Annotated in this window: 44 protein-coding genes (1 of these 44 running past the window's edge); 15 read left to right on the top strand and 29 right to left on the bottom strand. The window is 35.8% G+C overall.

From position 1 onward, the window contains the following. Positions 1 to 1,162, top strand: partial view of an NAD(P)/FAD-dependent oxidoreductase gene (locus Q5N69_RS12670; RefSeq protein WP_304369322.1) — the 3' portion only. Its footprint begins 401 nt before the window's first position; the window shows 1,162 of its 1,563 coding nt (coding positions 402-1,563); the start codon falls outside the window, past its left edge; it ends in the stop codon at positions 1,160 to 1,162. A gap of 162 nt (positions 1,163 to 1,324) precedes the next feature. On the opposite strand, the gene Q5N69_RS12665 is transcribed toward Q5N69_RS12670, so the two are convergent. The 3 genes from Q5N69_RS12665 to Q5N69_RS12655 are packed head-to-tail and all read right to left on the bottom strand — an operon-like array spanning position 1,325 to position 3,184. After that, on the bottom strand, positions 1,325 to 1,846 hold the full coding sequence (locus Q5N69_RS12665) for a hypothetical protein (RefSeq protein WP_304369321.1): 522 nt from the start codon (positions 1,844 to 1,846) through the stop codon (positions 1,325 to 1,327). Between the two features lie 43 nt (positions 1,847 to 1,889). Continuing rightward, positions 1,890 to 2,699 carry an anti-sigma factor gene (locus tag Q5N69_RS12660; RefSeq protein ID WP_304369320.1) on the bottom strand — a complete coding sequence of 270 codons (810 nt, stop codon included), beginning with the start codon at positions 2,697 to 2,699 and terminating at the stop codon, positions 1,890 to 1,892. Next, on the bottom strand, positions 2,696 to 3,184 hold the full coding sequence (locus tag Q5N69_RS12655) for an RNA polymerase sigma factor (RefSeq protein ID WP_304369319.1): 489 nt from the start codon (positions 3,182 to 3,184) through the stop codon (positions 2,696 to 2,698). The genes Q5N69_RS12660 and Q5N69_RS12655 overlap by 4 nt, the downstream gene beginning before the upstream one ends. 120 nt (positions 3,185 to 3,304) lie before the next feature. On the opposite strand from Q5N69_RS12655, the gene Q5N69_RS12650 reads away from it, so the two are divergent. Then, on the top strand, positions 3,305 to 4,756 hold the full coding sequence (locus tag Q5N69_RS12650) for a S8 family serine peptidase (protein ID WP_304369317.1): 1,452 nt from the start codon (positions 3,305 to 3,307) through the stop codon (positions 4,754 to 4,756). 328 nt (positions 4,757 to 5,084) lie between these two features. Then, positions 5,085 to 5,480 (top strand): ACT domain-containing protein, encoded by a 396-nt coding sequence (locus Q5N69_RS12645; RefSeq protein WP_304369316.1) that lies wholly within the window; start codon positions 5,085 to 5,087, stop codon positions 5,478 to 5,480. A gap of 90 nt (positions 5,481 to 5,570) precedes the next feature. Here Q5N69_RS12645 and Q5N69_RS12640 read toward each other — a convergent pair whose 3' ends face one another. Further along, positions 5,571 to 6,500 carry a surface lipoprotein assembly modifier gene (locus Q5N69_RS12640; protein WP_304369315.1) on the bottom strand — a complete coding sequence of 310 codons (930 nt, stop codon included), beginning with the start codon at positions 6,498 to 6,500 and terminating at the stop codon, positions 5,571 to 5,573. 86 nt (positions 6,501 to 6,586) lie between these two features. Beyond that, on the bottom strand, positions 6,587 to 7,564 hold the full coding sequence (locus Q5N69_RS12635) for a hypothetical protein (protein ID WP_304369314.1): 978 nt from the start codon (positions 7,562 to 7,564) through the stop codon (positions 6,587 to 6,589). Positions 7,565 to 7,927: 363 nt separating this feature from the next. On the opposite strand from Q5N69_RS12635, the gene Q5N69_RS12630 reads away from it, so the two are divergent. The 4 genes from Q5N69_RS12630 to Q5N69_RS12615 all read left to right on the top strand — a co-directional run bounded on the left by Q5N69_RS12630 (position 7,928) and on the right by Q5N69_RS12615 (position 15,822). Beyond that, entirely contained in the window at positions 7,928 to 9,199 is a 1,272-nt protein-coding gene (locus tag Q5N69_RS12630) for a hypothetical protein (RefSeq protein ID WP_304369313.1), read from the top strand. Between the two features lie 216 nt (positions 9,200 to 9,415). Then, positions 9,416 to 11,104: a nitrilase-related carbon-nitrogen hydrolase gene (locus Q5N69_RS12625; protein WP_304369312.1), complete on the top strand. Its 1,689-nt coding sequence runs from the start codon at positions 9,416 to 9,418 to the stop codon at positions 11,102 to 11,104. A gap of 507 nt (positions 11,105 to 11,611) precedes the next feature. Further along, positions 11,612 to 14,407, top strand: a complete 2,796-nt coding sequence (locus tag Q5N69_RS12620; RefSeq protein WP_304369311.1) for a TonB-dependent receptor — start codon at positions 11,612 to 11,614, stop codon at positions 14,405 to 14,407. Between the two features lie 80 nt (positions 14,408 to 14,487). Next, positions 14,488 to 15,822, top strand: coding sequence for a metallophosphoesterase (locus Q5N69_RS12615; protein ID WP_304369309.1), 1,335 nt, complete (start codon positions 14,488 to 14,490; stop codon positions 15,820 to 15,822). 182 nt (positions 15,823 to 16,004) lie between these two features. Here Q5N69_RS12615 and Q5N69_RS12610 read toward each other — a convergent pair whose 3' ends face one another. The 3 genes from Q5N69_RS12610 to Q5N69_RS12600 all read right to left on the bottom strand — a co-directional run bounded on the left by Q5N69_RS12610 (position 16,005) and on the right by Q5N69_RS12600 (position 19,138). After that, positions 16,005 to 16,640, bottom strand: a complete 636-nt coding sequence (locus Q5N69_RS12610) for a hypothetical protein (RefSeq protein WP_304369308.1) — start codon at positions 16,638 to 16,640, stop codon at positions 16,005 to 16,007. A 455-nt stretch (positions 16,641 to 17,095) separates the two neighbouring features. Beyond that, entirely contained in the window at positions 17,096 to 18,649 is a 1,554-nt protein-coding gene (locus Q5N69_RS12605; protein ID WP_304369307.1) for a carotenoid oxygenase family protein, read from the bottom strand. Positions 18,650 to 18,670: 21 nt separating this feature from the next. Continuing rightward, positions 18,671 to 19,138, bottom strand: coding sequence for a DUF2141 domain-containing protein (locus Q5N69_RS12600; RefSeq protein ID WP_304369306.1), 468 nt, complete (start codon positions 19,136 to 19,138; stop codon positions 18,671 to 18,673). Positions 19,139 to 19,317: 179 nt separating this feature from the next. Between Q5N69_RS12600 and Q5N69_RS12595 the strand changes: the two genes are divergently transcribed. After that, positions 19,318 to 20,166, top strand: a complete 849-nt coding sequence (locus Q5N69_RS12595) for a LytTR family DNA-binding domain-containing protein (RefSeq protein WP_304369305.1) — start codon at positions 19,318 to 19,320, stop codon at positions 20,164 to 20,166. Positions 20,167 to 20,407: 241 nt separating this feature from the next. Here the strand turns inward: Q5N69_RS12595 and Q5N69_RS12590 are convergent, their stop codons facing one another. Beyond that, the gene (locus Q5N69_RS12590; RefSeq protein ID WP_304369303.1) at positions 20,408 to 21,160 is read right to left on the bottom strand and encodes a cupin domain-containing protein; all 753 of its coding nucleotides are present in this window, start codon (positions 21,158 to 21,160) and stop codon (positions 20,408 to 20,410) included. A 394-nt stretch (positions 21,161 to 21,554) separates the two neighbouring features. On the opposite strand from Q5N69_RS12590, the gene Q5N69_RS12585 reads away from it, so the two are divergent. Next, the gene (locus Q5N69_RS12585) at positions 21,555 to 22,742 is read left to right on the top strand and encodes an SMP-30/gluconolactonase/LRE family protein (RefSeq protein ID WP_304369301.1); all 1,188 of its coding nucleotides are present in this window, start codon (positions 21,555 to 21,557) and stop codon (positions 22,740 to 22,742) included. A gap of 82 nt (positions 22,743 to 22,824) precedes the next feature. Here the strand turns inward: Q5N69_RS12585 and Q5N69_RS12580 are convergent, their stop codons facing one another. Beyond that, positions 22,825 to 25,131 carry a peptidase U32 family protein gene (locus tag Q5N69_RS12580; protein ID WP_304369300.1) on the bottom strand — a complete coding sequence of 769 codons (2,307 nt, stop codon included), beginning with the start codon at positions 25,129 to 25,131 and terminating at the stop codon, positions 22,825 to 22,827. Between the two features lie 203 nt (positions 25,132 to 25,334). Between Q5N69_RS12580 and Q5N69_RS12575 the strand changes: the two genes are divergently transcribed. Then, on the top strand, positions 25,335 to 26,027 hold the full coding sequence (locus Q5N69_RS12575) for a glutathione S-transferase (RefSeq protein WP_304369299.1): 693 nt from the start codon (positions 25,335 to 25,337) through the stop codon (positions 26,025 to 26,027). 116 nt (positions 26,028 to 26,143) lie between these two features. On the opposite strand, the gene Q5N69_RS12570 is transcribed toward Q5N69_RS12575, so the two are convergent. The 3 genes from Q5N69_RS12570 to Q5N69_RS12560 form a co-directional block, all read right to left on the bottom strand. Continuing rightward, a complete protein-coding gene (locus Q5N69_RS12570) occupies positions 26,144 to 26,824 on the bottom strand; it encodes a DUF1826 domain-containing protein (RefSeq protein ID WP_304369298.1) in 681 nt (226 codons plus the stop codon). Next, positions 26,821 to 28,026, bottom strand: a complete 1,206-nt coding sequence (gene zigA / locus Q5N69_RS12565; protein WP_304369297.1) for a zinc metallochaperone GTPase ZigA — start codon at positions 28,024 to 28,026, stop codon at positions 26,821 to 26,823. Before zigA ends, Q5N69_RS12570 begins: the two co-directional genes overlap by 4 nt. A 317-nt stretch (positions 28,027 to 28,343) precedes the next feature. After that, the gene (locus Q5N69_RS12560) at positions 28,344 to 28,763 is read right to left on the bottom strand and encodes a hypothetical protein (RefSeq protein ID WP_304369296.1); all 420 of its coding nucleotides are present in this window, start codon (positions 28,761 to 28,763) and stop codon (positions 28,344 to 28,346) included. A gap of 412 nt (positions 28,764 to 29,175) precedes the next feature. On the opposite strand from Q5N69_RS12560, the gene Q5N69_RS12555 reads away from it, so the two are divergent. Continuing rightward, positions 29,176 to 30,174, top strand: coding sequence for a hypothetical protein (locus tag Q5N69_RS12555; RefSeq protein WP_304369295.1), 999 nt, complete (start codon positions 29,176 to 29,178; stop codon positions 30,172 to 30,174). A gap of 376 nt (positions 30,175 to 30,550) precedes the next feature. Here Q5N69_RS12555 and Q5N69_RS12550 read toward each other — a convergent pair whose 3' ends face one another. From Q5N69_RS12550 to Q5N69_RS12525, 6 genes are all read right to left on the bottom strand, one after another. Then, the gene (locus Q5N69_RS12550; protein ID WP_304369293.1) at positions 30,551 to 31,036 is read right to left on the bottom strand and encodes a hotdog fold domain-containing protein; all 486 of its coding nucleotides are present in this window, start codon (positions 31,034 to 31,036) and stop codon (positions 30,551 to 30,553) included. A gap of 296 nt (positions 31,037 to 31,332) precedes the next feature. Then, on the bottom strand, positions 31,333 to 32,496 hold the full coding sequence (locus tag Q5N69_RS12545; protein ID WP_304369292.1) for a serine hydrolase: 1,164 nt from the start codon (positions 32,494 to 32,496) through the stop codon (positions 31,333 to 31,335). Positions 32,497 to 32,885: 389 nt separating this feature from the next. After that, entirely contained in the window at positions 32,886 to 33,173 is a 288-nt protein-coding gene (locus Q5N69_RS12540) for a SemiSWEET family sugar transporter (RefSeq protein WP_304369291.1), read from the bottom strand. A gap of 201 nt (positions 33,174 to 33,374) precedes the next feature. Then, positions 33,375 to 34,379 (bottom strand): LacI family DNA-binding transcriptional regulator, encoded by a 1,005-nt coding sequence (locus tag Q5N69_RS12535; protein WP_304369290.1) that lies wholly within the window; start codon positions 34,377 to 34,379, stop codon positions 33,375 to 33,377. Between the two features lie 76 nt (positions 34,380 to 34,455). Beyond that, a complete protein-coding gene (locus Q5N69_RS12530) occupies positions 34,456 to 35,982 on the bottom strand; it encodes an MFS transporter (protein WP_304369289.1) in 1,527 nt (508 codons plus the stop codon). 148 nt (positions 35,983 to 36,130) lie between these two features. Beyond that, positions 36,131 to 37,459 (bottom strand): GH1 family beta-glucosidase, encoded by a 1,329-nt coding sequence (locus tag Q5N69_RS12525; RefSeq protein ID WP_304369288.1) that lies wholly within the window; start codon positions 37,457 to 37,459, stop codon positions 36,131 to 36,133. Between the two features lie 501 nt (positions 37,460 to 37,960). Here Q5N69_RS12525 and Q5N69_RS12520 point away from each other — a divergent pair. Beyond that, entirely contained in the window at positions 37,961 to 40,543 is a 2,583-nt protein-coding gene (locus Q5N69_RS12520) for an exo 1,3/1,4-beta-D-glucan glucohydrolase (RefSeq protein ID WP_304369286.1), read from the top strand. 124 nt (positions 40,544 to 40,667) lie between these two features. Here Q5N69_RS12520 and Q5N69_RS12515 read toward each other — a convergent pair whose 3' ends face one another. Beyond that, entirely contained in the window at positions 40,668 to 41,888 is a 1,221-nt protein-coding gene (locus Q5N69_RS12515; protein WP_304369285.1) for an EAL and HDOD domain-containing protein, read from the bottom strand. A 334-nt stretch (positions 41,889 to 42,222) separates the two neighbouring features. Between Q5N69_RS12515 and putP the strand changes: the two genes are divergently transcribed. Continuing rightward, positions 42,223 to 43,707, top strand: coding sequence for a sodium/proline symporter PutP (gene putP / locus Q5N69_RS12510; protein ID WP_304369284.1), 1,485 nt, complete (start codon positions 42,223 to 42,225; stop codon positions 43,705 to 43,707). A 147-nt stretch (positions 43,708 to 43,854) separates the two neighbouring features. On the opposite strand, the gene Q5N69_RS12505 is transcribed toward putP, so the two are convergent. The 8 genes from Q5N69_RS12505 to Q5N69_RS12470 all read right to left on the bottom strand — a co-directional run bounded on the left by Q5N69_RS12505 (position 43,855) and on the right by Q5N69_RS12470 (position 52,589). Continuing rightward, entirely contained in the window at positions 43,855 to 44,568 is a 714-nt protein-coding gene (locus tag Q5N69_RS12505) for a DUF3379 family protein (protein WP_304369283.1), read from the bottom strand. Further along, entirely contained in the window at positions 44,561 to 45,076 is a 516-nt protein-coding gene (locus Q5N69_RS12500; protein WP_304369281.1) for a sigma-70 family RNA polymerase sigma factor, read from the bottom strand. Before Q5N69_RS12500 ends, Q5N69_RS12505 begins: the two co-directional genes overlap by 8 nt. A 332-nt stretch (positions 45,077 to 45,408) precedes the next feature. Then, a complete protein-coding gene (locus Q5N69_RS12495) occupies positions 45,409 to 47,118 on the bottom strand; it encodes a BatD family protein (RefSeq protein ID WP_304369280.1) in 1,710 nt (569 codons plus the stop codon). Then, positions 47,112 to 49,037: a VWA domain-containing protein gene (locus Q5N69_RS12490; RefSeq protein WP_304369279.1), complete on the bottom strand. Its 1,926-nt coding sequence runs from the start codon at positions 49,035 to 49,037 to the stop codon at positions 47,112 to 47,114. Before Q5N69_RS12490 ends, Q5N69_RS12495 begins: the two co-directional genes overlap by 7 nt. Position 49,038: 1 nt before the next feature. Beyond that, positions 49,039 to 50,034 carry a VWA domain-containing protein gene (locus tag Q5N69_RS12485; RefSeq protein WP_304369278.1) on the bottom strand — a complete coding sequence of 332 codons (996 nt, stop codon included), beginning with the start codon at positions 50,032 to 50,034 and terminating at the stop codon, positions 49,039 to 49,041. After that, positions 50,031 to 50,528: a DUF4381 domain-containing protein gene (locus Q5N69_RS12480; protein ID WP_304369277.1), complete on the bottom strand. Its 498-nt coding sequence runs from the start codon at positions 50,526 to 50,528 to the stop codon at positions 50,031 to 50,033. The genes Q5N69_RS12485 and Q5N69_RS12480 overlap by 4 nt, the downstream gene beginning before the upstream one ends. Further along, a complete protein-coding gene (locus tag Q5N69_RS12475) occupies positions 50,516 to 51,538 on the bottom strand; it encodes a DUF58 domain-containing protein (RefSeq protein ID WP_304369276.1) in 1,023 nt (340 codons plus the stop codon). The genes Q5N69_RS12480 and Q5N69_RS12475 overlap by 13 nt, the downstream gene beginning before the upstream one ends. Positions 51,539 to 51,632: 94 nt before the next feature. After that, positions 51,633 to 52,589, bottom strand: coding sequence for a MoxR family ATPase (locus Q5N69_RS12470; RefSeq protein WP_304369275.1), 957 nt, complete (start codon positions 52,587 to 52,589; stop codon positions 51,633 to 51,635). A gap of 576 nt (positions 52,590 to 53,165) precedes the next feature. Between Q5N69_RS12470 and fadI the strand changes: the two genes are divergently transcribed. Both fadI and fadJ read left to right on the top strand, forming a co-directional pair. Further along, on the top strand, positions 53,166 to 54,473 hold the full coding sequence (gene fadI / locus Q5N69_RS12465) for an acetyl-CoA C-acyltransferase FadI (RefSeq protein ID WP_304369274.1): 1,308 nt from the start codon (positions 53,166 to 53,168) through the stop codon (positions 54,471 to 54,473). Next, entirely contained in the window at positions 54,473 to 56,656 is a 2,184-nt protein-coding gene (fadJ, locus tag Q5N69_RS12460) for a fatty acid oxidation complex subunit alpha FadJ (protein WP_304369272.1), read from the top strand. Before fadI ends, fadJ begins: the two co-directional genes overlap by 1 nt. An 820-nt stretch (positions 56,657 to 57,476) precedes the next feature. Here the strand turns inward: fadJ and Q5N69_RS12455 are convergent. Then, positions 57,477 to 57,671: hypothetical protein (locus Q5N69_RS12455; protein WP_304369270.1), on the bottom strand; the 195-nt coding region annotated here is incomplete at its 5' end.

Here is a 57,671-nt window from a genome sequence, read left to right as displayed (position 1 = left end):
AGGTTTAGGCATATTTTCGTTAAACGAAGGCATCATTTCAACCCAGCACGTAGTACACACCACCGACGGGAAAGTTATAGGTGAGTGGGGCAGTAGAAAATGGTTATCTACGGGAGATAAGGCTTTAGCAAAACGAACTAACGTGCATATAGCTAGACAGGCATTACGTTTAGCATTACTTGAACAATTGGGGGATCGGTCAGCAGAACAATTCGGCGAGCAAGACTTAAATAGCTCAATAAAATGGGGACATCAGTTAATAGATTTTAATGGCGCTGAAAGCCTAAATGAAAGTGAAAATAATAATGTAAATATAAATGGCAGCAAAAATGAAGCGATAGGGTTGAGTTTTCAAGTAGGTAACGAGATAAAGCATGCTAGTGCAGATCTTATTGTTGGTGCCGACGGAATTCGCAGTTCGGTGCGTGAGTTATTACTAGGAGAAGGAGCTTTTCCTTTATGTTATTTAGGCTGTATTGTTATTTTGGGTATATGCCCGTTAGCCGCTATTGAAAATTTATCCCCTTCAGATTTTGACCTTTCTTTGCTTGATTCAGCCACAGTATTTCAAACAGCTAATGGCAATGAACGTATTTACGTTATGCCTTACTCGTTTGACTCAATAATGTGGCAATTGAGTTTCCCTATGACGGAAGAAGCAGCTAAAGCGCTAAGTGAAAAAGGTTCTCAGGCACTTAAAGATGAAGCGTTAAGTCGATGTCAGTGGCATGATCCTATTCCTCAAATTTTAGCTGCTACTATGGCTACACAGATTTCTGGTTATCCTGTTTATGACCGAAAATCTCTCACTCCAGATCTATTGCAAAAAAACGAACAAGTTACTCTTATTGGCGATGCGGCTCATCCCATGAGTCCTTTCAAAGGACAAGGTGCTAATCAAGCTTTACTTGATGCACTTGCATTAGCTAGAGGTATAACAAAAGAATGTCGACCTTTATCGCAATGGCGAGAGGTTGGTATAAGAGAAAGCATGCTTAACGATTTTGAAGCTGAAATGCTAGAACGAAGTATGGTTAAAGTTAAAGACTCAGCTGAGGCTGCAAAGTTTTTACATTCTGAAACAGTCCTCCATGAAGGTGATGAACCAAGAGGTCGTTGCTTAATAAGAAAAGAACAAAAAAAGCAAGAATTGAAAAGTTAAAAGCTTAATACTAAAAAGGGTAGTAACCTTATGATCTAAATTCATCATAACGTTATTACCCTTTATTTATAAGGTTCATCAGCTTTGCAACTGGCTGCATAATTAACATAGAATAAATTAACTTAGAATTAATTAACTTAGCAGAGTTTAACTTAAACTGATTTACTCTTTATTTTCAGCATTTATTTGATACTTAGCTTCCATATTAGTGATTATCTCACGCGCTTCGTAGCTGTCTTGTGTTTCAGGACGAACACCTTTACCTAGTTTTATTTCTAAAATACTTTCGATGTCTTGACCTTGATCACTTAAGTTAATACCTATACCTAATTGAGTGCTTGGCTGATTTCTACAGCCATATAAACCACAATCACGACTTGTACCTATGCCTGTATGAATTGTACTGCGTGGTTGGTTTTTACCGTCAACTAACACATCACGATTTGTTACTACAAACCAATCGTAGCCTTCACGAACAGTTAATTCGGCTGCACGTAAAAAAGTGTAATCAATGGCTTTAAGCTTGTTGTCGTCACGAGTTTTGAAGTGCACGCGTATTTTATCTTGATTCAAAATACTTTCTTGATAGCCATAGCCGTTATTCTTGGCTGCGCGATATTCTGGGCTTGACGAACAAGCAGCTAAAAAACCGATAAGTGTTGCTAATATAATTATTTTTTTCATAATATTTTCCTCATTTAATCTAGGTTAGAGTAAGCCTTTATAGTTACTTTGCCCAACGATTATTAATTACTTGTTGTTCTTGTTGTTTATCTAAAAAGTCACCTGAAGCCATATTGTCTATTTGCTCTCGTAACATGCTGTTTGACGTAGCGGTTTGGTAGTTTTGTGTCGCTTGTTTCTGTTCGACAACAGTTAAAGCTAATTCCCATTCTTGATTAACACGACAAGCGATATTACGTTCAATATCTATTTTACTCGTTACATCATATTGGCGACAAAAGTTACCTTGCTGATTATTAAAAGTGAGTTGAGTTTTTATGGTTTTACCATTCGCTAATGTTTGTTCATTGCCACTGGTTTTCTGCTCTAATATTTGAGCAACTTCTTGCCAGTTATCGCCTGATAAATTGTTTGTTTGACTAAACACAGTAGCAAACAGTCCTGCTGCAACAGCTATGCTAGCAGCTAAAGCAAAAGGCTTGTTGGTTGAGTTTTTTGCACGCTGCCAAAGGCTAACAACATTACTTTTTTCTTCCGAACTACGTGTATTGTTTAGATCTTGCTGGCTTGCTGTATTTTCGGAAAAATTCTCAGCAGCTTGTATAGCAGTCACCGAAGCTTTTTCTTCTGGTATCGCTGCTAATAATTCGTTAATAGCCGCAGGTAAAGGTTGCTGATTAATTTCATCATATTTAGTCGCTATAACTTCATCAACCATAGCCAAGTCAGCTAAACGGTTCGCTAAGTTGTCATCCTCAAGTAATGCTTCTCTGATCTGCTCCATTTGTTGCTCAGGTAATTCGGCATCTAAAAAGGCAGATAAAACCTCATCGCTTATTGTTAGGTTATTCATGCCATTACTCCTGTACTGTTATTTAAACATTGGCTTAAACTAATTCGTGCTCTAGATAATCGACTCATTACCGTACCTATGGGAATTTCTAGTGTTTCAGATACTTCTTTATACGACATGCCCTGAATAGCGACTAACGACAAAATTGAACGTTGCTCGTGAGGTAATACATCCATCGCATTATTCACTTGCTGTAAACTAATTTTATCATTTTGTTGTTTTTCTTCATTCACTATTTGGTTTTCTGTTAACTCTGGAGACTCTGCTGCCGTTTGTCTAACCTTGCGTGATCTGTATTCATCAATCCATAAGTTACGGCATACTCGAAACATCCATTTATTTAATTCTACATTTTCAGGCACGCCTTTTGTTAATATGCGTTCAATTGTATTTTGCAGTAAATCGTCTGCATCATGTTGATTACCTGTTAACGAATACGCGAATCGTCGTATCATTGGTACTAAAGCTATTATCTGATTTTTCATTTAATCTCTCCTGTTATACTGAGTAGACGAATGACAATGAAGTTTATTCCCAAGTTTTTGGAATTATTTTTATTCTAATACGTTTAATTAGTACAGCCCTCGTTTTTTATAGGAAAAATAATGAAAAGTTTCACCAAAGCCGCATGGGGATTTTTACTCAGTATAACATTTTCTACCTCGCTTATGGCGAATGGCTTATTGGGTAAACAACTGTCAACTATAGAAAATTCAATCTTGAACGACAGTATTATCAATCGCCAAACCGATATCATCAATAACCGAGTTGATAGAGTAAAAAATAAAACACAGTCATTAGTCGATCTTTCACAATTATTAACACATTTACCTGAAGGAGAGGTCAGCTCGCTAATTGCTCCCGTAGGTAATTTAACTGAATCAATTAACATTTTAGATGTGGCAGGTAATACTTTATTTCGAGAAGTTGAAGTGGAAAATGGCTGGCGAGCCATAGAACATCAATGGTTAGTGATGACCTCTCAAGCTGAGTTAAAACAGCTACAGCAACTTGCTAGAAATAATGTTGTTGCACTGGTTAGTACAAAAGAATTTAATACTTTAGGTTTAACATTAGTGCAATTTAAAGTTAAACCATTATTCGACAATAAAGAACAGCTTACGTCGATATTACCTTCATCGTTACATAATAAATTAGCTCGCGATTATGTTTATCAAACGCAAAGTAACTCCCAAGATCCAAATATAAGCCAAGTAAACACTGAAGTACTTTCCAATAAAGAAATAGCTCCAATTCAAAGCCTTAATAGTGAAAGTCAGCTTGATAAGACACTGAACAACGCGGCTTGTTTGGCACCACTTTCTATTGGTATGGTCGACACAGCAATTGATGTTCAGCATCCGGTATTTAAGAATAAAACCATAACTCGTCAAAGTTTCATTGCTGAAAACTTAGCTGCGCCTAAAGCTCACGGAACAGCTGTTTCTGCCCTGTTAGTCAGTAATTCGTCACAAGTGCCAGCGTTATTACCTAAAGCTAAATTATTTGCAGCAGAAGTGTTTTATGGGCAAAACGATTTCAGCCAAGGTGCTAATCTATTTAACTTGGTATCAGGTATTAATTGGTTGTTAAGCCAAGAAGTTAGTGTGATAAATATGAGTTTAGCTGGACCAGATAATCCAATTTTAGCGAATGTTATTAATATCGCTTTAACTAAAAACATTGCGATTGTTGCGGCAGTTGGAAATGAAGGTCCGCATTCTCCACCTTTGTATCCAGCGGCTTATAAAAACGTTATTGGTGTTACTGCGGTAGATGACAAAAATAGATTATATCGGTGGGCTAATCGTGGCGATTATGTTGATTTTTCTGCACGCGGTGTGTCAGTTAAAACCGCACGTTTATCTGGTGATTTTGGTTTTGAGAGTGGAACATCAATGGCAGCACCAGTAATAACAGCTTATGCTGCTTGTGCAAAATATAAGGCTGAACAAACATCAGCAAACTATTTAGATTTACTTAATACTCAAGCCTTAGATCTAGGTGATAAAGGCTACGATACGTTATTTGGCAATGGCCGTATTGGTGGTTCGTGAAATAGGAGATAGGTTTATTATTACTATGTTATTTTTATTTAAGAGGGAATAAGTTGAAAGAAGAACAATACTCGATCGCTTTATATTATCTAGTTTTATGTTTTTGGCTTGTTGGTGTTATCTATCTTTTTTATTCTGTAGTAACTTTTTTATATGACTGTATAAATTCAGCTAAAAATAAAGAGGCTAAAAACATTACACTCAACGATTTCCCTATAGTAAAATCATTACTTTACTTACTATTACTCATTTTAATGCTTATTATAATCCCTCAAGTAATATTTAACTTGAGCATAAACCTATAACAGAAAATCAAAAGGACACATCAATGATTGGTGAAACTAATTTAGACAAACTACTCGAATCAATGTCACCAGCACTTATTCCTGGTGAATATGTATTTTGCACTGTAAAAGGTGAATATAACGACTATCAAGCATTGTCTCCTTTAGCAACGTTTCGTGAAACAGAAGGCTTAACCCTTGTTGTAACTAAAGAAGCTGCCGTTACGCATCAACTACCTTTTGAATCTGTATTTAAAGGTATTACTTTAACTATTCACTCAAGCTTAGATGCTGTGGGGTTAACTGCTGCTGTGTCTACTAAGCTAGCGGAGAAAGGTATCAGCGCGAATGTTATTGCTGCGTACTATCATGATCATATTTTTGTTCAAGCAGAAAAAGCTGAATTAGCGATTGAAGCACTAGGTGAGTTTGCTCGTTAATACTTGTCTTAAATAAATTATTGCCCAAATAGATGCGTGTTTATCTATTTGGGCTTTTCTATTGTTGCCAGTAAGACATTTTGATTAGTGTTAGAAAGTGCCTTTAATTGATAATGAGCTCACGGTTTCGTCATAATTCAACGATTCAATTGTTGAGTCATAATTACCATATTCAACTTTTGTATTTAATGACCAGCTTGGTGTTATTTCAAATATCCATTGTGCGTCTACCACTTGGCTTTTATCTTTACGCTGAGACTCTAGGTTTGAGCTAAATTGTTCTTCGGTGATTGTCGGCTCATAATCTCGTTTATTAAATTGCCATCCAAATTGTATTTGTTGATCATGATCCCAACCAACAAAACTATGTGAATATAAAGCGCGAACACCTAAACCTCTATAATCAAACTGGTTGTCGCTTGCGTTTTCATTGTCGATATTTAAATTCAAAGATACAAAGCTTTTAGCTTGATTAAAAAAGAAGAAATGTTGATTACTCACACCAAAACTTGTCGCATCACGGTCAGTTAAGTTAGCAAATTCTTTTCTTTTGTAGTCAGTTGAAAAACGTAATAAATAACGCTGGTTGTATAATTTAGACCAATACACACTGTTTTGGCTAAATTGCAAAAAATCATCGTTATTAAGTTCAGCATCAACAAAATAATAACTTGTACCTATAGTTGAGCCAGCTAAACGGTAATCTAAATCAAACGCCACTTTTGCTAAATTCAGATCATAAGTATCGTAAGTTTGGTAATCATTTACTTGGTAACTTAAATTAGATTTTAAGGTTAACTTATCTGAAATCTGCCATTTTACTTTAGCTTCACCTTGTAAAGTTAATGCAACATCAGATTGCTCACTTACTTGATCAAGCTCGGCAATCGTTAAAGTATCGTCATGTTTAATACCTGTATTAATTTCCCATGTAACGTCAACTGCATCGGCATGAACAACGCTAGCTATGGCTGATACCATTAATGTACTAATGATTAAAGGTTGGTTAAATTTTTTCATTTTGATGATCCATAAATGTTGAATTAATTAAAATAGAAAGGTGATAAAAGGCGAGAGGGGAACTCGCCTTACTTTAAGTTCAGAGATTAAATACCTAAGCCAGAACTAGCGTTAATCGCGTTGTCTACCGAGTTATCAACGGTTAAGGCTACCGCAGAATTAATTTGCTCAGAAACGTTGCTGGCAACACTTTGCTCAACAGTTTGAGCTATGCTGCTATTCACACTTTGCTCAGCCGAGTTATTGATTGTAGAGCTGATTGCAGAATCGAGTGAAGAGTCGACTGTCGAGGTAATAGTTGAAGAAATAGTAGAGCTAACAGTTTCTGTTACCGTATTACCAACTTCTGCATTGGTAATAGCTTCAGTGCTACTTAACAACTCTCCAGCAAGGTTCGCGTTTATTGTGTTATCAAGCACTTGCTCAACAATAACGCTAGTGTTTTGCTCAACACTCGATGATAAATTATTACCCAGCGCTAATGCTTGTTGTGAACTGTTCGTTACTGCAAGGTTTATTTGCTCAGTACCGCTTGATATCAAATCTTCGCCAGTTGAGATACCCGTTGTTACACCAGAAACAAGTGTTTCTTGAATCATAGTTTGGCTTTCACCTAACTTAGTTTGTAACTGATCACCTGTTTTAGTTAGCGTTTCTGTAAACAGTGCGGTGTCAACTGACATTGAAGATTCACTATTTGTTTCGCTGTCACTTTCAGTATCCGTACTTGCTGTTGTTGAGCCTTCTTCTTCACTTGTTTCTGAAGCGCTAGTGTTTGAAGAGTTAGTGCTTGAAGAGTCTGTGTTTGAAGCGACTGTTGCATCATTTTCTGTTTCTGCCGATTGTTCAGCTTGTACTGAAGTATCTTGCTCAGATGATGCACTTGCTGTTACCTGTGAGTTTGATGATGTATCTATACTCGCTTGTTGTGCTTGTTGCTCTGATTGATATTGGGCTTGAGCGTTAGTATTCGTAGAAAAAGCGATGTTTGCTTCTGTGTTGGCGAATGCTGATGTTGCTAATGCACATGAAATATATAAAGCCGTTTTAGTTAAGTTCATCATAATTATTTCCTTAAAGAGTATTTTTAGTAAGTTCACTAAGGTAACGATTGATGCAGGAGGTTTATTCCAAACTTTTTTAATTTTTTCTAACATGTTTGAAATTACAGCTTAGTTTTATGATTTATAAAGAATGTTTTTTATAAATTTTTTGGCTATTTCAATAAACAGAGCCTAAAGTATTGGATAGTTATAACACCACAATCGTTTAAAAATACTTCAGGCTTAGGTTAAAAACCTGATATTTCTGACTATTGATTGCAATGCTTTGATAAGAGCGTATCATGCGCGGTTTTCCGCGCTATTTCCGTTTTTATTCGTTAATAAATAATGGCAATATTCACAAATTAGAGTTTATAAAATTTAATGAAAAAACTGCTGTCTTTACCTGTAAATATGTCTTTGTCTGAAGCCGAAAATCAGATTTACCAAAACTTTCTTAAATATGTTCCACCGCTAAGTTTAAATTTAATGGCGGTTAAAGTTGAAAATAGACCAAATGACTTTTTAGGATGGTGTGGTGAGTTAATTCGCTTATGTCGTGAAGATCTAAACATGGATCTGATGGAAGATGAGCAGTTTGTCCCATTAAAAAAACTACAAGGTGTGCTTGAAACAGGTTTTACAACCAGCCAATTTAAAATGGCTCGCATAGCTCCGTGGCCGATATTTTTAGGTTTTATTGAAGAGCAAAACACCTTGCATGCTTTAGACGAACGTTTACGTTTACTAAATTATGTTGAAACGCTGCGTGAACAACCGTTAGCTGAATTACCTATTGAAGATCGCTTAGCTTTTGCTGGCAAACATACCAGTGATCATGACTACGGTGTGTATAACTTTGATGTTGAATGGTTTGCTAGTACAAAAGGTGCAAAGGTTTTTCATATATTACTTGAGCAATCACCTGAAAAATTTGATGGCGCATTAGCGCATATTCCATTAACGGGTGATGTAACTTACGACGACTACTTAAAATTTGTTGCCGACTATAAAGCTATATTTGCTGAATACACACCTGAAAAATCACAAAACAATACGCCACCTTTAGCTGCGGCAACACGCTTGTTAGCTATGCGTAGACCTGACCAATTTATTGCGTTAAATAACAATAAAATAGATATTATTTGTCAGGGGTTATCTATCGCCAAATTCAAGAACACTGATTTTTCGTCTTACTGGCACGATGCTATTGGTACGTTACGTACTTTTGCTTGGTGGAACCAGGCTGAACCTGAACTTGTTCAAGTTAGTGATACTGTTGAAGCAAGCGATATAGCTGAAGCGACTGAAGAAGAAAGCGTTGAAGTTGTTGTTCAGAACGAAAACCGTGAACATACTTTATGGAAAAACCGTGCAGTATTAATTGATTTGTTTCTATTTGCGGATGTCGATTTAGCGGAAAATTCTAATTATATTCGTGCACGAGACAAAGCTTTAAACAAAGCACCGACTAAATCTAAAGCTGCACCGAAAAGACGCGGTAAAGAAACCGCTGAAATGTTGGTAGACAAAGCACTTGCTGCTGAAGATCTTCCTGAGTACATTCAAGGCAAACGTGACACCTTGATTAATCAGGTTAAAGCAGGCAAAAGTGTAGAGCAAGCTATTGGCTTGATCCGCGCTATTTTTGGATAGTTTTTTCATCGACTATTACCTTTGTTATGTTGAATCATCACATAACAAAGGTGCCATGCTTTCCAGCCTTATAACCATCCAAAACTGAACAGATATTTTTATCGCGTTAAAATAAAAATCTCCGCTAACTCACTTTTTACTATTATAATCGACAAATAAAACACTCAGTTTTTAAACTCTTACTTTCAAATCACTTGTTGCACGGAAAAATAAATCATGCGAGTAGCCGTTACGCAGTTTGCCACGTCGTTAAATATTGAAGAAAATCTAGCAACTTGTCATCGAATCATCACTCAAGCAGCAAACTGTAAACCTGATGTTATTGTGTTGCCTGCCTTGTGTAATAAGCCACTAGTGAAACAACATCCTGAACAAGCACTCGTTGATGAAAATAACTTTATTCAAGCATTAGCTGAGCAAGCTAAGCAGCATGAGTGTTATTTAGTTGCTCACCTTAACTTAGAGCAAACTCATGCTAATCAGCCTAGTAAAACTGAATACGCGGGTACTTCTTGTTTATTTTCTCCGTTAGGAGAGTTTATTAGCCAAATCGCAAATGTTGTAACTACACCTCAAGCAAAGCTAGGTGTTTTAGCAAATGACGATATTCTAACGTTTGCAACCCCTCGAGATTTAGCTTTAGCTGGTGCCGATTTATTATGTTATTCCCATTGTTCATTTTCGTTAGATCAAAGCAACCTTTATGCACCGGCTAGAGCTTGTGAAAATAAAGTGTTTGTAGCCGTGGCTAATCAAATAGGTCCACTTTTTGATGACGCATTTAAAGCTGAATACGCTATCCCTGATGAAAATTTTATTGGCGTAGGGCAAAGCCAAATAATCTCACCAAACGGCAAAATACTGGCTAAGTTAGATCATAATGAAGAAGGTTTTACTTTTGCAGATATCCTTTTAAATACCGATCATCTAGAAGAGAGCAAAAGTAATAACAAGCTGCGCCCAGATGGTAGTGATATTTTTAAGCAACGTCGTCCAGAACTTTATCAACAGTCTATTTCTACTGGTTTGACTGATAATTCAGTAAGGTTCACTGAAGCTGAAAATAAAGTACCTGAAACTGTTAATGTTGCTTTATTTGCTACTTACAAAACCACTGAACAAGCCATTGAAGACGTATGTTTTTATATCGAAAACAACCTAAGTGATATTATTCAATTACCCGAATTGTTCTTTATTGAAGACAAAATCATTACGCATGATCCTATACAGTTAGCTGAACTTGAGGTGATAAGTCAGCAAATTATAGAACGTGTGAGTGTTGAACTAAGAGCGTATCAATACGTATGTACAAGCTTAATTATTGATGGTGCTCATCAAGGTGTGATTATTAGCGAGCAAGGTGTATATGCCACACAGCAGCAATTACATTTTTGTGAACGATATAAATGGACGCCATTAGGTGAACAATTAAACATAATAGATTTACCGTTAGAGCAGGGTAATATAACACTTTCAATATTAACAGCTGATGACGCCAACATACCTGAAATTGTAAATCTGGCGGCTTCAAATAAGGTGCAAGTATTGTTAGTGCCTTTTGATATTCAAGAACCGAGCGAAGTTGAATTTAGTTTATTGGCTAAAGCGGCTGAACACAGAATTTGTATTGTGGCGTCTAGTCGCGAGAAAGACTTTGCCTGTAAAGAAGTCGCCTCAGTTAATACTCAAAATCAGAGTGAAAACAAGAACCAAAACAAGAAGAAAATTAAGCCACAAAAATCGACAGGTTTTGTCGCAGATTTACTTAGTCGACAAGCATTAATTTCTCAGGTTAGTGCTCATATAAATTCGCGTAAATTTTCTGGTTATATTAATCAACCTTTGGTTAAACATCAGCATGGAAAAATCACTAAATCTCTAATTCATCCTGCATCTGCTTGCTAAAAATAGCAGGTAAAACTTCTTTCTTATTTTATTCATAAATTTATAACACAGGTTAAATTTATGAATAACTTCAATCTTTGATTTTAGTATTCAAACAACTTCTTTATTGTTAGTTCTCTTATAAGTTAATCAACTCGTTGGTTTGCACAATCTTTGTTATTTGAATAGTTAAAAGTTAAAAGGCTCAAGTTTGTTTTTCTCAATGGGGCTGTATTTTTATTATTATATTTCAATTGGTTAGGTTTTGTTTGTTTATCAATTCAATAAGGATGTATTTTGCATAATAGTTATTGTTCTTAAGGTTTTTCTGCTCCTAAAAAACATGCTCTTGTGTGATTCATTTTTAAAAAACATCTAAAAACAATTTATTACATTGTCTTAATCCTGAAATATTAATGTCATTTTTCTCGTTTATTGTAGCGCCATTAAAACAATAAATTGAATGCATATGTCTAAAAAGGCGCTAATGCATTTTTTATAAAAAACATAAAAATAATGAGAGAAAACATGAAAAAGCAGTCCTCACTAGGTAAGTTAACATTACTCAATACCGCTTTAATCAGTGCATTAGCTTTTACGTCGCTCGATTCACTAGCTGAAACCGATGTATCAGGTCGTATTACTGATTCAAGAAATAGCGTTTACTTTGAAGGCGCTCAAATCAAAATTGAAGAATTAAATTTAACTACGGTAAGTAAACGCGATGGTTCGTTCCATTTTGATAACTTACCAGAAGGTAAATACACTTTAGTTATTCGCTATCTTGGTGTACCTGAAGTACGTAAAACCTTAGTAGTGACTGCTAACGCTCAACAAACAAAAAATTATGTTATTGGTGCTGATAAAGACAGCATGGAAAACGTGATTGTTTACGGACAACGCGCAGGCCAAGCTGGCGCGTTAAACCAACAGAAAAACGCTAACCGTTTAGTTTCTGTGGTAAGTGCTGATTCTATTGGCCAATTACCTGATCAAAATGCGGCTGAAGCTTTACAGCGTTTACCGGGTTTATCTATTCAACGTGACCAAGGTGAAGGACGCTTTGTTGCGATTCGAGGTATCGATCCTAACTTAAACAACGTAACCATTAACGGTCTTAACGTTCCGTCACCTGAAGCGGGTGTACGAAGTGTGGCAATGGATGTAATTCCAAGTGAGCTAATCTCAAGTTTAGAAGTAAGTAAAAGTGTAACTTCAGACATGGACGCGAATGCTGTAGGTGGTTCAATCGAAGTGAAAAGCTTAAGTGCTTTTGACAGAGAAGGGCGCTCGTACAGCTTAAATGTTCAAGGCTCTTATAATGAGCAAGTTAGTGAAGCAAGCCCAAAAGTTTCAGGTAGCTTCTCAGATGTATTTGTTCTTGATGGTGGTAGCCAATTAGGTGTTGCTGGCGCATTGTCTTGGTTCAAACGTGAATTTGGTTCAGAAAATTCTGAAACTGATGGTGGCTGGAGCGAAATTGAAGCCGAAGATGCAGCAACAGGTGACGATGTAGAAATATTTGGTGCTGAAGAAATTGAACAGCGTTCATATAAAATTGAACGTGAAAGATTTGGTGCAGCGTTAAACATAGATTTACACGTAACACCAACAGATAAATATTACTTACGCAGCTTCTACAGTAAGTTTTCTGATGATGAATATCGCTTACGTAATCAATACAAATTTGATAAAGGCGCAGTTGATTTAACTACACAAACCGACACCTCTGCACAATATATTGATGCCGAAATGGAACGCGACACTAAAGACAGATACGAAAGCCAAGAAATACTTTCAGTTGTTGCCGGTGGCGAAAACCAAGTGGGTGACTTATTTATTGAATACCAATTAGGTTATTCAAAATCGACAGAAGAAGAGCCTGACCGTCTTGATATTACGTTCGCAGGCGAAGATTTTGCTTTAGGTTACTTAACTTCTGGTGAAGTACCTGTATTAACCCAATCAGCTGATGCACAAGATTTAGCGAACTTTGAATTAGATGAAGTGCTTTATGCAAACAACTTAACTGAAGACGAAGAAACTAGCTTTAAACTTGATATCACCAAAGATTTTGTTTGGAACAATTACAATGGTGCATTCAAGTTTGGTGGTAAATACCGCAGCCGTGAGAAATTTAACGATGTAAATGCGAGTATTTATGATGGTGGATTCGACGATGTAACAGCTGATGCATTTAGTACAGGTGAAGTTGATTACAGTTTAGGTAGCTTTGGCGAAGGTTTGTCGCGCTCTGGATTAGCTGATTATGTTCGTGCTAATGAAGCAAGCTTTGAGTTAAATTCATTAGAGTCTGACATTGAAAGCCAAGGTAACACATACCAGAGTAAAGAAGATGTTTTAGCTCTTTATGCCATGGTAACTTTAGAAGTTGATAAATGGTTAGTTGTGGCAGGTTTACGCTACGAAGATACACGTTTCGAAACATCAGGCAACAAAGTAGATCTTATCGCTGATGAAGTTACAGACACTGAAAGAGTTGATATTTCAACTTGGGAAGTTTCAAAAGACTACGATTACTTACTACCTAGCTTAAACATTAAATACAGTGCAAGCGACAAGTTACAAATGCGTTTTGCTTACACGCAAACTATTGCACGTCCTACTTTTGGTGATTCAGCCGCATTTCAGTTAATAGAAACTGAGACTAGTATTGATAATGGCATTATTGAAGTAGAGCGTAAAGCTGAAGTGGGTAACCCTGATTTAGACCCTTACGAATCACAAAACTTAGACTTCTCAGTTGAATACTACCCAGGTCATATCGGCGTATTATCAGCTGGCTTATTTTATAAAGATATCGACAACTTTATTATTGAAAGCGAAGTACAAGACAATGGTCAGTGGGATGGATTTGAAGAAGTTATTCAATCAGTAAATGGGGGCAGCGCTTCATTGACAGGTGTTGAGCTAGCTTGGAATAAAACCTTTGATTCTGGCTTACTATTAGGTGCTAACGCTACCTTGGTAGATGCTGACGATAACCTACCAAACCAGTCAGACACCATAGGTAATTTAATGATTGGTTTTGAAAACAATAGCTTTAGCACACGATTAAGTGCAAGTTATAAGAGCGAAACCTTCCAATCTGAAGTAAATGACATTGCCGTGTATGAAGGCGACCATACACAAATCGACTTCAGCAGTAAGTATCATTATTCAGACAATGTGCAATTTTACTTTAATGCAAGCAATCTTACCGACGAAGCACTATATTTATATCACGGTAATAAACAGTATAACTATCAGTACGAGCAATACGGTCGTACGTTTGAGTTAGGTGTATCTATCACATCATTCTAGATATAACTCATTTAAATTAAATACTTAAACCAAACGTACTGTAATAATTTTATTGCAGTACGTTTTTTCGGATAAATAATATGAAACATAATTTCACTTTATATACTTCAATTCTTATCGCTTGTGGTGCCATGGCTTGTAGCCAGTTAGCAGCTACAGAAAAACAAACAAACCAAGAAAGCACAGCTGATAATAAGTCGTCATGGGACAAGGCTGGAAATATCTCATTTCTGGCCTTTGGTGATGGTGGTTATCATCCCGACTACCCAAAAATTAAACATATTAAAAAGCCGAGAAATAAAGAGCAATTTATTGAAAAAGAACGTAAAGACTGGCTTGAAGACTATCGTCCAATTGAAGAGTTTGATCACGCACCTATCTACGTTTACCCAAATACAGAAACCGCAACAGAAGACACTGGCGCAGCTGCTGTAGGTTTGGCTATGGCTGAAGTTTGTAAATTGCGCACTTGTGAATTTGCTATTCAGCTTGGTGATAATATTTACCCTGATGGCGCTGACGCTAATGATGGTAAAGACGATCAAAAGCGTATGGACGATCTTATTTTAAAACCACTATTACCACTTTTAGCAGATAACAAAGACATGATGGTGTATTCAGCACTAGGAAATCATGACTGGAAATCATCTCGCAAAGGCGTGGCTTTACAAACCGAATGGATGAAAAACCAACCTAACTTTTACTTAGATGAAAAAGGTTACTATCAATACAAAGTAGGTGAGCAGGGTAACGATGTTGAGTTTTTTGTACTAGACACCAACATGTTGCTTTCAGCTCAACCAATTTACGAAGTACCTTTGAATCCTGACGGTAGTGAAATGGAGCTTGAACAAGCAAAACTACAAAAGAAAGGTGAGCTTGAATACGCAGAACCACACGAAAACCCAGTAAAAGGTGAAAACCTTACACAATTAGCATGGTTAAAACACGGCTTAGAAAACTCAACAGCTAAATGGAAAGTAGTATATGGCCATCATATTCTTTGGTCGATTGGCGGTACTAAATACAGCGAAGGTCATGTATTACGCAAACTCATTATGCCAACATTATGTGAAAATGCTGATGCCTACATTGCTGGCCACGAGCATGATTTAGAATTATTAACGGATGATTGCTCTAAATACGGCCATTCAGATAAACCACCACTACCATTAATTATAAGTGGTGCAGCATCTAAAATGCGTGGCAAGCATTCACCATTTGCTAGATTTCAAGAAAAGCATTACCCAGAGTACGATTTAGTTTGGTCTAAAAGCTTCGTTTGGGGATTTGCTCACATTACTTTAGATAACCAAGCAGACAGCTTAAATATTGATTACTTTACAACGCCAAGAGATCAATCAGGCAAAGCGATTAATGAAGGTAGCTTTAGTTTTAAAAAGCGAACTAACTAAGCTAACGACTTAAACTGAGTTCTGGTTAGTTAAGTGTTTAGGTATTTAGATATAAAAAAGGGTAATAACAGCGATGTTATTACCTTTTTTTTGACGAGTTAATTGGGAGTTTAACTGCACCTTATTTATTTTAGTGTGAGGTGTTGTCCACTAAAACGAGGGAGCTGTCCTGCTTGACTGACTTATAAGGATGTTACTGCGAATAGAATAAAAAACATAAAAAACATAGCTTGAAGTAACAACCATCCATTTTGTCGATAATATGATCTAAGGGTTTTTTTGGAGTTATACTCAGGATCGGATAATACTTTCTGTGTTTCTTTTTGTGCGTACCATTTTATATAAAACGGTGATAAATTAACAAACCTCTCAATTACTTTGTATATATCAAATTCGATATCAGTATCTAATTGATGGTCATCTATCATCTTTTGTATTGACGCTTCGCTTGATTCGAATGTATCTATTATTTCTTTTAGTTTATTTGCTGTGGCTTCAGTTACTTTGAGGTGAACAGAACAAGTTAATGCAAGTGATTTTTGTGCCAACCCACATAATATTGACGACACCAAAATGATTAAGAGTATTTTAATCTCGCTTATTTCGAAGAATTTTGGAGTTAATTTGTCAAGATTAGTAATTAATAAACCTGAAATAGCACCTGCCACACCAATTGCCCAGTTTGAGGTTTTATCGATATCAGAACTTGAAGATACAACAGAATCAACAAAGGCTCGCAGTGAGTCATTTTTGGCATTAAAGACGACAATATCTCGCCAATTCTCAACGGATTTTTTTAAGTTTTCTTGAGTGCCCAAACTTGATATTCCTATAACAGCTAATTATGGAGACTTCTCAGTAATATCAGTCCCATAACATTTATTTAATTAGTATCAATATCCCATATTTTCATAGATTTAGGAATAATAAAGTTTTAATTATCACTACAGCTTAGATATTACTGAGAAGTCTCAATAATATTCAATGTTAAATATAAATAAGTATTAAATATCAATTGGTTAAAGTTTTTTTGAGTGGTTATAGTTTATTAGTCAGACTTCTCAACAATATAAATCTACTATTTATTATAAAATATATTCTGAGCAGCTTACTTATAAACTTGGGATATGAACGGCAGAAATGATGGCTTTTGATCTAACCAAATGAGGTAGGAAAGAACTGGGAAGTAGCTCTTAAACCTACCATCTATCAATCCTAACTTAAAAACTTAATTAGGATCTGTTGATCATTAATCTACGCACTAATTTATGCATTAACTTGCTTTGAAACTGCCATGTAAACCTAGTGGAATATGGTAGGGTAACCATGCTCTACAAATAGGTCCTTCACTTAAACTGTCGGCTTTAAATATATTTAAACATGTTCGTTTACTCGGTATGTGTAACGCAGTACCTACTAAATAGCCTTCACCTTCTTTTGCGGTGTTGGAAACAATAATATGCTCTTCAGCTATAAAGTCTTCACCGTAAACAAACTTATCTTTTTCTCCGCTGTCGGTATCTAAGCAACAAACGGTATCACGCCAAAAGTTACTTTCTGTATGAGAAAGTGTATAAAGCTTTTTATTACGTTGTCCGACTAAATGATCATAAACTCGTGGAAACTCGCTATCGCCCTCAATACTCGATTTTGTGGTGCTACCATTTGTATGTAATGTGAAAAGGGCTGTATGCGGTGAGTTATCTAAATTTCGTAACTTACCCGACATTAGCTCAGACAGTTCATCCATCACATCAACATTGGTATTGATACTCGCATCAAAATGAATCGTACCATCAGTTTCTTCCCACGCATTACCAAAGTGAAAGGCGAAGCCAGCATCCAATTCAAATTGCTTTTTTAAGGTCAATGACTGTTTGTCGATGACTAATACTTGCATTGGTAAATTTTCATCGTATTTAAAGCTTTTAAATAAAGCTGTAGCGCTAGAATCATTTACAGAGTTTGCCGTTAATGAGGGTAATATAATTAAGATATGTTTATGAGTGATCAGAAAGTCATGCAGCATTTTTCCGCGATAGTGTGCGTTTATCATCCCAACATTTTTTACGATGCCTTTTGACGATAATTGGTACAAAGCAATATGGCCTGAAGGGCTTAAACCAAAATTCCAAATATCACCATTGGCTTCAATTTTAGGATGTGCTGAAAATGCTAATCCTTTAAGTTTGTCACCATATTGGCTATTTTCGCCTAAATTTACGCGACGTTTAGTGTCGAGTGTTTTAGCGTTCATAGCGGTTGCTGACCCAGACTCCCACAATGCCCAAATTTCATCATTAACAGGGATAACATTAATGTTAGCGGTGTTAACCGCATCAGCGAGTGAAACATTTCTACTGTTTTCTATTTGGCTTAGTGGACCTGAATACAAAAATTTATTTTTCTGCTGCTCTGCAATAAACTTTGTTGTTTGCACAAACTTACCTTGATGGGTAATGCTTTGTTCTGAAAAGGTGAAGCTATTGATCATGCCATCACCTTCAAATTGGTGTAAATAACGTTGATCGCCTCGCTCAAACTTAGCTGGGCCATTACGGTACAATACACCGCTGATATCGTTAGGCAGTTTTCCTTCGATAATCAGTTGTTGAGGTGGGAAGTTACCGGTAGTGTTTTGTAAACCTAATAATGTTGGGCTAGTTTTTATAGCGCTGCTAAATGCTTGTTTCGCATTGACTAGTAAATCAGCCTTACGCTGAGTACTTGAATTAACCAGCGTAGCGATAGGGTTACCCAGTACCAAGCTACTAGCACCAACTCCGGCTAAACCGGCAATATTTTTTAATAACTGACGACGTTGCATATGATTAATCCCTTAATTCGATTAGTAAACGATAGTAGAAGTGTTTGAAACGGTTTCAGTAGTGAGATAAAACTTTATTTGTTTGTACTTTACTGGGCCATAGTTTGCTTTGGCATTGTTCGAGTAGCCGTAACCTTCAGTTGGCATGCCGAAGAGGTTGGTTTCCATGCTGGCACTGTCATTTTCATCATGGTAATAACGAATAGCGTAATCGTTGTTTAGGTCGTTAGCATCTGCGCCGTCAGTAGCTAAGTCATCAACGTCTAAATCGTTAAACCGTATTGTTATTTGTCCTTGCTTAGCGACAGCAATGCTAGAAAGGTAAGCTTTATTACTTTGATAGTTTCCTTCACCTTTAAACAGTTGAACGTATATCTTCCCCTTGCTTGATTTAATTCCGTCAATGGTAAACTCTAAAGTTTTTGCCGATAGAAGCGGAGTTGTAAATAACATTGCAATAGAACAGATTGTTGTTAATGTTGAATTCATTTTATTTTCCTTTTTTATTTTATTAACATTTAGATAAGCATTTAGATAAGTATTTAAATAAATTGTTATCGTTGTTTCGATGATGAAAAAGGATAAAATGCTAAAAATAAAAAGAACATCAAGAGTTCGTGAAATAACACAAATTCTTCGTATAAATAACCAAAAAGGCCGATGTACCATTGACGAATCGTGAATTACCCATTGAAAATAAAGATAAAATAGTAAAGTGGGATATAAATAAGATTAAAGCTGATGCTATGTTAATTGTAATTATTGCTAGTATTTTAGCTTTGTTAACCCCTTTCGGTATGGATAATATTGGTTTGCTAAAGGGGTGGATCTTTTGGTTGTTACTTTGTTTTAGTGGCTACTTTATTTATTCTCCCATAATATATTTTGGCAATGACTTTTTGCAAAAACGACCCAATACTATTTTTTCTAAGTATTGGTGTCGTATTGTATTTTTAGCAACAATCGGCAGTGCCATCATGAGCTTCGTCGTGCCTTTTATTGTTATGATATTTTTTGATATTCCAGCGCCTTATTTATCTTTGGTACCACAGATGATGCTGAGAACTTTTATTATGGGAGGGCTGATTTCTTTCATTTACACGGTAAAAAACCATTTTCAATTACAAAAGCAACAATTGCAGCAACAACAAAAGCAGTTAATTGAGCAACAAAAAAGTCATATCGAAACAACAGATAAAAAATTCATAGAATTTATGCAGAAGTTGCCATTAGAAAAACGAGGGCAGTTACTTTGTTTAGAAATGGATGATCATTACCTGAAGGTGCATACCGATAAAGGTCATCACCTACTACTAATGCGCTTTAAAGATGCTTTAGCATTTTTAGAAGACTACCCTGGCGTACAAACACATCGGTCTTGGTGGGTCGCAAAAGAGGCGGTAGTAGGGGAAGAGAAAGAAGGGCGAAAACTATTGTTAAAATTAGTTAATCAACAGCTTGTGCCCGTATCACGTAGCTACTTAGTGCAAGTAAAAACGCTTGTTTCGCTACCTTAGATTTGTCTACTTAGCTATAACAACTGTCAGTAATTATTAACAACCCTGTTGAGGTGATTTAGCAATAAGTTGTTGTAAGGAAGCTTTGTTTATTCGTTGCCTTCGTTTGTTTTTAAGAAGGGATAAGTCTCATTGGTTTTTAATTGCCATTGAGAGTTAACAATAAATAAGGCAGTACTTGTTATACCATATTCTATTTTAAATTTACTTATGATAAAGCTACTCAGGTTTTATAAGTCCTTTAAGGCTGTTTTATTTGTGCAAAGTAAAGAGTTATATCGTCTGTTACCAACCACGAGCAGCGAGTGCCTTTTGGTATAAATAGAGCTTCGCCTGAACTTACTTTATGCTCAAGGCCCTCAGCCTCAGTACAAGTAAGGTTACCTTGTTTAATGATAATAAATTCATTATATGGGAAGGTGATGAAACCTGTGTCAAAGCCTTTGCTTTGCCATATACCTGATGTAAAACTTTGACTTGGATTTTGGTAAAGGACTTTTTTATTATGGCCATCAGACGTTGCTTGCCAAGGTACTGAGCTGTGCTCATTTATATAAACAAGACTTACTTGGCTTGAGTTTTCAGGCTCATTTTGTGGCTTATAAATGAGGTGGAGTTTACGTAAGTGATCGCTTTGATGCCATTGGTAATCGTAGCCTTTAGGTATAACAAAGCTTTCGCCCGCCATAACGGTGTCTATCATGCCTGTTTTATTGTTTTTTATTTCTGCAACACCTTCGATGATACTTATAAATTCATCAAAGGCATGAGGCACAGCAGACTCTATTTTGTTGGTAGCACCTGAGACATCAATGTAAAGTCCTATTGATTCATCTTCATAGTAGCGGTGTACATTCTTATGTGTGTGCTTATGAGCATCTTGATGATGTGGCTTTGATAAATATGAGTTGAATATACCTTCTTCAAGTTCATCAGAAATATCACCAAAATCTGCTGGAGTTAGACTTAGTTTGATTATCTTATTGTTTGGCATAACTTGTACTTAATAGTGTTATTAATAAATGCTGTAAATCTAGTGTTATGAATTAATATTCAGCTAGTTTATACAGGTTAAAAAATGCCTAATACTATTACATGAAGCTGTGGTTAAGCCTACTTCATAAAATATATACAAGGTTATTAAAGCTTATTGTAATACTAAACGTTAGCTTGTTGTGTAACTAACTTAATAAGGACGTTTTGATTTATATTTATCGCCTGCAGCATTGTTTGTTGAGGAAATTATAAAGTCATTAATCCTATCAATATTCAAAAACGGGTTGTTGTTATAAATACTTGAGTAATCGGCTTTTTAGTCTTTTATAATTTAAGCTATGATAACGATTAAGTTAATCGCTAATTTTATTAATACACGCTAAGGCTTTTTAATGTCATTTCATCAAGGTAAATCTAAAAAATTCACATTTATTACAGTATTGAGTACGAGTTTGTTTTTGGCATCTTGTACAAATAGTGTTATTGCAAATTCAGCTAGTTCAGCAAAGCCAGAGTCATTAGCGACTGCAAAATTGAATGAATTATATTGTCCTGCAGGTTCTGAAAGTGAACAGTTAGATTTAACCGATGTAAAGTTAACTCGTGTAGACAATATTCCATTAATGTACCAAGGGGCTAACAATATTGAAGGTCCGGTTTGGCACGATGGAGCTTTATATTACACCAATATGGGCACACACCAGCCTGACGAAAAAGGGGGTAAATTAACTAACCAAACTACTATTTGGCGCTGGGTTCCGGGTAGTAAAGCTGAAGTTTGGTTGGAAGATACTGTTGCGGGTACCAATGGCTTAGCGTTGAATAGCAAAGGCGAGTTAATTGCTACACGTCAGTTAGATGGTTCTATTTCCAAAATTGATTGGCAAACGAAACAGGTAACGCCAATTGTAAGTAGTTATCAAAACAAGCGCTTTAACTCACCAAATGATTTAACACTTGCTGCTGATGATACGATTTATTTTACTGATCCAAATTGGAATATTCCGTCGAATGTTGATTTAGCCACTGTGCAGGGAGGCGGAAATGCAGGCTCTACTGAAGAAGGGCAACGAGTTTATCGTGTTACAGCCGACGGTAAAGTAAATGCGACTGCGGTTACAGAACTTGTTCCAGCTTTGGCTGATAAACCCAATGGCATTATGTTGTCTTTTGATCAACAAAAGCTGATTGTTGGTGGTTTACAAGGTTTGTGGGTATTTGACTTAAACAAGGGTGAAGTGTCTCAACCTAAACAATTGTTAAACACTCCTATTGATGGGCTAGGTAAAGATTGTAGCGGCAATATTTATGTTACAACTACGCGAGAACTAGCTGACAGAAAAGATGGGCAAGTGGTGGTGATACTCGACAATAATCAAAAAGAAGTAGGTACATTAAACGTAGACGGTATTCATATTGTTACTAATATTGCTTTTGGTGGCAGTGATGGGAAAACGTTATTTGTTACAGGGCTTACAGCACCAATGGATGGAAATAAACTGCGTTTATGTGGTGAAGAAGTATGTTTACAAGCTGGAATTTACACAACGGAGCTAAATGTAAAAGGCTTTCCTTTTTAAAGTAAACTTCATTTACATAGAGATGAATAAAAAGGGGCTTAAAGTTTAACTTTAAGCACCTTTTTTGTATGTTAAGAACGAATTAAAGCCCGTTGTAATACTGTACGTTAGTTTGTTCTGGCACTAACTTATCAAGTACGGTTTTAATTTGTATTTTCTGCTCTGGGTTATTATTTTCGTCTTTCTTAAGCAGTTGTTCAAATTGCTCAATTAATACCGCTTTATCAGGAGACTCTTTATCACCAGCGCCAATGTTTGTTAGGTCGATCATAAAGCCGTCAAATAGTGGAGCTAAATCGTTAATTATATCGATATTCAAAAACTGGTCGTTGTTATAAATACTTGGGTAACCGGCTTTTTGTTTATCAATAGCAAACGAAACACCTTTAAGGTTGGTGATGCTAGTCGATTTATCGCACGACAACATACAGCCGTTATCTATACGTGGCTTTTCACAACCTACACTTTGTTGGAAGAAACACTGACGACTGGTCATCAACAAAATAGGGTGATAAATACTGTAAAACAATTTGAAGTTTTCAGGACGAGCAATAGTTTTCATTTGCTGATGATTAATCTCGTTAGAAATAAATGCACCTTCACAATCAAACGATTCTTTCATGGCTAATAGCGCATAAGAGTTAGTAGTATTTAAGAAAGGCCCCGCGATCCATCTAATACCTAACTCAAAAGCTCGATTCGCAATACCAGTATTGTTGGTTACGATAAGTTTAGGTTTTACTTGCTCTAAAATGTTAAGTGCCACATCGTAATCTTTACCAATTAATACTGAAGGGAACCATGGTATTAAGGTTGGATTCTCTTTGAAAAATCCTACGTATTTTGTACAACCACGTTTGTAAGCATCAGGTAATTTAAAGTAAATATCGGCATCGGTTACGTTGCTTAAATTAATGTCTGTTTCATCTGAAATAAGAATCGATAGCTTAGCTTTAATGGCAGGATCTTCTTGTTTAGGATGACGAGTTAATTTAGGTAAAATAACTTCAGGATGAACAGGTGAATTGTCATTAAGTATTAACGACAGTTCGTTTTTAAGAGCTGTTAAATCTTTAAACGGAATACTTAAGTTGTCTGCAACCGAGTCACAATTTAACTCTATTAAATTAAAGTGTGCGTTGTTAAAACCTTTAAAGCGCTTTTCAATGGCATCAGCGTCAATACAGTTTTTGTCGCTAGTAACTAAGTTGTTAGTTGATGTAAGTTCAAAGCTTTGCTCTTCTGTAATCGCTTTACCTTCCCCGTAACCTTGAGTTTTAACATTAAGGGTTAGTGGGCTACCAGCGCTACCGCTAAAGATTAACGACAGTGGTTGTTTATCAATACTTAGGTGTTTGATTTTATCGAAAACAGAAGTGTTTATTTCTTCTTTTTCGTTACTTAAGTTCTGCTCAACTTCGTGTATTTGCACTACCGAGATGGCATTACTTTTATCAATAGCATGATATTTAGAGTTATCACGTGGGTTTTCGATAAACATCGACTGATTTAAATCGCCTCGTAAAAAAGCGTTTGAAAAGTCGCGGTTAAATACTTTATAAAGACGTTCGCCATCTTCTAGTAATTCACCTGTTTCTACAAAACCATCAATTTGTTTACGGAAGCTATCTATAACGGTATGTACGTAGCTTGCGCCTTTAATACGACCTTCAACTTTAAATGAATGCACACCTGCATCAATTAATGCTGGTAAGTCGAAGAAGGCTGAGTTGTCTTTTATATTTAACGGGAATTTATTGCCTGATTCAGTCGGTTTGTATTCTTCGCGACATGCTTGGCTACATCTGCCACGGTTACCTGAATTACCTACACTTGCTGATGTTGAGTAACATAAACCTGAGAAAGCGACACATAAAGAACCATGAACAAACACTTCGGTTAGTACTTCTTCTTCACGACTTACTTCAGTAATGGCTGTAATTTCTCTTAAGTTTAATTCTCTTGATAAATTAACACGTGAAGAACCTAACTTTTTAAGGAAAGGAATTTGACCAATATTATGCGTGGTTAACTGTGTAGAAGCGTGAATATCAAGAGTAGGGAAGTGTTTGTTTAACACGTAAAGTAAACCTAAGTCTTGTACGATAACACCATCTAGCGTGGTATTGGCTAGCTTACTCAGCAATTTAGCCAGCGACTTAAATTCACGCTCTAAAATGATGATATTTAGCGTAAGAAATATTTGGCATTCGTACTGATGAGCCAGTCGAATACAACCAACAAGTTCATCAAACGAAATATTAGCAGCACGGTTTCGTGCATTAAAAGTGTCTAAACCACAGTAAACGGCATCTGCACCCGCAATAATCGCGGCTTTTATTGCATCTATGTCGCCACCTGGCGCTAATAATTCAATTTTTTGACTCATTTCTCTACAACTTTAGCCATGTGTAAGGCAGTTAAATTTTTAAAGGTGGGATTTTACGCACTTATTTGGCAGATGAATACCGTTAAAGTGCGCAAAATGTGTAAACATTGAATTTCATTACAAATGTAGTTATTTAAATAAGTATGTCAATATAGCTAGGTATTGATTAATCCCATTTATTTATCTTAAGTGCTTGCCATTATATGACTCAGAAAAAAAACTATCCGATTCTTTATTCGTTAAGAAATTGTCCTTATGCCATGCGAGCTCGTATCGCCATTTATAAAGCTAAACAACCCGTATTACTGCGTGATCTTGTATTAAGTAATAAACCTGAAGAGATGATAGCGGCGTCAGCTAAGGCAACCGTTCCTGTTTTAGTATTACCTAACGAAGAGGTGATAGATGAAAGTTTAGATGTAATGCTATGGGCGTTAAATGAAACAGATCCTGATGATTTGCTACTTAGTAAAAGTGATGATGGTTTAACGGATCTGCTGAATCTTATTCATGTATTTGATCATGAGTTTAAAGTGGCTTTAGAAGCTTACAAATGTGCCAAGCGTTACAAAGAAAATAATGTGGCTGAATGCCGAGAAGAATGTGAAAAATATATTCAAATGTTAGAGCAACGCTTAGCTTTAAGTGAACATTTAGCTGAAGGTTTTTTATTTGGTGAAAAAGAAAGTTTAGCTGATATTGCTTTACTGCCATTTATTCGACAGTTTGCCCGCGTTGAGCGTCAATGGTATTTGCAATCGCCTTATCCTAAGGTGAAGCAGTGGCTAAATAAATACCTGCAAAGCCCTATGTTTACTAAAGTGATGGCAAAACATCCGTTGTGGTTAGAAACAGAAGAAGAAATTTTATTAGGTTTGCCAACTCAAATTAAATAATTTGAGTACTTGGTATGTTAGTAGATAAAAGATTGATTAAGTTATGCCTCGACCTATATAAATAGAGCTAAGGTTATATAAATTAGTACAAGGCATAGTTTTGCTAAATCGGCAGCTTAATCAGAAATAAAATCGAGAGTTAATAATAATCTACATTCACCTGTTGTTACTGCAGGTGAGCGATGAACTAAACCCGCACCTTGAGTGTCATCCCAGTTTTCACCTTTAAGTAATGCAACATCTCCTTCAGAGAGTCGATTGATATCTTCAACACTTTTAAAAAGTCCTGACTCTTCGTCGCTTTTGCCTTCATTACCTGCACCTAATTTACTTCGGTCTATCACATTATGATTTAACCACTCAGTTGCGATACCTTGGTAGGTCGTGACTAAACGACAAGGAATACGGTCAACATGAAAACGAGGGCACATAGCACGATCAAGAACTGTTAATCTTAAGCCGGCGCATTCAAGATCAAATAAACAACAGAACATATCAACTAATAATGTAATGTCATCACTTAAAGCCGTCATCATATTCGATTCACCAAAAGTATCACAAAGAACTTTACTAGTACTTTCAGGTGTTACAGCAAGTATGGCTGTTTTTTTTGAATGATTTTTTAAAAAGTGATTAATAGCTGTGTTTAGTTCGTTCGAAACGTCGCGCTGCCAAACAACAATACTAGTATCTTCTCGATAAATATCGGTAAACACATTGGCATCTTTAGCTGCACTTGATTGACGAGATATAACGTCGGTTATTTCATTTTCATTAATATTTACTACTGCATTCATACATTTTCCTCCCACTCAGGAAAAGGGTCGTTTAATGTTGCCCAATATTTTTTGCCTGCTAGTAACTCATCTTCCGACAGTAAGCACTTATCTAGGGCTGAGATTATTTTATTTTTATCTAAATTCTGTCCGATAAAAACGAGCTCTTGTCGCATATCACCAAAGGGGTCAACCCATTGTTTGTTGATTTCATTAAGAGATTCGTCGTCGGTAGGCCAACTGTTTTTTGGTACAGCTTTCCAAAACATACCAGAGAAACCATAGCGTGCTATTCCACCAGCTTGGCTCCATTGACCACAAAATTGAGGTCGTGTTGCCAACCAGAAATATCCTTTTGAACGGATGAGTTTGCCGAATTGCTCTGTGTTATGAAGGAAGTGATAAAACTTTTCAGGATCAAAAGGTTTACGCGCTACGTAGTTGAAGCTGCTAATTCCGTATTCTTCTGTTTCGGGAACGTGTTCGCCGCGCATTTCTTTTAGCCAGCCAGGTGCTTGCTCGGCGCGTTCAAAATTAAACAAACCTGTGTTGAGTACAGCGTTAACATCTACTTCACCTGAAGATATTGGAATAATTTTAGCGTGAGTGTTAAGTACTTTTAGAATGGCTGTAAGTCTTTCTGTATCAGAAGGCTTAACCAGATCGGTTTTGCTAACCAGAATAACATCTGCAAACTCTACTTGATCAACTAATAAGTCGGCTACGCTGCGCTCATCTTCTTCACCTAGAGACTCTTTAGTGTCTTGTAAATATTGCGCTTCGTCATAGTCTTTTAAAAAGTTTACTGCATCAACAACAGTCACCATGGTGTCTAACGAGGCGATATCTGATAATGAAATACCATCTTCATCGGCAAAGGTGAAGGTTTCTGCTACAGGTAGAGGTTCAGAAATACCTGTAGATTCAATAACGAGATAATCAAAACGACCATCTTTTGCGAGTTTATTAACTTCGATTAGAAGATCTTCACGCAGCGTGCAACATATACAACCGTTACTCATTTCTACGAGTTTTTCATCACTACGGTTTAATGAAACATCATTTTTAATGGTTGTTGCGTCAATGTTTATTTCGCTCATATCATTAACGATAACCGCGACTTTCTTACCTTGACGGTTGTTTAGAATGTGACTTAATACAGTTGTTTTTCCGGCACCTAAAAAGCCTGACAGGACGGTGACAGGTAATTTATTTTGAAGCATGTTACGACATCTCTATTTTGTTATTAGTGTTATGTTATAACATAACACTTTGTCGTGCTAGTCCATCATTTAAAATTTAACTCTGGTAGATCAAACGAGCCTAAGAACAAAAGGAGGTAGAAAGATAAAAGTTTAGAAATGTTACTTGTTTATTTGATTCTTATTTGAAGCAAAAAGCTAAAGGATAAAGCTAGAAGATAGAGTTGTAGCTAAATTTTAGTGGGTATACGAAACAAGAGGGGAACAGCCGTATTCACAAGGTGATAAATAATACGGCTGTTGCAATTTAAATAGAGATTATTGAGTATTATTAAGTGCTATTCAGGATACTTTTTATCGAGTGCTTTTAAAGAACGTAAGAATAAACCTAAGCCACCAACCGCTAAAACCAATATAACAATAAGATCAAATGAACTCATGCTTCTAAAAGAGAAGCGAATTGAAGAGATAACGCCAAAAATAAGCCCGCTAATAGAACCTATTGTTAAGATCCAACCTAATATATTTCTACTGTTATAGAAGATAAGTCCAACGCCAAAAATGAAAGGGATCATGATCATGCCGCTGGTTATGCTAAAACCACTGCCACCTGCTGAGAACCTGTATAAACCCATTCCCATACCAAAACTCGAAGTGACTTTAATCGCGTTTAATAACATATAAAAGCCACCACACATCATTACTAAGCCAATAAAAAAATGACCTAAACCACCTGAAGTACCACCAGCACCTTTCATATAAAAATCCTTATATCTTAATTAGCCACGTTGAATAGTTAGCTAATAATGAGTCTGCTTTACATAACTCAGACTTAGTTACGGTTAAGCACTTATTATGTATCAATATTTATATAATTGTTAGGAAGAATTATTGCTTGAGGAACTTCGGAAAATAACTATAGGTAGACTCATGTAATTACTCTTAGCATAACCAGCCAATCATATGAACTATGTCATAATAATCAATCGTAATAAGGTTGCTTTACCACCAAAGCGGTCGTTCATATTTAAAATATTAACGATCACTTTGTGCGCTAAGCAGACCTTAGCTGTAGCAATTTAGCAATACTTTTCCTCATGAGTTATTATTTACCTGTCAGATGAACCACACACATCTATTTTATTAAAATTAAAGGCATAATAATCAAACATGAAAACATACGTGATAGGTTTCTTAATCTTTTTAATTATCCCATTTTATATAATGTTTGAGTATTTTTCAGTATTTGGTAATGGATTATGTTTTAAGGAAGAGTGTTTTTCGGCTCAATCTTCGGATTGGGGGAATTTTGGTGCTTTATTAGGTGGTACATTCACTCTCGTTGCTGCGGGAGCTACAATTTCAACTTTATTATTTCTTATTTATCAACATAAGCAAATGGTTAAATCTATATCTGAAACTACTGTTAACCAAGAAAAAGTAACACAACTTCTAAGCAGTACGACTGCAAGTCAAAAAGAAATGGCGGCTTCTATGTTGATGATAGCAACAAATCAAAATGAATCTCTTAGACTCAATTTAGAGTTTCTTTCAATTCATAAAAAACAGCAAATACACAAAGAGTATATGTTATTACGTGAAGAGTTTGATATGGAGTTGAATGAAATATTGTCCATTCATGAAGACTATTCATTTCATAAACCTCATGAGTTGTTTTATAAACTTTTTGGTGGGTTATCGAATTCAATAAGCAACAATGAATTACGTTTAAATGATGCTTATTTTAAAAATGTTTTACATTCTTTCCGAGAATTAAATGTTGTAGCTACTCAACTTCAATCTTTTGATACATATGACAATAAGCTAGCTGAAAAATGCGAAAGTTTATTAACATTATCTCATGGATTAGCGAAGAAGTTACATCTGAAATTGAATGGTGGGCTGCCTTATTCGGTGCAAGTCAAAATGGAGACAGCTGACTTTAAAATCTTTAAGGTAAATGAAATCAATGAATACATTAAGTTAATCGACCAAGCAATATACGTGATACAAAGACTTATCAAAGATACAAAGTATATTTCAGAAGGGAACTACAATGACCAACATCTAAGTGTGGTGATCAAGGGATATATTGAGCAGAATGAAACAAGATCCTTATATAATATTGGTAAACATTCGATGGACTTAATGTTTAGTACTAAAGAATAAGCCGTTATTGATACAAAATCTAATCCAAATACACTATCCATATAATTGCTTAATGTCTCTAATGTGGCAATAGTTAACATTAAGAGGAGAAATTCCTACTGCATCCAAAGAGCTTAAAACTCAATAATCAATAGGTGGTTTGGCTAAGAGGCTATGCTCGCCTTAGGTCAAAAGCAGGTAAACAAATAAAATCTATTATGTTGTAAGGTCTGTGTTATTAACTGCTCAAAATTAATACCAATCAGTGATTCAAAATATTTAAATGAGTGGCCTCTCGATGTACTCGTCTATATTTTTACGAGCTTAAAATTAACGAAGTATGCGATGAAGTTTAACGGAAAAAGGCAGAGGCTTTATGCGCTTACCTTTTTTATATTTATTCTGCGGTTTGTCTAGGAGTAATGCGCATAGTAATGTCTGCGTGAAAAACCTTATTGTGATTTGTGTCGTAAACATCTACAGGAAGAACAACATCTTGTGCTTCATTCCAATGGTAATCACCCACTTTACATATTATGCGCAGGTCGGTTTTAGCAATTTTTAAGTATTGCACTGTCATTCCCACAGGTATCCATCGAAAATCACGGGTTAAGGAAATATCTATAAGAACACCCGCAGACAGCTCTGCTGCATTACACATCGCGATAGCATGTACTGTTTTAAGATGATTATAAACAGCACGACGCTTTTTCATGGTGAGTTCAATATGACCCGGTTTTACTATAATGAGTTTCGGTTTTATAGTGCCAAAATAAGGGACTGTAAAACATAAAGCTTTACCTACGAACCATCGACCTAAGGCGAAATTACCAAATATTTTCCAAAGTTTTAACATGAGACTTTTTGAAGGTTTATACGACATTTCTTTTCCTAATATTCACTAATGGTAACTGGTCTAATGAGTTGCTATTGGTGTTAGTTTGAACTGATATTAAAGATAAGTCAAAAACTTAAGTATAGTTGAATTGTTAACTTAGGAAGGTAGGTTATTACCCTGTTTAAAAAGGGGGAGATGATGTATAAGTTTGAGGTGTAGTGTAGTAATGGCGATGGTAAAACTTAACTAGCTTAACGGCTGATAAGCTAATTAAGGTAAATGCCACTTTGATTTAAACTTGGATTGATTAAAGCGGATTAGTTGTATTGGTTCTGGCTTAATTAATTTTTATGAACTGCTTTCCAAAAGTCGTGAGACAATTTATTAATTAAGTTTGATTCGGCATTCATCAACATAGCAAAGCCGACTTTATGTTCAGGCGAATATCCTATATCAGCACGAAAGCCTTTAACCCAGCCTGAATGATAAATAATAGGGCTGTCTTCAAATTGATATATGCGCCATCCGTAACCGTAGTGTGCGTCTTTTAAACTTTCTTTCCAGTATCTACGCTTAATATCTTTTTTAGTTCTAATTCTTGGGGTTGTTAATTCTTCAAGTAAATGCGGTGATAATACATCAGGGTTATTACCCATATTAGCGCTAACCCATTTAGCTAAATCAGTAATGCTAGCGTTTATACCTGCTGCTGGCGCTACTTTGTAATAGTCCGGCTCGACTTTTACCGGGTACCAAACATTTTCTTTTATGTATTTACCTTTGCTGTCTTTTTTGTTTGTACGTCGACTCTTAATTAATACATGAGGTTTAGCGGTGTTTTCGTTGTTGATAAAAGCGTTGTGACCAACAGTTGCATTATCCATTTTTAATGGAAGAAAAATTCGTTCTCTCATCAAGGTTATATAATCTTTTGGCTGGCTGTTTTCGATAGCAAACTGTAAAAAACCATAAGCGATGTTTTGATAGCCGTAACATACGTCAGGTTTACAAATAGGTGTTACACGGTCAAATCGGCTAATGATCTTTTCCATACTCCAGTTTTCATGTAGCAAGTTATCGTATGCATTTGGCATTAAACCCGTTGAATGACTGAGGATGTGTTTTAACTGTATTTTTGCAGCAGCACCTTTTTGAGCCAAGACAAAGTTAGGAACGTATTTAGTGATAGGTTCGGATAAGTTTAATACTTTTTCTTGCGCTAGCATTGTGGTGATAGTTGCGGCAAAAGGTTTAGACACTGAAGCTAATCGGAAAACGGTATCTTTATCAATTTTCTGGGTTTTATTTTTGTCAGTATATCCAATCATTTTTAATGCGATGATCTTGTTATCTTTAATCACAACAAAAGCAGCCCCAGGAATATTGTGTTTTTTGAGTTCATATGTGGCTTTTTTCGAAAAGGTTTTTGTTATTTCTGTAATATTCTGAGCAGAAGAAGTAATGGAGATAATACAAAGTAAAACGATGGCTAATCGATAAAGCATACAGGGACCTTTCAAGTAAACAGCTATTAAATAAATACTTTTTATTAATTTCAGTAACTAGTTAAAGTTTCTGGCGAAAATCGAAACTTATAAATACTTATTTACTCATTATAGTCGCTCATGAGTAGAGCAAGATTTATATTTAAACATAGCCTAAATAACGGCAGTCGATTAATTAATGATTTATGAATTATTTAATAATTAAAGAATGTATTGGCACAAGAGGAATATTGTATATTATTTTATTTACTTTCTATAGAGGGGGTAAGTTTTTATAAAGTAAAAGTAGCGATTGTAAACAGGGAAAAGTATTGAAGTTAAGTTTTATAATATTCTTTAAAGACAATAGCTATGTAATGGCTATTGTCTTTTTAGAACGAGGGGCAGGGTTAGTTAATAACGTTCTTCTCACGCTTAATTTTTACATCGTTATATACTTTCATGGACAAAATCACGGATGACAAAACGAAGGTGATCAAATTAGCAATAATAACTGCCTTATCACCTATGATTATTCCGTACACTAACCAAAAAGCTACGCCAACAGTAAAAATGCTATACATGGCAAGCGATAGAGACGAAGTGTCTCGTGTTTTAATTACCTGAATTGTTTGAGGTAAAAATGAAATGGTGGTTAAAAATGCGGATACAAAGCCTAAAATTTCAATGTTTGTCATGGTGCGCCTCCGAATACCTTCGGATGAGTATGAATTAAATTAGTTGGATCTTACGCTAATTTTTGGCGTTTTTTTATGTTTTTTTATCTTAAATTATCCAAAGCTATTTTGTTAGATAGCAGCTTTGGATTTGTTAGTAATGGACTCAATCTTGAGGATCATTTATAGAGATTCAAGTGACTGATAAATAGTTACTAAATATTAACCTTTATGAATGATTACTGACTTGCGCATAATAACTTTAGGTTCAAAAATATTATGTGTCTTAATGTTTTTTTGTTTATAAACTGTTTTCAATACTAATTTAGCCGCCATTTTACCCATTTCATTGGTTGGGTTGTCTATAGTCGTTAATTTAGGGTAGAGATAATTGGCAAAACTTACATTATCGAAACCGACTATTGATAGATCTTCAGGTAAGTTAAATCCATGTTCTCTAGCATATTTCATAGCACCAGATGCCATTTCATCATTTGCACAAACCAAAGCTGAAAAGTTGAGCTTGTTATCAATAAAGTATTTTAAGCCAGCCATACCGCCTGTTTCACTGTAGTCGCCCACAAAAGAGAGTTGTTCATCAAATTCGATATTTTCTTCAGCAAGTGCTTTTTTATGACCTATTAATCGGTTAGTTGTATCTGGTTTGTTGAGACGGCCTGATATGTACGCAATATCTTTATGGCCTTGGTCTAGAACAATTTTAGTTGCTAGATAACCACCTAAACGGTTGTCGATACTAATGCAATTATCTTTTAACTCTTTAACGTAGCGACTGACTAAGTAAATAGGTACTTTACCTTTACTTAACTCTATTAGATATTCATCGGAAACTGCTTCGGCATGTAAGATTAAGGCATCGCAATTTCTACTTAATAAGAATTCGATACCATCTTTTTCTTTTTCTTCTTCACTGTAACCTGTAGTGATTATGGCGTGTTTACCAGCTGTTCTTAATTCAGATTCTATACCAGCCATCATTTGGCCATAAATAGGTCCGTCGAGTTCTGAAACTAAGATTCCAACACTGTTAGAGCGATTTGAGGCAAGCGATTGAGCTATTGAATTTGGTCGATAGCCTAGTTCTTCCATAGCGGCTAGAACCTTATCGCGGGTTTTATCACTAACGCGTGCGTTTTTGTTAAGTACGCGTGATACCGTTGCTAGCGATACGCCTGCAAGGTCAGAAACTTGGTAAATAGTCGCCATGTTATTCCATAGTCTTCTAATTAATAATGGTTAATTTTATCATTATTTTGATTGAAGTCATTATTGTATATTATATTTAGGGATTAGTTCTTCTATTAATTAAATCAGAACATATCTGTTTGTTATGTTCGCTTGATAATGGATAAAAGCACATTAATGCCGCAGCGATAAAAGCGAAAGCAGCAGGTATCCAACTCATTAATAATTGCATTCCAGGAAGAGACTGCTCAATGGTTGATACATCCATACCGTTGTAACCATAACTGCCTAGTACCACCAACACTAAAGCGCCTGCAAAACCACCACCGGTTTTTTGCACAAAAGTACCTGCGGAATATATTAAACCTGTTGCTCTACGTTTGTTTTTCCATTCAGAATAATCAGCTGAATCGCCTAGCATGGTAAAAAATAAGGTTGGCATAATGGCAGCAAAAAATTCAGCTGAACAACCTAATACAAAAATGGCGGTAATATTACCTTGAGGTACCCAATAAAATGCAGAGGTTAAGATACCGCTAAGTAGTAGAGAAATAATAAATAACTTCTTTTTACCGAGCCATTTAGATAGGTGTTCTGTGGCCAATGCACCAAGAATAGAGACAACCAACAATGCAACAAAGTACTGACCAGCCATAAGTTCGTTACCTACATGGTATTTAAAATAATAGGCAATAACGCCGTATTTAATACCATTAAACATCATGGTTAAAAATCCCATACCTAATAAGATTAACCAAGGTTTGTTGGTTAATAGATCTACCATGTCACGTTGCGTGCCTGTCATATCGTCAGGAGATTTCTTTATCAGATTTTTAATAAAGAAGCCCATTAATGACATGACAAAAACAAAGAATAAGCCGCTGTAGATTTCACGGTAATAGAAAAACAAAGTCATTGAGAGTAAAGGTAAGATGATGAAAGGTAGATTCTTGGTTAAATCCCATAGCTCTTGTTTCAAGTTTGAGTCAGGATTTACCGGGGCTTCAACACGCTCTTTGGTGGTTGCGAATGTGATCACCATCAAGGTAACAAGTAATGTAGCAAAAAGGTACATGGCATACTGATAGCCTTGAGCATCATCTCCATCACCAAAGTAGGCAACCAACTCTGGCAGAAAGCCCATAACTAAAAGGCCACCTAAAAATGCACCTGCAAATCTGAAGCTGGATAAGCTTGTTCTTTCGGTATCGCTGTCGGTCATTACGCCCATTAAAGCCGAATAGGGTACGTTATTGAGTGTGTAAGCTAAGGTTAAGCCGATATAAGTGAAATAGGCGTAAGCAAGTTTTGCATTATCGCCTAATTCTGGTGTGGTAAAACATAACACCATGAATAAACCGAGTAGGGGAGTTGACCATAAAATCCAAGGTCTGAACTTGCCCCAACGGGTGTTGGTTCGGTCAGCAATCATGCCAACCATGATGTCTGTTATGCCATCAGATAATCGAACAACTAAAAATAGTAAAGCAGCTGCTGCAGCAGTTAAACCAAAAGTGTCAGTATAAAAAACAGCTAAATAAGCCAGAGCACCACGCCAAACTAAATTAGCTGCGGCATCTCCCATCGCGTAACCGACTTTTTCTGAAAAGGGTAATCTTGTCATTATTATGCTCTTTAGTTATTTTTATTATTATCGGTTTAGACCGATTTATTTTTATCAATAAAATAGAGAATTAAAAGCTTTAATCGCTGTTAATTCTCTATAACTGTTTACCAATCTTTTATTTGTAATTGTGGGTATAACTTATGAGTTATCTATTTGATATTAAGTTTTTATAAGCTAAGCCGCTGGCTTTAATGGTTCTTTTTTGAGTTTCATAATCCACATGAACAATACCAAATCTTTTTAAGTAACCTTCAGCCCATTCAAAATTATCCATTAAACTCCAAGCAAAATATCCATCAATTTTTATTCCGCTTTTAATAGCATTATCTACCACTGATAAATGTTGTTGGTAATAGTTTACTCGATCAATATCATGCACTTCGCCATCTTCTAGTTGGTCGTTCATTGCTGCGCCATTTTCGGTTATGTAAATAGGCGGTAGCTCATAAATTTCGTGAAGTGATGTTAATAATTGATTCAGTGCTTGTGGGTAAATTTCCCAACCTATATCCGTTCTTGGTGCAGGTGGATCTAGTTGAACGAAATGCTCTTCTTTATCGGCTTTGTAGATAGCGCGAGTATAAAAGTTAATACCAAAGAAGTCGTTAGGTTGTGAAATAATTTCCATATCACCAGGGAAAATCTCAGGGCGATTCTCTTCTGGAAGTTGATTGATAATATCAGGGTAAGCACCATCAAATATTGGCTTTGCATACCATTGGTTGAAATAGTCATCGGCAAATTTAGTCGCTTCAATATCTTCTTCTTTTTCACTTGTTGAATAACAGGGCGTGAAGTTTAAAACAATACCATTTAGTGCGTCAGGGCAGTTTTTATTAAGTATTTGTAATGCTAAACCATGACCGAGTAGTAGATGGTGAGCAGCTTTCTTGCCAAATTCTTTTCCTACTTTACCTGGAGCATGTATACCTATTTCGTAACCTAAGTAAGCACTACAAAAGGGTTCGTTCAAAGTCGCAAACGAATGTACTTTGTGACCAATCGCTTTAGATATTTTGTCTGCATATTCTGCAAATAAAAATGCGGTTTCACGATTTAACCAACCACCATTGTCTTCAATGTGTTGTGGTAAATCCCAATGATATAGGGTAACAAAGGCTTTAATGTTTTTTTGCTCTAAGCGTTCTAAAATATTAAGGTAAAATTGAACTCCTTCTTTATTTAGCTCGCCATTTTTGTGCATAACTCTAGGCCAAGAAATTGATAAACGGTAAGCGTCTACACCTAACGATTCAATTAAATTTATATCGTCTTCCCATAAATTAAAGTGGTCACAAGCTATAGCACCATTTGAATTATCAACTATCTTATTTGGAGTCGCACAAAAAGTGTCCCAAATACAAGGTAATCGGGAGTCGATGCCACCTTCTATTTGAAATGAGGCAGTTGCTACACCATAAGTGAATGAAGAGGTGAGCATTTTAGAATCTGCAGGTAATGATAGTTTTCTCATGTTACGTCCAAGCAATAGTTTAAGAATTAAAATATGTAATACCAAGTTGATTAATTAACTGCTCATTTTTAACGGTTAAAATTAATAATGACGGCGTTATAAAATTTATAAGTAGAATAACTACTTACTAAATTTTATGCCTTGTAATTATCCATTTTTCCTCATGAAAAAGTAGATCACTTCATTAATCAAATTGGTATAATTTTTTACATGGGCCACTAGAGATATTTAAAATACCACTATGAAAGCGCTTACATTTAGGTTAGTGTTTTATCTATAAAAGGTCAATAAATTTTATATTCTATTGGATATATCAGTGCTTGAATGAAGTTATAATAATGATGATAGGTGCCTTTTTGATTGTTTTATATAACATTTTAATAAATTTGATCGGGGTTGTTCTTGATTAAAAAACAATAATAATTTTTTTAAAGATGGTACAAAACTATACTGTTGAGCTAGTTTTAGTAGAAGATGTATCTATGAATACGTAGGTTTTTTATGAAAAAATATAATAAAAGTTTACTAAGTGTCTCCGTAAATAATATAGCAGCGACGCTTACTTTAAGTTTTTCTTTGGGGATTTTGATATTTGGATGTACAGGTGTTGAGCAAAACAATAGTGCAAAAATTATAGAAGAAAAAAATAGAATTTGGCCAAAGCTCAATTCTGAAGTAAAAACAGATCCACAAATCGAAAGTCAGATTCAAGAGTGGCTTGCTAAAATGACTTTAGAGCAAAAAGTTGCTCAAATGATCCAACCAGAAATTAGAGATATTACTGTTGCAGACATGCGCAAATATGGTTTTGGATCTTATTTAAATGGTGGTTCTTCGTTTCCTTATGGCAATAAAGATGCAACTCCAAGTGATTGGGCACAGCTTGCAGAAGATATGTATCAAGCATCGGTTGATGATAGTTTAGACGGTATCAATATTCCAACCATGTGGGGAACAGATGCGGTTCACGGCCATAACAATGTTATTGGCGCTACCTTATTTCCACATAATATAGGTTTAGGTGCTGCTAATAATCCTAAATTGATTGAAGACATTGCTGCTGTTACTGCTAAAGAAGTTTTAGTTACAGGTATTGATTGGGTATTTGCTCCTACTGTTGCCGTTGTTCGTGATGATCGTTGGGGCAGAACTTATGAAGGTTATTCAGAAGATCCTGAAATAGTTAAAACGTATGCGGCTTCTATTGTTAAAGGACTACAAGGCACTGCAGGCGATAACTTTCTAGGTGAAAGCCGTGTTATTAGTACCGTTAAACATTTTTTAGGTGATGGTGGAACCGTTGGGGGTGATGATCAGGGGGATAATATTGATTCGGAAGCTGATCTTTATAAGCTGCATGCCCAAGGTTATATCGGTGGTTTAAATGCAGGCGCTCAATCTGTTATGGCATCTTTTAATAGTTGGAATGGTAATAAAATTCATGGCAGTAAATACCTACTTAATGATGTTTTAAAAGACAAAATGGGGTTTGATGGTTTTATTGTGGGCGATTGGAATGGTCATGGGCAAGTAAAAGGTTGTTCAAACGAAAACTGTGCTCAAGCAGTAAATGCGGGCTTGGATATTTTTATGGTTCCAACGAGTGCTTGGAAACCTCTTTATGAAAATATTATTGCGCAAGTTAAAGCAGGCGAAATTAAACAAGCTCGAATTGATGATGCGGTTAGTCGTATTTTACGTGTGAAATTAAGAGCCGGTTTATTTAATAAGCCTAGTCCTGCAAATAGAGTTTTATCAGGTAAAAATGAGTTAATAGGCGCTAAAGCACATCGAGCCTTAGCAAGAGATTCAGTTCGTCAATCTTTGGTTTTACTAAAAAACAAAAACAATCTTTTACCACTTTCTCCTAAACAGCATATTTTAGTGGCTGGCGATGGTGCGGATAATATTGCTAAGCAATCGGGTGGTTGGTCTGTTACTTGGCAAGGTACTGAAAATACCAATAAAGAATTCCCCGGTGGAACTTCTATTTATCAAGGTATAGCTGAACAAGTTCACGCTGCCGGTGGAACTACAACTCTCAATGTTGAAGGTGAATACTCGGTAAAACCTGATGTGGCTATTGTTGTGTTTGGTGAAGAACCTTATGCAGAAGGGCATGGCGATAGAACCGATCTCGATTATCAATTAGGTGAAAAACGCGACCTTGCTTTATTAAAGTCTTTAAAAGCTAAAGGTATACCAGTAGTTGCTTTATTTATAAGTGGTAGACCGATGTGGGTAAATGCTGAGATAAACGCCTCTGATGCATTTGTAGCTGTTTGGTTACCGGGTACTGAAGGGCAAGGAATAGCTGATGTTATTCTTCAATCTGCAAATAATGAAACTCAGTATGATTTTACAGGAAAGCTATCATTTTCTTGGCCTAAGTTACCTAATCAAACGGCTGTTAACCGTTATGATGCTATTTATGAACCGTTACTACCGTATGGCTTTGGTTTGAAATATGGTGATGATAATGTTTTATCTGATGAGCTGAATGAAAAGTTCGATCGTACAGCAACTGATTCAATTACGCGTGAGATTTATATGGGAACCATGAAAAAACCGTGGTTGTTGTGGTTGGTATCTGGTGATAATGAAATTGAAGTGAAAACAAATGCATATACTATTAAAGGCTTAAAATACCGAACTACAGATTACCATGTTCAGGAAGATGCGATGCAATTGGAATTTGATGGGGCTACAAATGCCGGTGTTATGATCGAAAGTAAGAGTAGCTTCAGGGAAGATTTTAGACCTGATTTAGCACAAGGTTCGGCACTTACATTTATGGTGAAAACATCTGCTTATGTAAACGAAGAACTCATGCTATCGATGGAATGTGAAGGCCAAGATTACTGCGGGGCTGTAATTGATATCAAATCATTGGTTAATCAATTAATTCCTAATACTTGGCAAAGTTTATCAATAGATATGCATTGTTTTAGTAAAGCAGGTATGAAAATGGGAGATTTAACTTCACCATTTAAATTGACGTCTAAAGGACAATTTACATTAGACCTTGCGAATATAACGGTTGAGTCTATTGATGCAGAACATTTAACTATGAGTTGTCGCTAGTTAAATAGGAATGAATTAGTTTGGTTAAAATAAAATGTAAGCTTATTTAGGTGAAAGCCGAGTACATTAATATTTACTCGGCTTTTTTATCTTTTAAATAGGAAGGGATCTTTACCTTAGATAGTTATTGCAGATATTGGCTTTGTTCATCTGCCCAAGCTATAGCGTCGTTATAATCTTTAATCACCAGATTTTTTGTTAAACCTAGTTTATCCATTGTTACAGCCGATTCATCCCATTGCGCATGCTCAATAAATTCTACTAATTGAATTAATTGAGCTATATCACCTTCACGCGTTAACAATGAGTCTTTGATTTCTTGTGCTAACGGTAATTTAGCTAAAATGCTTTCTATATCTTCATCTAATATTGCATCAATTAAAGACAGTAAACCTGTTAAGAAGGCTTTTGAGCTATCAACGTTGTTTTTAATGTTATTTGCAGCAAGTTCACAGAATTTAGCTCTCGCCATAGCCGAGTTAATAAGTTCAGAAGGTTTATCTGGATTAACATTTGAAGCAAACATTAATCCCATAAAACGTTTTAATTCTATCGAGCCTAGTGTAACTAGGGCCTGTTTTATAGTAGATATTTCGTTTCTACGTTTAAACATGGCTGAATTTGCGTAGCGGAGTAATTTATATGAAAGACTGACATCTCTCTCAAAAACAGACGTAATACCTGCAAGATCTAATTCAGGCTTAGATGTTTCGTAAAGTAGTTCTGCCATTGCCATTTGAGAAGGAGTAAGGGTTTTTGTTTTCATCATCTCAGGCTTAGCAAAAAAGAAACCTTGAAATAGCACACAACCTAGTTCGACGGCTTGGTTGTATTCTTCATAAGTTTCTACTTTTTCAGCAAGTAATTTTATATGAGGCTGATCAGCAACAGCTTCGATTATTTCTTTAATTTCTTCAGTACTAGATTTCTGCCAATCTATTTTGATGATTTTTACATAAGGATAAAAATGCTTCCAAACTGTTTGATGTTCGTAATCATCTAACGCTAGGGTGTATCCTTTCTCATACAAATCTTTACATAAAGCTAATAAACGTTTACCTGGCTTGATAGTTTCTAAAATTTCAACAACGAGTTCGTCAGGAGATAACATTTCAGGATAACCTTGACTCAAGGTTTCAAGCGTAAAGTTTATAAAAGCAGATTTATTTGCAGTAAAGTCGGCAATGCCCATATTAAATTTGCTTGCTTCTACCATTTTACTGGTTGCTTCATCGCCATCAATATCAGGGAAGACATTATTTATGCTGTCACGAAATAGTAACTCGTAAGCGTATAATTTTTTGTTTAGATCTAAAATAGGCTGTCTGGCCGCGTAAAAATACATAAATCCCCTAGTGTTACATTTATTTAACTATAGCTGCTTAGATAAATTCTTTGCTGCTTAAAAATAAACTCTACACGAGATAAAAAAACTTTAACAAATATGATTAAATTATAGATAAATTTAATCATGTTAGCTACTTAATATCGTTAATAGAATATATTGGAAATATGGATATATTTCATCAAGTTTTTCAACTTTTCAACAGATTAGGTGTTTTTAACCATATACAAGTGACGGTTATATAGATTGTTCAAATATGTTATAAAGGGGCACGAAAACCATCGTAAAATGAATAAATACATTATAATTAACGAAAACTACTAAGGAGAAATACTTGGAGTTAGGCAGTATTATTTCACTAGCAGCCTATTTTGCTGTAATGATATACATAGGCGTATATTCGTATAGAAAATCCTCAAAAGATATATCGGGTTACATGTTGGGGGGGAGAAGTTTAAGTCCATCAGTCACAGCATTGTCTGCAGGTGCTTCTGATATGAGCGGTTGGATGCTCATGGGACTTCCTGGAGCTATGTTTGTTACGGGTTTCAGCAGTGTTTGGGTGGCTGTCGGATTAGTTTCTGGCGCTTTTCTGAATTATCTTATCGTTGCTCCTCGTTTACGCACTTACACAGAACTCGCTAATGATGCGATAACCTTACCTGATTACTTTGAAAATCGCTTTCAGGACAATACCCATGTTTTAAGAGTAGTAGCATCTCTTGTTATTGTGGTGTTTTTTACCGTTTATACTTCTTCGGGAGTTGTTGCTGGTGGTAAACTTTTTGAAAGTGCTTTTGGTTTATCTTATCACCTAGGTTTATATATTACTGCAGGTGTTGTTGTTGGCTATACCTTGTTTGGAGGCTTTTTAGCGGTAAGCTTAACTGACTTTGTTCAAGGTTGTATTATGTTTGTCGCGCTTATTTTAGTTCCTACTGTTGTTGTTATGGAAGTAGGTGGTTTAAGCGAATTACAGCATAGTGTTGCAGTTATTAATCCTAATCTTTTAGATATGTTCCATAATATGGGTGTTATATCTATTATTTCAGCTTTAGCATGGGGCTTAGGTTACTTTGGTCAGCCTCATATTATTGTTAGATTTATGGCAATTCGTTCTGTTAAGGATATTCCTCTTGCTAGAAATATTGGTATGACATGGATGATTGTTGCTGTTATTGGAGCTTTAGGTACTGGATTTGCGGGTATTGCTTACGCTTCTGCAACAGGATTGAAGGTTGAAGATCCTGAAACCATTTTTATCGTTTTATCTCAGTTGCTGTTCCATCCTTTAATTGCTGGCTTTTTGTTGGCTGCGATTTTAGCTGCAATTATGAGTACGATTTCGTCCCAACTATTAGTGACATCAAGCTCTTTAACAAATGACTTTTATTTGATGTTTTGTAATGAGAAAGCTTCAGACAAACATTTAGTGTTAGTAGGTCGAATTTCAGTTGTTGTAGTTGCGTTGTTAGCCATATTGCTTGCGCAAGATCCTAATAGCTCAATATTAAATATAGTGAGTAATGCATGGGCAGGATTTGGTGCGGCATTTGGTCCGGTAGTTATTTTAAGCTTGTACTGGAAAAAGATGTCTAAAGATGGTGCTCTAGCAGGCATAATTACTGGTGCCACGACTGTTTTACTTTGGATTTACTTACCTGTAAGTATTAATGGGCAATCATTAAGCTCTATTGTGTACGAAATCGTACCAGGCTTTATTGTATGTACATTAACGATTCTGATTGTAAGTAAATTTACATACAAAGCATCGAGTGAAATCGAAGATATCTTTGATAAAGTAGAAGAACAACATTAATAGTGTTTCAATAATATCGAGTTGATTAATTTAACTAAGTTGATCAGGTTATTTATATTATGATAATAATTATTGAGTAGACATAAAAAAGGTTAGTCGTAATGACTAACCTTTTTTTTGAGCCTTGAAAATGGTCTGATTAAGAAACTAAATAGACCAAGTTACATTTGATTTAATGTTATCTTGCCATTTATCTAAAGCTTCGCTCTTATCACCTACAACAATAATATTTGCGTCTTTAAATTGCATAGACTTACCATTAAGTTGTTGATTAGAAAAACTGTTAGTAAATGCTATATCTACATCATTAGGCAAAATAAATACATTTACCGGAGATGTTTCTCCTTTAAAAACTAAATGTAGGCTTTTCATTCCATCAAATCGACAATAGTCAGCAAATATTAATTGGCCTAGGTTGTCTGAAAAATTACCATGAAACGCTGCCATCTTTTTATTTAAAGAGGCTAAAGAAACTTTAGCTTCGTCAGCATTCGAAAAGTGACTCGCTTCAAATTCTGTATGAGCAAAAGCATAGTCGCCAACTGTTGTGTAAGCAGTTGAAAAATTCATGAAATTAAGGGTCAAGCCCATAGCAAACGCAACAGAAGCGGCTAGCGCTAAATGTACACGTTTCTTCTTTTTTTGTTGCTGATGGCTTTCAAGTGCTTGACGTAAAATAAGCTTTTGTACCATGTCATCAGGAACAGGCACTTTTAATGCGTTTAATATTTTATCATCTAGCTGTTGAATTTCTTTAGCAAACTTTTGTTTACTAGGATCCGATGCCTTCGCGTTGAGTATGTCTTCGTCTGTGCTGTGAGGATCTTCGTATATACTACGTCTAAATTGTAATTCATCCATTGTATGTACCTCGTACTTCTGGTTCTTTCTCTAATGCTTCTTTGAGCTGATTTCTTGCTCTAAATAATCGTGTCATTACTGTGTTTTTGTTTAAAGATAGAAGGTCTGCGATTTCTTCACCGCTAAAACCACCTATTACCTGTAAAACTAGAGGTTCTCTATATTCTTCAGGAAGTGAGCCTATCTTTTCACGTAACCAATGGTTTTCAATGTCTTGTTCTGAGCTCATTGATTGGGTATCAGTTATCGTGGCTTCTTCATATTCGCTCATTTCAAATCGTTTTCTTTCGAAACGACGGGCGTTTTCACGCCTTAAAATAGTGATCAGCCACGACTTAGCTGCTTTTTCATCTTTTAAAGAGTCTAAAGCGCGCCAAGCACGTAAAAAGGTCTCTTGCACCAAATCTTCAGCTACTTGTTTTTCGCGGCATAACCAGTATGCATAGCGATATAAATCAGCATGAAGAGCTTTAACGAGTGCTTCGTATCTAACTTGTTTAGTAGCCATGTTAGAAGAGACCTGCTCGGGTGGTTTTTTATTTCCAAAAAGTTTTTTTATCATCTAAATAACTTTACAACGTGGTGAATAATTAAAAGAGGCGATACATACAATCGCTAATATTAAATGATAACTATGACATTTTTACAGAGATTTTGCGAATTTCATTGAAAGTTTTAGGATAATAATAAGGATATTTGCTCTATTTATATAACTTTAACTGTTTAACTGTATTTATTGTCTGTATTTTGACCAGTTTATGTGTTGTATAGGATGAATTAACTGTTGATATTTTGAGCTTGTTATAAGCCAAAATACCAACAGTTAGTATGTAATAATTATTAAGGATTTAACGTTACAATTTCTTTTTGCTTACTTTTAGGTCGCTTATTGATTTCAATAATGAGCGTTTTTAACTTTTGTCCTTGCCATTGTTGAGTCTGTTTACCAAAGAAACATGCTTGTAAGTTAGTTAATTCTTCATTAAAGCTTGTGTCATTAATAATACGTTTTACATCGTCAAGTGTTGATACGTTTTTATCTGGGAAATGTTCATCAGCCCAAGTGACTAGTGATTTTAATACTTGCTCGCCATTGTTACTATCACAGGCTTTCAATAAAGTTTTATAGTGATTATTTTTTACTGGTGTTACTTGTTTTGTAGATATTGACTTTTTACTTAAAACTGAAAGTAACCAAGCTAAAGAAGTTAATAACCAAAGTGCTAGAAATAACCACTGTAACCATGATGTTTTAGTTACAATAACCGTTTGAACATCTGCAGAAGTCTTGTCATTTTGTAGCATTGATAAGTCAGAATTCGTTGTCTCTACATTAGTGTTATCTGAACGAACACCTGTGATTTTTGATTCTTCTACCATTTCATCGTTAGGTGTTATGGTGACAGTTTTTGCTGGAATGACAGCATATTGAATTCTATTGGTAACCGTATTCCACCAAGGTAAACGAATTTCTGGTAGTTCGTATGTACCGACTCTGCTTGCTACTAAGGCAAAGTTTTGCTTTTTCTGACTGACTAATCGACCGTTACTTATTCCTGTATGAAGTTCTGCTTGGTCAGGATAAATTTTGATACCTGAAGGGGAGGTCATTTCCAATTGAGGAAGTTGCTCTTCTGAGAGTCCTGCTGCTGTTAATGTTAGTGTTCGAGTAATGGGCTCGCCTACCATAAAGCTTTCACCGTCTGGCTGCCATTCTTGATGTAAGGTCAGGATTTCGCTTGGCAGCCATACTCCTTGGTAGTTATCAGGAATAGGTTTTACGCTAAGATGAATATCTTCACCTAAAACAGTAACTGGTTTGGTATCTGTAAAGCTAAGAAATTGACTACGACGGCTTGATGGCGAGATTATTTCACCAGAAAATATCGGTGTTTTAATAACAAATTCACCACTGTTTTGCGGGTTTATTGCATAATTTCGTTCGATAACTCGATAACGTCTGCCATTAATAATCGAGTCATTTTCGATGTCTTTACCTACTTGATTAATTGACGCCCCATCTAATGTTGGCTCTGACAAACTGCCACGCTTTAATTCAGCAGCAAAATGTAATTTTACTGTTAAAGTAAGTTGTTGTTGCACGTAAACTTCTTTTGCTGAGATATCCGTAGTGATAAAGATATCTTGTGTTTTAGCAGCACCTTGGCTACTTGCTTCTAATACTTCAACTGAAATAGGAGCTGTAGATACTGACTCGACAGTGAGAGCTGGAATGGTATATTTACCGGGTGCACGAGCAATTAGAACCGTTGTCCATTTTGTTGTTCGTGTGGTGTCAAAGTTCACCATACTTGTTTGTGTACTAACTGATGTTCGGCCAACAATAAAGTCTTTAAGTAAAGGCGATGTATCTAAAGCATTTGTATCAACATCGTCATCAGCAATAACTTGAAGAACAAAAGATTCTTTATCCATGACTGGATTTTTGTCAATTGTTGCGGTTACTTGTGTTAAAGCAAAAGCTGATTGAATAAGTAATAAGCTTGCCGCTATTGAAGAGGCGATTATACGAATAATATTTCTTACCACTTTTTGGTTTCTCCTAAAGTACTTCTATTTTGACGACGTTTTTTGTATTCCAACTGCATTTTATTGCGTAGTAATTGGTATGGGTCGTCTGTCACTTTGTTTAATATTTGTTGGTGCTTTTGTTCTGCTTCTTGCGCTAATTTCTCTGCGGCTCGAGCAGCTTGAGCATTTTGCTCTTCTGTTTGGTTTTCATCTGTAGTGTTTTCTTGTTCATTTACAGCTTGTGATTCTTGTTCAGTGGCTTCATCTTGGTTTTCATTTTCAGATTCATTTGGCTGAGGTTGCTGTTCTGATTCGCTATCTGAGTTTTCTTCATTTTTTGAATCAGAGTTTTGTTGCTCGCCGTCTTGCTCATTATCTTGTTCGCTATTTTCTTGGCTAGATTGCTGATCGTTTTGTTGATCATTTTCAGAATCATTTTGTTGATCACCTTGCTGTTGGTTATCTTGATTTTCGTCGCTCTCTTGGCTGTTATCATTTTCTTGTTCAGATTCTTGTTGATCGCCATTTTGCTGATCATCACCTTTTTGGTTTTGATCTGATTGTTGCTGCTGATCTTTGAGTTGTTCAAGCAATGCTTTATTTGCTTTGGCGCTTTCTAAATCTGGATTTTTATCTAATGCTTTTTCATAACTCTCTATTGCTTCGTCTAACTTGTTTAGCTTAGCTAGGGCATTCCCCTGATTATATAATGCTTCGGCGCTGTCACTTTGTTGGAAAGACTTTAACGCATCTTCAAAGTTACCCGCTTTGTAATGCGCGCTACCTTGCCATAAAGGGTCTTTAAATTGCTGAGCAGCTTCTGCATACTTTTCTTGGTCAAATTTATTTTGAGCTTGTTGATCTCTGGTTTTCCATAAATCACTCCAAACATCTGCATACACTTGATCTGAAGGCGTTAAAAATAGCACTAAAGGTAGAATGGCTAGTAATCGTCCTCTCCTAAAGTACATTAAAACAAAAGGAAGAATGATAAGTACTAAATATGGACCTGCTTCTTGCCATTGGTCTCCTGTGTTTGAGCTTTCTTTTTGTTGCTCTTCACCCGAACCTGAAAGAAGTTGGTTGTTTTTAAGTAACTTTTGTATGTCGCTGTTATTGTTCTGCAATCGTACATATTGACCATTACCACGTTGAGCAACACCTTTAAGTGAATTACCTCGTAATTTTGGGATGACAATAGCACCGCTATTATCTTTCATGAATTCGCCATTACTTAATTTTATAGGCGCACCGTTTTTGGTACCTACGCCTAAAATGTTCAGTCGGTAATTATGTTCTCTAGACCACTCTGTAATGTCTTGAACTTCGCTATTCTCAATACCGTCAGTAAACCAATAAATATCGCCGTCTTGATGACCTGCATTTTTTAGCATTTCATCAGCAAGTATTAGGGCGCGCATTGGATCACTGCCTAGCTCAGGCATTAAATCTGGAGACAATGAAGGAAGTAACAATTTAATATTATTAATGTCTTCAGTTAACGGGCTAATAATAAAAGCGTCGCCAGCATAAGCAATTAAGCCCATTTCTCCTTCATTAATATTATCGAGTAAATCAACGGCTTTATAACGTGAACGAGTTAATCTGTTAGGTGATAAATCGGTGGAGTACATCGAGTAAGACATATCCATAATTAATACTGATCCACGAGCTAATTGATAAACTGGTTGTGGTAGTTTTTGCCAGCTAGGTCCTGCCATTGCGGTGATAGCAAGTACGCCTAAAATAAAAGGTATAGTTAATGAAAAGGGTTTATTAGCTTGTGAGTTAGTAATTAATACATTAGCTAAATGTTTAGGTAATAAGCCTTGCCAACCCGATTGACTCACTCGCATTTTTTTTAATAAATACATTGCTAAAAATAAAGCAAAAAGAGCTAAAAACCATAACGGACGAATAAAATGAAAGTCTGTCATATTAGGCACTCCTTCTTGAACTACGAGCAGTAATATTAGTGATGATTAAATAAATAAAACATAAAGTTAGGGCTGCGCCTAAAGGCCAATAATATAGAGCACTAAGAGGGCGCATTTGTTTTTGATCTTGCTCCACAGGCTCAAAAGTATCAAGGAGTTCATATATTTTGGCTAAATCTTCACTACTTCTTGCTCTAAAATATTGACCATTAGTTTTGTCGGCTATATTTTTTAGTGATTTTTCATCTAAGTCGTTAGATGGATTAACTTTGCGCGTGCCAAACAGCGATTGTTGAAGCATTACATCAGCGCCAATCCCTATGGAATATATTGTTATGTCGTTAGCTACAGCAAGTTCTAAAGCTTCTTCGGGTGTTATCTTTCCTGCAGTGTTTTGTCCATCAGTAAGTAGAAGTAGCACACGGTTTGAATCTTCAGCTTCGTTAAAACGTTTTACAGATAACGCAATGGCGTCACCTATGGCTGTTTGTTGTCCAACTAAGCCTAATACAGTTTCGTCGAGCATTTGTTTAACGGTTTTACGATCAAAAGTCATAGGCGTTTGCATGTAGGCATCATCGGCAAAAAGGATCAAGCCGAGTCTGTCACCTGTTCGTCTTTCTATAAAGTCGCCAAGGAGTACTTTAAGCATTTCTAAACGATTTACCACTCGACCATTTAGCGACATATCTTCAACTTGCATGCTGCCTGAAAGATCTACAGCGATCATCATTTCACGACCTTCAGAAGGTATGTTCACTGCTTCGCCTAGCCACTGTGGCCTTGTTGAGGCTAATACTAATAAGCCCCATACGAGTGATAATAAAATCAGTGAGGTTTTTTTATTTGATGTTGCCGCTATTGTTGTATCTATACCTTCAAGTAATACGGGGACCTTTAATGGCACAGCTTCTGATTTATTTTTACTTGGTAACCAATAAATCAGTAAAGGAAGCGGGAGTAGAGCGAATAACATAGGCCATTCAAAATGAATCATAGCTTGCTCTCCATTAACGTTTGGTTTGTAACGCTATTAGTTTTTGGAGGTAAAGCATGTTTAAGCCAAAACACTGAAGCTTGTTGGAAGCTAATATTATCGCTATCTGATAAGTCTTTCTCATACATGGTTTGGAGTGAATCTTTGCTTAGATTTTTGAATTCTTCTTGATGATTATTTGGTAAAGCTTCAAGTAGAAATTTATGGAAATTATTACCATATAAATTAGCAACATTTTTACGAGGAAAATATTTCAGTGCAGCCCACTTTAAAACAGCAACACAGTCTGCAGTATTTAGTGTGTTGTTTGATTTTATTTGGGCAATAGCTTTTTGTTGAAGGCGTCGAGATTTTTTATAATTAATAATTTTGAAACTAATAAATATAAGTAAAGCGATGCAAATAACAGCGATTATCCACCAGCCAATAGCTAATGGATAATTATGGATTTTCTCAGGTAATTGTATGTCTTGTAGTTGTGCTAACGGGTCCACGATGTAATCCCATTTTTTAATTGAGTTTCTAGAGTTGCACCAGCAGAAAAATGTAAAATACGTGCACCTGCTTTAGTGAGTAGGGCTTCTTTACTGTGTGTTAAGGCTTGTGCTTGTTCTTTATATTTTTGTGCTAGTTTTTTGTCGCCAATTAATAGTTGTTGTTTCTTCGTACCATCGGTAACAGAGACATTGATTTTTTTATTACTATTAGGTAGTTCAGTTTCAAGTGGATCTGAGATTAAACAAATCACTAACTCACAATGTCGGCTGATGTTAGTTAGATGCCGAAGTGACTCTTGCGATAAATGATTACCGTCTGTTATCAAATAAACTAAGCTACCTGGTTTGGCTAGTTGTCGTATTCTTCCGCAATTTTCATCAAAAGCTTGTTGGGCTAAATTTGGGTTGTCTGAAGTATTCATTGCTGAATTAAATAAAGCTTCAGATGTGTTTTGATGAATGTTTGATAACGAATAAAGGTAATGTAAAACCCCTTGCTGACGGCTACGCGGTTTAAGTTCGGTATGTTTTTGTTGATTAAACACAATTCCACCGACACGATCGCCTCGTTCTTTAGCGTGCCACGCAACTAAGGCAGCTAAATGTGATGCTTGAACAGATTTAAATAATAATTTGCTACCAAATAGCATGTTGTCGCACAGGTCGGTAGCAATTAAAACTGGACGTTCAACTTCTTCACGAAATACTTTTGTGTGAGTAATACCTGTTCTTGCTGTAACTCGCCAATCAATTGCACGAATATCATCGCCTGTTTGATAATGACGAACTTCATCAAACTCCATACCTCTGCCTTTACTGCGCGCAAGGTAGTTACCCGACATTTTGCCGTGTAGATCTTTTTTAGCAGCTAAGTTGATTAATGAAGTTTTTGTTTGATATTGGATCAATTCATTAATCGACACGTCTATACCGTTAGCGAGTAGGCTTTCTAATATTTGTGCGGTATTGTGCTGTGTTGCTTTTTCTTGTTTGTGACTAAACCACATATCGTTTTCTTATTTTTTATAAGTTTTGTATCTAACTTTATTTCAAGCCTTGTTTATAAAGTTTGAAGTTAAAATTAATTCAAATAAAGGCAGGTTAAGCAACCGCCACTAAACTTAATAAATGATCAAGTAGTTGATTAGTCGTCATGCCTTCAGCTTCTGCCTGATAAGTTAATAGAATTCTATGTCTTAATACATTGTGGAATACAGCTTGAACATCCTCAGGACTTACGAAGTTTCTGTTGTGTAACCAAGCGCGTGCTCTAGCACATCGATCTAAGGCTATTGTTGCTCTTGGACTTGCACCGTAAGCTAACCAAAGTTTTAGTTTATCGTCATATTTTTCTGGCGAGCGAGTTGCCATGATCAAATCAACAATGTATTTCTCAATACTTGGTGCCATGTGAATTTTCATTACTTCATCACGTGCGGCAAAAATGTCTGCTTGAGAAATCACTTCAATCACTTTTTTAGCTTCTTTCAAAGCTTCACCGCGATTGAGTTTTAAAATAGCGAGTTCGCTCTCTGCATCAGGGTAATCAATTTCTAGATGCATTAAGAAGCGGTCTAATTGTGCTTCGGGTAAAGGATATGTACCTTCTTGCTCAATAGGGTTTTGCGTTGCCATAACTAAAAATAAATCTGGAAGCGGATAGGTTTTTCTACCAACAGTAATTTGACCTTCTGCCATAGCTTCTAACAATGCTGATTGTACTTTAGCTGGAGCACGGTTTATTTCATCGGCTAATACTAAGTTTCTAAAAAGAGGACCCGGTTGGAAAACGAAGGTGCTATCTTCAGGACGATAGATATCAGTACCTGTTAAATCAGCGGGTAATAAATCTGGCGTAAATTGTACTCGATGAAAGTCTGCCTCAAGGCCATCAGCTAAAGAGTTAATCGCTCTTGTTTTTGCTAAACCTGGAGGACCTTCAACAATTAAGTGTCCATTAGCTAATAAAGCGATAAGTAAATTTTCAACTAACGCTGTTTGCCCAATAATTTGTTCAGATAAATGTTCTTTTAATGATGAAAAATGTGCAATTGCCATAACGAGTACTTAATTCTTTATTTATATTTTGATTATTTGAGTGCTTGAATATGTAAACCTAAGATTTATCTTAGATTAAACATCAAACAAGCCTAATTAGACTAGTGTTAGATATATGGTTAATCATTTGAAAAACAACTGCTACTATGAATTTGTAAGTAATTTTTTCATAACGAGTTTTGTTTTGGTGAACTTTCGTGCTTTAAAAATGATTTAACTAAAATTATTAACTCTTTATTTGCCACCGTTTATTTAAAATAGTTCGTAACACACTATTTTTAGTCATTAAATGTTTTTTATATTACATAAAGCTTAAACGTTAATACTTAACTAATTTAAGACTGTTAGTTCTGTGTGTGGTTATATCTATTGAATATTTTACAAAAAAAGTTAAAATCATATTATCAATCAAGAGGTCTGACCTCTTGGTTTGAACTAAAATTTAAATAATAAATCAAATTTTAGCAACTAAAATAAGTGGAAAGATAAAGCTTTATCAGTTTCCACAATCAAGAGTTAAACATAATTAAAGGTTTATTTTGTTTAACTTATAGCTGGTGCTACATAGGAATAAATATGAAACAAACTAAGTTAGTCACATCAAGTGGTGAACGTATTGCTGTTGTTGCAGGATTACGTACACCATTTGCAAAACAAGCGACAGCATTTCATGGGGTGCCAGCTGTAGATTTAGGCAAAATGGTTGTTAATGAATTGCTGAATAAACATGATATTGATCCGCAAATTATTGAACAACTTGTTTTTGGGCAAGTTGTTCAAATGCCTGAAGCGCCAAACATTGCTAGAGAAATAGTATTAGGCACTAAGATGAATGTTCATACTGATGCTTATAGTGTGTCTAGAGCTTGTGCGACAAGCTTTCAATCAACCGTTAATATTACCGAATCAATTATGACAGGAATGATTGATGTAGGTATTGCCGGTGGGGCTGATTCAACATCAGTAGCTCCTGTAGGTGTGACTAAAAACTTAGCAAAAACATTATTAGATTTAACTAAAACCAAAACTTTAGGGCAGAAAATAGCTTTAATTCGTCGTTTAGGTTTAAAAGATCTTTTACCTGTTGCTCCTGCTGTTGCTGAATATTCTACAGGACTGTCGATGGGACAAACTGCTGAACAAATGGCAAAAACTTATTCTATTTCGAGAGAAGAACAAGACGCATTAGCTCATCGTTCGCATACATTGGCAACTCAATCATGGCAAGAAGGCAAACTTGCTGGTGAAGTAATGGCTGCTCATAGTGAACCTTATAAAAGTTTTATTGATAAAGATAATTGTATTCGTGAAAACTCAGTACTAGAAAGTTACGCGAAGTTACGACCAATATTCGACCGTAAATATGGCAGCGTAACAGCAGCAACAAGCTCTCCATTAACGGATGGGGCTTCTGCTATTTTATTGATGCGTGAGGGCAGGGCAAAAGAATTAGGTTATAAACCATTAGGCTACATTAAAAGTTATGGTTTTTCTGCTATCGACGTTTGGGAAGACATGTTGATGGGGCCAAGCTTTGCTACGCCAATTGCTTTAGCAAGAGCTGGAATGGAATTAAAAGATTTAGATTTAATTGAAATGCATGAAGCTTTTGCTGCTCAAGCACTAGCCAATGTTAAAATGTTTGCTAGTCAAAAGTTTGCTCAACAACATTTAGGTCGAGATCAAGCTATTGGTGAGATTGATATGGATAAGTTTAATGTAATGGGCGGTTCTATTGCTTACGGTCACCCATTTGCAGCAACAGGTACACGTTTAATTGTTCAAACGTTAAATGAATTAAATAGACGAGGCGGCGGAACAGGATTAACCACAGCATGTGCGGCAGGTGGTTTAGGTGTTGCAATGATAGTGGAGACAGATTAATGACTGAATCAACAGAAATCGAACAAAATAACGAAGTAGAGAACAATAGTACAAATACTTTCACTCTGATCAAACAAAGTAATGGCGTGGCACATCTTGTAATGGATGTGGCTGGCGAAGCTATGAATACTTTGAAAGCTGAATTTGCTGAACAGATACTTGAGATTCTTACTGAAATCAAAGCCGATGACACCATAAAAGGTATTGTTTTACTAAGTGGCAAAAAAGACTCATTTGTTGCTGGTGCAGATATTAGTATGATCGCAAACTGTGAAACCGTTGAAGAAGCTGTTTTCCTCTCTCGACAAGGACATAGTGTCTTTGAGCAAATAGAAAATTTACCTATTCCAATCATAGCAGCAATTAATGGTGCTTGTTTAGGTGGTGGTTTAGAGCTATCAATGGCTTGTCACGCTAGAGTGTGTAGCGATAATGCTAAAACAGCTTTAGGCTTACCAGAAGTACAATTAGGTTTGTTGCCTGGTGGTGGTGGAACCCAACGTTTACCTAAACTTGTTGGTATTCAAAAATCATTAGATATGATGCTAACAGGTAAGCATTTACGTCCGAAACAAGCATTAAAAGCTGGCTTAGTTGATCATGTTGTACCGCAAAGTATTTTGGTTAGAACAGCTGAAGACATTATTTTATCAAATAAAGTTGGAAGTAAAAGCTTAAACAAACCACGTAAAAAGTCTTTGTTAGATAAGTTACTTGAAGATAATCCTTTAGGTCGCAGTATTGTATTTAATCAAGCGACAAAATCTGTGTTATCTAAAACCAAAGGTAATTATCCAGCACCACTTAAAATTATTGAATGTGTAAAAGCTGGAATTGATGGACCGTCAGCAAAAGGCTACCAAACAGAAGCTAACTATTTTGGTGAACTAGCTAAAACCGACGTATCAGCTCAGCTTCGTCAGTTATTTTTTGCAACAACTGAAATGAAGAAAGAATTAGGTGTAGTTGGTGTTAAACCTGAAGTTGTTAAAAATGTTGCTGTTTTAGGTGGCGGTTTAATGGGTGGAGGCATTGCTTTTGTCACAGCAACTAAAGCTAATGTACCTGTTAGGATTAAAGATATTTCTCATCAAGGGATTAGTTCAGCCCTTAAATATGGTTATAACTTACTTAATAAAAAAGTACAGCGCCGCTTTATTCGCGCTAGTGAAATGCAAAAGCAACTTTCGTCAATTAGTGGAACGATAGAATATAGCGGATTTAAAAACAGCGACATGGTGATTGAAGCTGTATTTGAAGACTTAGCATTGAAGCAAAAAATGGTTGAGGAGGTTGAGTCGTATTGTAGTGAAAATACAATTTTTGCAAGTAACACTTCTAGTTTACCTATTAGTAAAATAGCTGAAAAAGCCCAACGCCCAGAAAATGTAATTGGTTTACATTATTTTTCTCCGGTAGATAAAATGCCGTTAGTTGAGATCATCCCTCATGAAAATACTTCTGAGCAAACTATATCTACTACTGTTGAATTTGCTAAAAAACAAGGCAAAACACCTATTGTTGTAGCAGATAAAGCGGGATTTTATGTAAACAGAATTCTGGCTCCTTATGTGAATGAAGCGGCATTAATGCTTTTAGAAGGCGAATCAATTGAGAAGCTTGATAAAGCTTTAGTTTCTTTTGGCTTTCCTGTTGGTCCAATGCAATTACTTGATGAAGTAGGTATTGATATTGGTTCAAAAATTGGCCCTATTTTACAAAGTGAGCTAGGTGATAGGTTTACTACACCACCAGCTTTTAACCTACTAATAGAAGATGGCCGTTTAGGTAAAAAAGCGAATAAAGGTTTTTATCAATACGGTAAAAATATTAAAGGAAAAAAAGCAGACGAGTCTATATATGATCTATTAGGAATCGTCAAAAAATCGTCATTGTCAGATGAAACTATTAATCAACGCGCTGTATTCTTGATGTTAAATGAAGCTGCTAGATGTTTAGATGAAGGCATTATTAGAAGTGCAAGAGATGGAGACATTGGCGCTATATTTGGAATAGGCTTTCCTCCTTTCTTAGGTGGTCCTTTTCAGTATATTGATAAACTAGGTGCTGATTATTTAGTTACAAAACTGAAGTCTTGGGCTGAACTTTATGGCGATAGATATACTCCATGTGAAGCTTTAATCAAAATGGCAGAAAATAAGATAACTTACTATACTGATTAATGAAGCTTTAGGTTACTTGTTTACAGAGTAAATAAATTAGCTCAATCACCAAAATGGCTTTGGCTGATATGATTGATTGAGTTTTTTATTAACTTAATTTGTATGTGTATCAATACTTTCCATGTGCCCGGTTAATTTTAGCCGATTAATAGGATCGATCTTTCCTCAATAGGTTCATGTAATTCAGATTTAATTGTTTTTAAGTTTTTGATTAAAAAATAGAATTAGGCTCAGCCTCGAGATTAAATAACTCTAGATAACTTTTTAATATTATATTTAATTATTGTTTAGGGGCTTTATAGGCTTGTTAATGTTATATGTATAGTTGTATTGAGTATAGCTTTAATCTTGTTACCCACTTGTATTACTGCTATATTTTTCGCCAGAATTTTCCATAGATTTTTATTCTATTCATTGAGATATTATTTCATGTTAGCTTTATTTGTTACCTTAGGTTTGATTTGCGCTGTGTTTTTTTATTGCCAGGCTCTTAAGAGTGGCTTGGGATATAAGCGTTGGACATTAGCTGGAATGGTATTCGGTCCTTTTGTTTGGCCGATGTTTTGTATGCAGAAGAGAATGAAGATAAATAAGAAGTTTGGATTTGGTTGTTTAATTTTTAAAGCTTAATACTTAAGTACTATACAGTTTCAAAAATAATAACGGCGAACTTCCTTGTATCGCGATTATTTAAGTTTATTCAATTACTAAGACCACCATGATTTAGCCGGCATTTCTTTTATTTCAATGCGATCAGCAATAGAATTTTCTTTTTCTTTAATGTTGAATATTGCTTTTAGAATAGAAAGCATAGCACCACCTATTCAGTTATAGAGAAGCTATCATCTACACGTCTAGCAGTTCTGCGAGCTACTTCTTCGATAGAGAAGCTATCATCTACACGACGAGCCGTTCTGCGAGCTACTTCCTCAATAGAAAAGCTATCATCTACACGTCTAGCAGTTCTGCGAGCTACTTCTTCGATAGAGAAGCTATCATCTACACGACGAGCCGT

Origin of the sequence: Pseudocolwellia sp. AS88 (assembly GCF_030551755.1) — a bacterium.
GTDB lineage: Bacteria > Pseudomonadota > Gammaproteobacteria > Enterobacterales > Alteromonadaceae > Pseudocolwellia.
Note: the sequence above shows the minus strand (reverse complement) of the source record. Positions and strands in the feature narration are given on the sequence as shown.

Bases quoted from the DNA above. Each gene is read 5' to 3' on its own strand.
- Q5N69_RS12665 (WP_304369321.1), bottom strand. From the start codon at position 1,846: ATGAAAAAAATAATTATATTAGCAACACTTATCGGTTTTTTAGCTGCT.
- Q5N69_RS12660 (WP_304369320.1), bottom strand. From the start codon at position 2,699: ATGAATAACCTAACAATAAGCGATGAGGTTTTATCTGCCTTTTTAGAT.
- Q5N69_RS12655 (WP_304369319.1), bottom strand. From the start codon at position 3,184: ATGAAAAATCAGATAATAGCTTTAGTACCAATGATACGACGATTCGCG.
- Q5N69_RS12650 (WP_304369317.1), top strand. From the start codon at position 3,305: ATGAAAAGTTTCACCAAAGCCGCATGGGGATTTTTACTCAGTATAACA.
- Q5N69_RS12645 (WP_304369316.1), top strand. From the start codon at position 5,085: ATGATTGGTGAAACTAATTTAGACAAACTACTCGAATCAATGTCACCA.
- Q5N69_RS12640 (WP_304369315.1), bottom strand. From the start codon at position 6,500: ATGAAAAAATTTAACCAACCTTTAATCATTAGTACATTAATGGTATCA.
- Q5N69_RS12635 (WP_304369314.1), bottom strand. From the start codon at position 7,564: ATGATGAACTTAACTAAAACGGCTTTATATATTTCATGTGCATTAGCA.
- Q5N69_RS12630 (WP_304369313.1), top strand. From the start codon at position 7,928: ATGAAAAAACTGCTGTCTTTACCTGTAAATATGTCTTTGTCTGAAGCC.
- Q5N69_RS12625 (WP_304369312.1), top strand. From the start codon at position 9,416: ATGCGAGTAGCCGTTACGCAGTTTGCCACGTCGTTAAATATTGAAGAA.
- Q5N69_RS12620 (WP_304369311.1), top strand. From the start codon at position 11,612: ATGAAAAAGCAGTCCTCACTAGGTAAGTTAACATTACTCAATACCGCT.
- Q5N69_RS12615 (WP_304369309.1), top strand. From the start codon at position 14,488: ATGAAACATAATTTCACTTTATATACTTCAATTCTTATCGCTTGTGGT.
- Q5N69_RS12605 (WP_304369307.1), bottom strand. From the start codon at position 18,649: ATGCAACGTCGTCAGTTATTAAAAAATATTGCCGGTTTAGCCGGAGTT.
- Q5N69_RS12600 (WP_304369306.1), bottom strand. From the start codon at position 19,138: ATGAATTCAACATTAACAACAATCTGTTCTATTGCAATGTTATTTACA.
- Q5N69_RS12590 (WP_304369303.1), bottom strand. From the start codon at position 21,160: ATGCCAAACAATAAGATAATCAAACTAAGTCTAACTCCAGCAGATTTT.
- Q5N69_RS12585 (WP_304369301.1), top strand. From the start codon at position 21,555: ATGTCATTTCATCAAGGTAAATCTAAAAAATTCACATTTATTACAGTA.
- Q5N69_RS12580 (WP_304369300.1), bottom strand. From the start codon at position 25,131: ATGAGTCAAAAAATTGAATTATTAGCGCCAGGTGGCGACATAGATGCA.
- Q5N69_RS12575 (WP_304369299.1), top strand. From the start codon at position 25,335: ATGACTCAGAAAAAAAACTATCCGATTCTTTATTCGTTAAGAAATTGT.
- Q5N69_RS12570 (WP_304369298.1), bottom strand. From the start codon at position 26,824: ATGAATGCAGTAGTAAATATTAATGAAAATGAAATAACCGACGTTATA.
- zigA (WP_304369297.1), bottom strand. From the start codon at position 28,026: ATGCTTCAAAATAAATTACCTGTCACCGTCCTGTCAGGCTTTTTAGGT.
- Q5N69_RS12560 (WP_304369296.1), bottom strand. From the start codon at position 28,763: ATGAAAGGTGCTGGTGGTACTTCAGGTGGTTTAGGTCATTTTTTTATT.
- Q5N69_RS12555 (WP_304369295.1), top strand. From the start codon at position 29,176: ATGAAAACATACGTGATAGGTTTCTTAATCTTTTTAATTATCCCATTT.
- Q5N69_RS12550 (WP_304369293.1), bottom strand. From the start codon at position 31,036: ATGTCGTATAAACCTTCAAAAAGTCTCATGTTAAAACTTTGGAAAATA.
- Q5N69_RS12545 (WP_304369292.1), bottom strand. From the start codon at position 32,496: ATGCTTTATCGATTAGCCATCGTTTTACTTTGTATTATCTCCATTACT.
- Q5N69_RS12540 (WP_304369291.1), bottom strand. From the start codon at position 33,173: ATGACAAACATTGAAATTTTAGGCTTTGTATCCGCATTTTTAACCACC.
- Q5N69_RS12535 (WP_304369290.1), bottom strand. From the start codon at position 34,379: ATGGCGACTATTTACCAAGTTTCTGACCTTGCAGGCGTATCGCTAGCA.
- Q5N69_RS12530 (WP_304369289.1), bottom strand. From the start codon at position 35,982: ATGACAAGATTACCCTTTTCAGAAAAAGTCGGTTACGCGATGGGAGAT.
- Q5N69_RS12525 (WP_304369288.1), bottom strand. From the start codon at position 37,459: ATGAGAAAACTATCATTACCTGCAGATTCTAAAATGCTCACCTCTTCA.
- Q5N69_RS12520 (WP_304369286.1), top strand. From the start codon at position 37,961: ATGAAAAAATATAATAAAAGTTTACTAAGTGTCTCCGTAAATAATATA.
- Q5N69_RS12515 (WP_304369285.1), bottom strand. From the start codon at position 41,888: ATGTATTTTTACGCGGCCAGACAGCCTATTTTAGATCTAAACAAAAAA.
- Q5N69_RS12505 (WP_304369283.1), bottom strand. From the start codon at position 44,568: ATGGATGAATTACAATTTAGACGTAGTATATACGAAGATCCTCACAGC.
- Q5N69_RS12500 (WP_304369281.1), bottom strand. From the start codon at position 45,076: ATGGCTACTAAACAAGTTAGATACGAAGCACTCGTTAAAGCTCTTCAT.
- Q5N69_RS12490 (WP_304369279.1), bottom strand. From the start codon at position 49,037: ATGACAGACTTTCATTTTATTCGTCCGTTATGGTTTTTAGCTCTTTTT.
- Q5N69_RS12485 (WP_304369278.1), bottom strand. From the start codon at position 50,034: ATGATTCATTTTGAATGGCCTATGTTATTCGCTCTACTCCCGCTTCCT.
- Q5N69_RS12475 (WP_304369276.1), bottom strand. From the start codon at position 51,538: ATGTGGTTTAGTCACAAACAAGAAAAAGCAACACAGCACAATACCGCA.
- Q5N69_RS12470 (WP_304369275.1), bottom strand. From the start codon at position 52,589: ATGGCAATTGCACATTTTTCATCATTAAAAGAACATTTATCTGAACAA.
- fadI (WP_304369274.1), top strand. From the start codon at position 53,166: ATGAAACAAACTAAGTTAGTCACATCAAGTGGTGAACGTATTGCTGTT.
- fadJ (WP_304369272.1), top strand. From the start codon at position 54,473: ATGACTGAATCAACAGAAATCGAACAAAATAACGAAGTAGAGAACAAT.